57 protein-coding genes (2 of these 57 only partly in view) are annotated in these 56,595 nt (G+C 61.0%); 28 read left to right on the top strand and 29 right to left on the bottom strand.

Annotation, left to right across the window (positions count from 1 at the left end; translation table 11 throughout):
* Positions 1-653 carry the end of a hypothetical protein gene (locus tag H4V99_RS08920; RefSeq protein WP_280677452.1) on the top strand. It extends 1,471 nt beyond the left edge of the window, so the window shows 653 of its 2,124 coding nt (coding positions 1,472-2,124); its start codon lies beyond the left edge, outside the window; its stop codon occupies positions 651-653.
* A gap of 411 nt (positions 654-1,064) precedes the next feature.
* Here H4V99_RS08920 and H4V99_RS08915 read toward each other — a convergent pair whose 3' ends face one another.
* The 10 genes from H4V99_RS08915 to H4V99_RS08870 form a co-directional block, all read right to left on the bottom strand.
* Positions 1,065-1,415 carry a hypothetical protein gene (locus tag H4V99_RS08915; protein WP_280677450.1) on the bottom strand — a complete coding sequence of 117 codons (351 nt, stop codon included), beginning with the start codon at positions 1,413-1,415 and terminating at the stop codon, positions 1,065-1,067.
* Positions 1,416-1,768: 353 nt separating this feature from the next.
* Positions 1,769-2,266, bottom strand: coding sequence for a hypothetical protein (locus tag H4V99_RS08910; protein ID WP_280677448.1), 498 nt, complete (start codon positions 2,264-2,266; stop codon positions 1,769-1,771).
* Between the two features lie 2 nt (positions 2,267-2,268).
* Positions 2,269-2,490 carry a hypothetical protein gene (locus H4V99_RS08905; RefSeq protein ID WP_280677446.1) on the bottom strand — a complete coding sequence of 74 codons (222 nt, stop codon included), beginning with the start codon at positions 2,488-2,490 and terminating at the stop codon, positions 2,269-2,271.
* On the bottom strand, positions 2,487-2,723 hold the full coding sequence (locus H4V99_RS08900) for a hypothetical protein (protein WP_280677444.1): 237 nt from the start codon (positions 2,721-2,723) through the stop codon (positions 2,487-2,489). The genes H4V99_RS08905 and H4V99_RS08900 overlap by 4 nt, the downstream gene beginning before the upstream one ends.
* Positions 2,720-3,076: a hypothetical protein gene (locus H4V99_RS08895; RefSeq protein WP_280677442.1), complete on the bottom strand. Its 357-nt coding sequence runs from the start codon at positions 3,074-3,076 to the stop codon at positions 2,720-2,722. The genes H4V99_RS08900 and H4V99_RS08895 overlap by 4 nt, the downstream gene beginning before the upstream one ends.
* A 52-nt stretch (positions 3,077-3,128) precedes the next feature.
* Positions 3,129-3,782: a hypothetical protein gene (locus H4V99_RS08890; RefSeq protein WP_280677440.1), complete on the bottom strand. Its 654-nt coding sequence runs from the start codon at positions 3,780-3,782 to the stop codon at positions 3,129-3,131.
* Between the two features lie 9 nt (positions 3,783-3,791).
* A complete protein-coding gene (locus tag H4V99_RS08885) occupies positions 3,792-3,953 on the bottom strand; it encodes a hypothetical protein (RefSeq protein WP_280677438.1) in 162 nt (53 codons plus the stop codon).
* Entirely contained in the window at positions 3,953-4,150 is a 198-nt protein-coding gene (locus H4V99_RS08880) for a hypothetical protein (RefSeq protein ID WP_280677436.1), read from the bottom strand. Before H4V99_RS08880 ends, H4V99_RS08885 begins: the two co-directional genes overlap by 1 nt.
* Positions 4,147-4,503 (bottom strand): hypothetical protein, encoded by a 357-nt coding sequence (locus tag H4V99_RS08875; RefSeq protein WP_280677434.1) that lies wholly within the window; start codon positions 4,501-4,503, stop codon positions 4,147-4,149. The genes H4V99_RS08880 and H4V99_RS08875 overlap by 4 nt, the downstream gene beginning before the upstream one ends.
* A gap of 95 nt (positions 4,504-4,598) precedes the next feature.
* Positions 4,599-4,793: a helix-turn-helix domain-containing protein gene (locus H4V99_RS08870; protein WP_280677432.1), complete on the bottom strand. Its 195-nt coding sequence runs from the start codon at positions 4,791-4,793 to the stop codon at positions 4,599-4,601.
* A gap of 121 nt (positions 4,794-4,914) precedes the next feature.
* Between H4V99_RS08870 and H4V99_RS08865 the strand changes: the two genes are divergently transcribed.
* Positions 4,915-5,475 carry a hypothetical protein gene (locus tag H4V99_RS08865; protein ID WP_280677430.1) on the top strand — a complete coding sequence of 187 codons (561 nt, stop codon included), beginning with the start codon at positions 4,915-4,917 and terminating at the stop codon, positions 5,473-5,475.
* Positions 5,432-6,550 carry a site-specific integrase gene (locus H4V99_RS08860; protein WP_280677428.1) on the top strand — a complete coding sequence of 373 codons (1,119 nt, stop codon included), beginning with the start codon at positions 5,432-5,434 and terminating at the stop codon, positions 6,548-6,550. Before H4V99_RS08865 ends, H4V99_RS08860 begins: the two co-directional genes overlap by 44 nt.
* Positions 6,551-6,566: 16 nt before the next feature.
* Here the strand turns inward: H4V99_RS08860 and glnA are convergent, their stop codons facing one another.
* Positions 6,567-7,991: a type I glutamate--ammonia ligase gene (gene glnA, locus H4V99_RS08855; protein ID WP_280677426.1), complete on the bottom strand. Its 1,425-nt coding sequence runs from the start codon at positions 7,989-7,991 to the stop codon at positions 6,567-6,569.
* 144 nt (positions 7,992-8,135) lie between these two features.
* Between glnA and H4V99_RS08850 the strand changes: the two genes are divergently transcribed.
* Positions 8,136-8,564: an RDD family protein gene (locus H4V99_RS08850; protein WP_280677423.1), complete on the top strand. Its 429-nt coding sequence runs from the start codon at positions 8,136-8,138 to the stop codon at positions 8,562-8,564.
* An 89-nt stretch (positions 8,565-8,653) separates the two neighbouring features.
* On the opposite strand, the gene H4V99_RS08845 is transcribed toward H4V99_RS08850, so the two are convergent.
* From H4V99_RS08845 to lipB, 3 genes are read right to left on the bottom strand one after another with little or no spacing between them, the layout of a single operon-like run.
* Positions 8,654-9,361, bottom strand: coding sequence for a DUF4191 domain-containing protein (locus H4V99_RS08845; protein ID WP_280677421.1), 708 nt, complete (start codon positions 9,359-9,361; stop codon positions 8,654-8,656).
* 49 nt (positions 9,362-9,410) lie between these two features.
* Positions 9,411-10,397 carry a lipoyl synthase gene (gene lipA / locus H4V99_RS08840; RefSeq protein WP_280677419.1) on the bottom strand — a complete coding sequence of 329 codons (987 nt, stop codon included), beginning with the start codon at positions 10,395-10,397 and terminating at the stop codon, positions 9,411-9,413.
* Positions 10,394-11,059, bottom strand: a complete 666-nt coding sequence (gene lipB / locus H4V99_RS08835; RefSeq protein ID WP_280677417.1) for a lipoyl(octanoyl) transferase LipB — start codon at positions 11,057-11,059, stop codon at positions 10,394-10,396. The genes lipA and lipB overlap by 4 nt, the downstream gene beginning before the upstream one ends.
* Before the next feature lie 161 nt (positions 11,060-11,220).
* On the opposite strand from lipB, the gene H4V99_RS08830 reads away from it, so the two are divergent.
* The gene (locus tag H4V99_RS08830) at positions 11,221-11,478 is read left to right on the top strand and encodes a hypothetical protein (RefSeq protein WP_280677415.1); all 258 of its coding nucleotides are present in this window, start codon (positions 11,221-11,223) and stop codon (positions 11,476-11,478) included.
* Between the two features lie 3 nt (positions 11,479-11,481).
* Positions 11,482-12,831 carry a hypothetical protein gene (locus H4V99_RS08825; protein ID WP_280677413.1) on the top strand — a complete coding sequence of 450 codons (1,350 nt, stop codon included), beginning with the start codon at positions 11,482-11,484 and terminating at the stop codon, positions 12,829-12,831.
* Between the two features lie 11 nt (positions 12,832-12,842).
* Here H4V99_RS08825 and sucB read toward each other — a convergent pair whose 3' ends face one another.
* From sucB to H4V99_RS08810, 3 genes are all read right to left on the bottom strand, one after another.
* Positions 12,843-14,285: a 2-oxoglutarate dehydrogenase, E2 component, dihydrolipoamide succinyltransferase gene (sucB, locus tag H4V99_RS08820; protein ID WP_280677411.1), complete on the bottom strand. Its 1,443-nt coding sequence runs from the start codon at positions 14,283-14,285 to the stop codon at positions 12,843-12,845.
* 72 nt (positions 14,286-14,357) lie between these two features.
* Positions 14,358-15,731, bottom strand: coding sequence for a dihydrolipoyl dehydrogenase (lpdA, locus tag H4V99_RS08815; protein WP_280677409.1), 1,374 nt, complete (start codon positions 15,729-15,731; stop codon positions 14,358-14,360).
* A gap of 98 nt (positions 15,732-15,829) precedes the next feature.
* A complete protein-coding gene (locus tag H4V99_RS08810; RefSeq protein ID WP_280677407.1) occupies positions 15,830-17,293 on the bottom strand; it encodes a leucyl aminopeptidase in 1,464 nt (487 codons plus the stop codon).
* 97 nt (positions 17,294-17,390) lie between these two features.
* Here H4V99_RS08810 and H4V99_RS08805 point away from each other — a divergent pair, with 97 nt between their 5' ends.
* The 5 genes from H4V99_RS08805 (at position 17,391) to H4V99_RS08785 (ending at position 23,326) form a co-directional block, all read left to right on the top strand.
* A complete protein-coding gene (locus tag H4V99_RS08805) occupies positions 17,391-18,314 on the top strand; it encodes a PAC2 family protein (RefSeq protein ID WP_280677405.1) in 924 nt (307 codons plus the stop codon).
* Between the two features lie 122 nt (positions 18,315-18,436).
* Positions 18,437-19,771: an MFS transporter gene (locus H4V99_RS08800; protein ID WP_280677403.1), complete on the top strand. Its 1,335-nt coding sequence runs from the start codon at positions 18,437-18,439 to the stop codon at positions 19,769-19,771.
* A 191-nt stretch (positions 19,772-19,962) separates the two neighbouring features.
* On the top strand, positions 19,963-21,297 hold the full coding sequence (locus H4V99_RS08795; protein WP_280677401.1) for an RNA polymerase sigma factor: 1,335 nt from the start codon (positions 19,963-19,965) through the stop codon (positions 21,295-21,297).
* A 2-nt stretch (positions 21,298-21,299) separates the two neighbouring features.
* Entirely contained in the window at positions 21,300-22,601 is a 1,302-nt protein-coding gene (locus H4V99_RS08790; protein ID WP_280677399.1) for a MurT ligase domain-containing protein, read from the top strand.
* Positions 22,598-23,326, top strand: a complete 729-nt coding sequence (locus tag H4V99_RS08785; protein ID WP_280677397.1) for a cobyric acid synthase — start codon at positions 22,598-22,600, stop codon at positions 23,324-23,326. The genes H4V99_RS08790 and H4V99_RS08785 overlap by 4 nt, the downstream gene beginning before the upstream one ends.
* Before the next feature lie 69 nt (positions 23,327-23,395).
* On the opposite strand, the gene H4V99_RS08780 is transcribed toward H4V99_RS08785, so the two are convergent.
* Positions 23,396-23,632: a hypothetical protein gene (locus H4V99_RS08780; RefSeq protein ID WP_280677395.1), complete on the bottom strand. Its 237-nt coding sequence runs from the start codon at positions 23,630-23,632 to the stop codon at positions 23,396-23,398.
* A 160-nt stretch (positions 23,633-23,792) separates the two neighbouring features.
* Here H4V99_RS08780 and H4V99_RS08775 point away from each other — a divergent pair, with 160 nt between their 5' ends.
* Positions 23,793-25,871: a DNA topoisomerase IV subunit B gene (locus H4V99_RS08775; RefSeq protein WP_280677393.1), complete on the top strand. Its 2,079-nt coding sequence runs from the start codon at positions 23,793-23,795 to the stop codon at positions 25,869-25,871.
* Between the two features lie 11 nt (positions 25,872-25,882).
* On the opposite strand, the gene H4V99_RS08770 is transcribed toward H4V99_RS08775, so the two are convergent.
* Entirely contained in the window at positions 25,883-28,375 is a 2,493-nt protein-coding gene (locus H4V99_RS08770; RefSeq protein WP_280677391.1) for a DNA topoisomerase IV subunit A, read from the bottom strand.
* A 120-nt stretch (positions 28,376-28,495) separates the two neighbouring features.
* On the opposite strand from H4V99_RS08770, the gene H4V99_RS08765 reads away from it, so the two are divergent.
* Positions 28,496-29,641 carry an alkaline phosphatase family protein gene (locus H4V99_RS08765; protein ID WP_280677389.1) on the top strand — a complete coding sequence of 382 codons (1,146 nt, stop codon included), beginning with the start codon at positions 28,496-28,498 and terminating at the stop codon, positions 29,639-29,641.
* Between the two features lie 64 nt (positions 29,642-29,705).
* On the opposite strand, the gene H4V99_RS08760 is transcribed toward H4V99_RS08765, so the two are convergent.
* Complete coding sequence (locus H4V99_RS08760; protein WP_280677387.1) at positions 29,706-30,296, bottom strand: DUF3043 domain-containing protein; 591 nt, start codon at positions 30,294-30,296, stop codon at positions 29,706-29,708.
* Between the two features lie 38 nt (positions 30,297-30,334).
* Here H4V99_RS08760 and H4V99_RS08755 point away from each other — a divergent pair, with 38 nt between their 5' ends.
* The 5 genes from H4V99_RS08755 (at position 30,335) to H4V99_RS08735 (ending at position 35,504) form a co-directional block, all read left to right on the top strand.
* Positions 30,335-31,756, top strand: coding sequence for a dipeptidase (locus H4V99_RS08755; RefSeq protein WP_280677385.1), 1,422 nt, complete (start codon positions 30,335-30,337; stop codon positions 31,754-31,756).
* Positions 31,757-31,883: 127 nt separating this feature from the next.
* Positions 31,884-32,246 carry an iron-sulfur cluster insertion protein ErpA gene (gene erpA, locus H4V99_RS08750; RefSeq protein WP_280677383.1) on the top strand — a complete coding sequence of 121 codons (363 nt, stop codon included), beginning with the start codon at positions 31,884-31,886 and terminating at the stop codon, positions 32,244-32,246.
* Between the two features lie 213 nt (positions 32,247-32,459).
* The gene (gene coxB / locus H4V99_RS08745; protein WP_280677381.1) at positions 32,460-33,347 is read left to right on the top strand and encodes a cytochrome c oxidase subunit II; all 888 of its coding nucleotides are present in this window, start codon (positions 32,460-32,462) and stop codon (positions 33,345-33,347) included.
* 3 nt (positions 33,348-33,350) lie between these two features.
* Positions 33,351-35,081, top strand: coding sequence for a cytochrome c oxidase subunit I (gene ctaD, locus H4V99_RS08740; RefSeq protein ID WP_280677379.1), 1,731 nt, complete (start codon positions 33,351-33,353; stop codon positions 35,079-35,081).
* Entirely contained in the window at positions 35,082-35,504 is a 423-nt protein-coding gene (locus tag H4V99_RS08735) for a cytochrome c oxidase subunit 4 (RefSeq protein WP_280677376.1), read from the top strand. It begins immediately after the preceding gene.
* A gap of 565 nt (positions 35,505-36,069) precedes the next feature.
* Here H4V99_RS08735 and H4V99_RS08730 read toward each other — a convergent pair.
* Entirely contained in the window at positions 36,070-37,044 is a 975-nt protein-coding gene (locus tag H4V99_RS08730) for an IS481 family transposase (protein WP_280677374.1), read from the bottom strand.
* Between the two features lie 635 nt (positions 37,045-37,679).
* On the opposite strand from H4V99_RS08730, the gene istA reads away from it, so the two are divergent.
* Both istA and istB read left to right on the top strand, forming a co-directional pair.
* Positions 37,680-39,161 (top strand): IS21 family transposase, encoded by a 1,482-nt coding sequence (gene istA, locus H4V99_RS08725; RefSeq protein WP_280680044.1) that lies wholly within the window; start codon positions 37,680-37,682, stop codon positions 39,159-39,161.
* Positions 39,158-39,889, top strand: coding sequence for an IS21-like element helper ATPase IstB (istB, locus tag H4V99_RS08720; protein WP_280676332.1), 732 nt, complete (start codon positions 39,158-39,160; stop codon positions 39,887-39,889). The genes istA and istB overlap by 4 nt, the downstream gene beginning before the upstream one ends.
* Positions 39,890-40,289: 400 nt before the next feature.
* On the opposite strand, the gene H4V99_RS08715 is transcribed toward istB, so the two are convergent.
* The 6 genes from H4V99_RS08715 to H4V99_RS08690 form a co-directional block, all read right to left on the bottom strand.
* On the bottom strand, positions 40,290-40,697 hold the full coding sequence (locus H4V99_RS08715; protein ID WP_280677372.1) for a hypothetical protein: 408 nt from the start codon (positions 40,695-40,697) through the stop codon (positions 40,290-40,292).
* Positions 40,698-41,864: 1,167 nt separating this feature from the next.
* The gene (locus tag H4V99_RS08710; protein ID WP_280677370.1) at positions 41,865-42,707 is read right to left on the bottom strand and encodes a methyltransferase domain-containing protein; all 843 of its coding nucleotides are present in this window, start codon (positions 42,705-42,707) and stop codon (positions 41,865-41,867) included.
* Between the two features lie 28 nt (positions 42,708-42,735).
* Positions 42,736-44,370, bottom strand: a complete 1,635-nt coding sequence (locus tag H4V99_RS08705) for a ubiquinol-cytochrome c reductase cytochrome b subunit (RefSeq protein WP_280677368.1) — start codon at positions 44,368-44,370, stop codon at positions 42,736-42,738.
* Positions 44,367-45,440: a Rieske 2Fe-2S domain-containing protein gene (locus H4V99_RS08700; RefSeq protein WP_280677366.1), complete on the bottom strand. Its 1,074-nt coding sequence runs from the start codon at positions 45,438-45,440 to the stop codon at positions 44,367-44,369. Before H4V99_RS08700 ends, H4V99_RS08705 begins: the two co-directional genes overlap by 4 nt.
* A 54-nt stretch (positions 45,441-45,494) precedes the next feature.
* Positions 45,495-46,319: a cytochrome c gene (locus H4V99_RS08695; RefSeq protein ID WP_280680042.1), complete on the bottom strand. Its 825-nt coding sequence runs from the start codon at positions 46,317-46,319 to the stop codon at positions 45,495-45,497.
* 30 nt (positions 46,320-46,349) lie between these two features.
* Positions 46,350-46,979, bottom strand: a complete 630-nt coding sequence (locus H4V99_RS08690; protein WP_280677364.1) for a heme-copper oxidase subunit III — start codon at positions 46,977-46,979, stop codon at positions 46,350-46,352.
* 144 nt (positions 46,980-47,123) lie between these two features.
* On the opposite strand from H4V99_RS08690, the gene trpD reads away from it, so the two are divergent.
* The 6 genes from trpD (at position 47,124) to H4V99_RS08660 (ending at position 52,825) form a co-directional block, all read left to right on the top strand.
* Positions 47,124-48,176 (top strand): anthranilate phosphoribosyltransferase, encoded by a 1,053-nt coding sequence (gene trpD / locus H4V99_RS08685; RefSeq protein WP_280677362.1) that lies wholly within the window; start codon positions 47,124-47,126, stop codon positions 48,174-48,176.
* An 81-nt stretch (positions 48,177-48,257) separates the two neighbouring features.
* Complete coding sequence (dhaK, locus tag H4V99_RS08680) at positions 48,258-49,259, top strand: dihydroxyacetone kinase subunit DhaK (RefSeq protein WP_280677360.1); 1,002 nt, start codon at positions 48,258-48,260, stop codon at positions 49,257-49,259.
* Positions 49,260-49,268: 9 nt separating this feature from the next.
* On the top strand, positions 49,269-49,904 hold the full coding sequence (dhaL, locus tag H4V99_RS08675) for a dihydroxyacetone kinase subunit DhaL (RefSeq protein ID WP_280677358.1): 636 nt from the start codon (positions 49,269-49,271) through the stop codon (positions 49,902-49,904).
* Entirely contained in the window at positions 49,904-50,629 is a 726-nt protein-coding gene (gene dhaM / locus H4V99_RS08670) for a dihydroxyacetone kinase phosphoryl donor subunit DhaM (protein WP_280677356.1), read from the top strand. The genes dhaL and dhaM overlap by 1 nt, the downstream gene beginning before the upstream one ends.
* Positions 50,630-50,685: 56 nt before the next feature.
* Positions 50,686-50,928, top strand: coding sequence for a hypothetical protein (locus H4V99_RS08665; protein ID WP_280677354.1), 243 nt, complete (start codon positions 50,686-50,688; stop codon positions 50,926-50,928).
* Positions 50,929-51,028: 100 nt separating this feature from the next.
* Positions 51,029-52,825, top strand: a complete 1,797-nt coding sequence (locus H4V99_RS08660; protein WP_280677352.1) for a diguanylate cyclase — start codon at positions 51,029-51,031, stop codon at positions 52,823-52,825.
* Positions 52,826-52,941: 116 nt separating this feature from the next.
* Here H4V99_RS08660 and H4V99_RS08655 read toward each other — a convergent pair whose 3' ends face one another.
* A complete protein-coding gene (locus H4V99_RS08655) occupies positions 52,942-55,041 on the bottom strand; it encodes a S9 family peptidase (RefSeq protein ID WP_280677349.1) in 2,100 nt (699 codons plus the stop codon).
* A 2-nt stretch (positions 55,042-55,043) separates the two neighbouring features.
* Positions 55,044-55,823, bottom strand: a complete 780-nt coding sequence (locus H4V99_RS08650; RefSeq protein ID WP_280677347.1) for an SDR family oxidoreductase — start codon at positions 55,821-55,823, stop codon at positions 55,044-55,046.
* Between the two features lie 130 nt (positions 55,824-55,953).
* Between H4V99_RS08650 and H4V99_RS08645 the strand changes: the two genes are divergently transcribed.
* Both H4V99_RS08645 and H4V99_RS08640 read left to right on the top strand, forming a co-directional pair.
* On the top strand, positions 55,954-56,427 hold the full coding sequence (locus H4V99_RS08645; protein WP_280677345.1) for an NfeD family protein: 474 nt from the start codon (positions 55,954-55,956) through the stop codon (positions 56,425-56,427).
* Positions 56,424-56,595, top strand: the beginning of a protein-coding gene (locus H4V99_RS08640; RefSeq protein ID WP_280677343.1) for an SPFH domain-containing protein. It continues 773 nt past the right edge of the window; 172 of the gene's 945 nt are visible here — the first part of the coding sequence; its start codon is at positions 56,424-56,426; the stop codon falls past the right edge of the window. The genes H4V99_RS08645 and H4V99_RS08640 overlap by 4 nt, the downstream gene beginning before the upstream one ends.

Here is a 56,595-nt window from a genome sequence, read left to right as displayed (position 1 = left end):
ACACGGGGGGCATGTTCAAGGACTTTGTTTCCAACACGATCGGCATGGTTGGCGGTTTCGTCAGTGGCGTGGTCGGGTTCTTCTCTGGCATGTGGTCAACGGTCGGCAACTTCTTTGCCAACGGTGTCAACGGCATCGTCGGATTCTTCTCCGGTCTGCCGGGAAGGATCCTCGGGGCGCTCGGCAACCTCGGCGGCATCCTGTACAGCGCCGGCCGGGACATGATCAACGGCCTCCTAGAGGGTGCAGGATCACTACTCCGGAACATCGGATCGTTCTTCCTCAAGATCGTTCCGTCGTGGATCGTAGAGCCGTTCAAGGCCGCTCTAGGGATCAACTCACCGTCAAAGGTATTCCGTGGCTTCGGTGTGAACACGGGACAGGGTTACCTCAACGGGCTCGACGACATGAAGGGCAAGGTGTCGGGGTCGCTGGGCTCATTCGTGAGTCTGCCCGACGTGGCGGGAAGTATCGACGCATCCGTGACGGGTGCTAGCCGATCGTTTGCCGGGGCTGCCGGGGCGCCGATCTATGTTGAAAACCCGTTCACTGGTGAGTACCTTCTCGCGCGGGTCGGGTCGGTCGCAGACGGGCGCATATCCACCGCGGATCGCAACGTGTCACGAATGACAAAGATGGGACTACAGCGGTAGGGCTGTACTCCACTACGACAAAGAAAACCCCCGGCTCAAGTATCGAGTCGGGGGTTTGTCGTGCCAGGGCGGGGGGTTACGTTTCGATGCCGTCGAGGAACGGTCTGAAGTCGGCTAGCTTGCTGCCAGGGTGAGCGAGGACCCACTCGGCGCAAGCGCGCTGGCGGCGCTCATCGGCCCACCACGCGATTAGTTGAGCGGTGGTGCCCTTGTGCCCCCATGCGCCGTGAAAGTCTCTCCACGCCTCTTGCCGTAGCTTGTGAGCGTCGAACGCATCCGCCCGAGCTGCACGAGTCAGCAGGTCGCGCATGTGTTCGATCTCAGCAGCGGTTAGCCATGCATCCGGGGTGCGATCCGACAGGTGAGCAGGGGGAACCGCGCGCGACGCCGTAGAGCGCCGGCGAGCGGCCATTAGTGCCCCCACCGAACGCCAGCAGCTTTGCGCGCCCGGTTGCCGTTGTACTCCGCCTTTGCGGACGCTGAGTCCTCGTCAGGGAGCTTGAGACGGCCCAGCAATTGACCGACCAGGGCGCGGGTAGCGCGAACCTCGGCAAATAACGGGTTTACCCGCTCCTGCCCCATGCTGCCCGGCACCATGACGGGCGCGCCCACCAGAGCGCCCTCAAGAGATGAAAGATCGTCCACCGTGCGGCAAGCCATATCGAGGATCCGCGCGCCGTCAGAGTCCAGCTCAAAGTCTGCCGTGACCGCAGAGTGAAGCGCGGTCCCCTCCTTGCCATAAACGGCACCTGTATTACTCATCGTTCTCCTAAAAAATGGTCAATTGATCGAGCATGTATTGCCCGTGGCCCTAAGACGCCCGTGCTTCCGTGCAGGGGGTGGGAGGGGTATAGGCCCACCCCTTGTGGACCGTTACCGTCCGGGGTGCCTCGGAACCTTCTCGGGCCTAGTGGTAGACCGTCTACTGTCCCTGTGTACAAAATGCGACTATGCCGCCCGTGGCGCAGTGGAGGCTTTGGGGGCATACCCCCCACTCGTTGCCGTCGTGCGTGCCGTGACACACCCCTCCCGGTCTGTGCGGCCGCGTGAGGGGACGGGAGCGCTGGCATCGTGTTGCTGTTGATGCTGGCACTCCCGTCCTGTCTCATGGGGTGTCAGGCGTTGCTGCCGAGGTACGCGACGGCTGCTTCGTAGTCGGCGGGGCTGTCACCGATGAGCTGCTGGATCTCGTTGTATGCGTCGCGTTCGGTGGCCGCGCGGAGTCCCTGTGAGAGGAATTCAACGAAGTCGAGCTGGTGAAGGCGCAGTTCAGCGGTGGTGTGATACCTGAGTCCGAGGGCGTCGGCTGCCCCCTGGCCATTCATGCGGATGTAGGCGCGGGTCCGCAGCGAGGTATGGTACGCGGTGAACTCTTTGTACGCGGTGCCGAGGTCGCCGGATGCGGCTGCCGCGGCGGCGGTCTTGTGGTGCCCCTCTTGCTGGAGTCGGAGCACTTCCTCCATTGCTTCGCCCTCGGTGGCGAGCTTCATTCGCCAGGCGCGCTGGGCTTCTTGGATGGTGTCGCGCTTGCCCTGTTCGACGGCGGCAAGCTCGGCTTGCTTTACTTCGAGCGCGGCGTTCAGGGTGGCGATGTCGGCGGTTTTGATATCCATGATTAGTTGTCCTTTTTGGTGTTAGTGGTGGTTGCTGCCGTGTGTGCGTTTTGAATGTAGCCGGCGTGCATCAAGAGCGCCGGGGAGACTTTGAGACCGGCTTCTTCGATGCGCTCGATCTGCTTGAGCTCGTTCGCGGTTTCAGGGGTCCATTGGTCAGCTATCGATTTACGGCGGCGATCTGACAGGTCGGTGCTGACGTGGGGGGCGTGGTCGAAGGTCATTTCTTGTTTTCCGTTCTGGTGGTGTATTTGTTCGGTGGGATGGTGAAGGTGTATCCGGCCTGGCGCTGGTCTCGGTTGACGGGGGCATAGATCCCGCATCCGGGCGCTCGGTGCTCGGTGTTTCCGTAGGTGAAGCGTTCGTGCTCGTGCTGGTGACCGCAGTAAGGGCAGTGCACGAGCGCTTTACCCTTGGGCGTGATTCTTAAGAATTGGGCTTCGAGGGGTTCGGTCATGATTCGCTTCCTGTTGTGTTGTCGATGTCCTTGGTCATAGAGTCGAATTCGTTTCTGACCCTGAAATGCTCAAGGTAGAAATCTCGGTGCGGGTGAGAGTCCAAAACTCTTTGCATCACCACGAGCAAAGATCCCAAGACCGCACCTGCCCGATTGGCTGCTTTCGTGTTCCGAATACCATCGAAATCGGCGGCGATAATCTTTTTGATCTCGTCCATATTTCCGCGGGCCAAGATCAGCCGGGACACGAGCACAAGGATCTCGTCATCCATTTCGGCGCTCATGGTCGTGTCGTCCCAGCTGCAGAGGCGGGCAAATTTAATTGGGCGTACTCGATAGCCAAGTTCTGGCACACCCCACACCTCGGCGGGTACTGAGAACCGGTGTGCTCTTCGCAAAGCACTGTCATGCCGCCCTCTCATCACGAGCACGAGTGTGATCGGCGTCACCCTTTTTACAGAGGCCAGATGATCGACCATCGGACGAATACAGCGAGTTGCTGCACACCAGACACTTCTCGTGGTCAGACTTGTCGGGGTCACTCGTAGGAATTGGAGTCACTGGCCATTCCTTCACTTGTGTTTTGATCCCTTCATCAAGTTCTTCTTCTTCTCTAAGAACTTCTCTAATAACTGCCCGTCCTGTCCTGTCCATTTCGTTCGTCGAATCGTTCATCGACTCGTGCAACGAATCGTTAGAGACAGTTGGAAGGAACTTTGGGCCACCAGATTGCTCTCTTGGTGGTGCCGACTTAAGCCCCCGCTGTGCACGGTTCACCTTGTTAACCGACTGCTGCCTAATGACGGCTTCACGCAAGCGCTGATAGTCGGCGTGGTGGATGATCTGGTAGTGATTTCCCGCGTCTGCCCAGTAGCCACACGACAGCAACTCTGCGATTGCTTGCGGGGTCTTGAATCGGTGCAGGTCATCCTTCGGTATGCGTAGGTCCAGCAACTTACGGTTCGACCAGGTGAGCCCTTCAACATGCAGTCGAGCCGCTGCGTCTGAAAGGGTCCAACAGTCGTCCGTAAAATCGTCGCTGAGCTTGGTCCAAGTCATGAGTGCTCCTTACGGCCATTCCGACACGACGGCCGGGTGTTCAATTTCGCCGGCCGCCTCGATCAACTTGCGGGCCAGGACTCGAGCCTCGTCGGGCGTGAGGTGTTCTTCGCGGGCATCGAGGTAGACCACGCCGCGGCCTCCAATCAGAAGGATGTGGTGGATGGCCATTAGCGCACCGCCGTGACAAGGTAGCCGGCGCGGTTGATGCTGCCACCCACTGTTTGCTGATCCGCGTTGCACAGAATTCGCATGTCGATGTCGTCGGGCTGGATTGTGCGCCCGGTCGGACTGGTGACCGTGTGGCCGTTCCAATCCTTTGACGGGACAAAGCCACGAGCAGCGCGGACAGTGAGCGCGGCAATCACCAGGCACCCTGCAGCGAGTCGAGACGGCCAGCGAGACTCCGCAGCCATTCAGGGAAAGCCTCATATTTGTCAGCAAGGGCTCTGATTTCAGCCGCGTTCAGTTCACCTGCACCTTCGTCGCAGGCATAGAAACCCATTGATTTGTCGCTGTGCATGAACATCATCCACGTGGAGGTGTCGAACGTCTCGTCGGGGGTGGAGTGCATCCAGTTGCTCGGGTCATCGAGGGCGTCATGGCTGAAACCGTCGCATCCGTCATGGCCGCAATCTACAGCCATAGCGGCTGCGCGCTCCGCTTTGATGGCTTCGAGGGTCTTCGTTTCGTGCTCTGACTCGGTAGTGTTGAGGGACATTCTGTTTCCTTGCTTAGTGGCTGGAACTGCGGATGCTTGGCCCTCGGTCGGATCTGGTGTTAGAGCACCGATTCGGTTGGGGGCTTTTTGTGTGGTCACGCCGTGGCCTTCATGCCCTCGGCGTCGAACTGCGCGGTGACGTACTTCTCGATGTCCTCGGCCCGGTACATGACGCGGCCGGCGATCTTGGCTGATAAGGGGCCGGTGCCTTGATGACGCAGCCACCGCATTTGAGCGGGCGACCGGCGAAGAATGGCCGCGGCCTCTTCGAGAGTGAGCAAGTTCATCATGTCGTCTCTTTTCTAGTTGTTTATGACTACAAGAACTAGTACACCATGAATTCTTGTCGTATGCAACTGGATTTAGAAAAAACTAGTGACCTATGAATGGGAACGCTAGTAGAGTGATGTGATGATGACACCGGATCAGCAAATAGGCCGAAACATGGCAGCCTTTCGCGGAGAGATGAGCCAAAAGGAACTGGCCTCCCAGATGCGAACTCTTGGCTGGAAGTGGTCTCAAGCAACGGTTTGGAGCATTGAAAAAGGGGAGCGACCTCTGAGGCTGGCTGAAGCCGAAGACGTTACCCAGATACTCGGGATATTCACTTCAACTAGGCTCACGGTGTCGAGCGACGGAGCCGACATCTTGATCGCCATGAATAAAATGTCAGCGGCTAATCAGGAACTTGAGCATTCCATCGCTAATTTCCATTCAGCACAACTGGAATTGGCCTTGGGAGCTGAAAGCATGGAAATCTCGTTTGAATTAGGTGAAGCCGTTGCAGATTGGCTCCGCACAACTCCCGAGAGTCTGGCTAGCCACTACAGGTTGGAAAACGCGCTTCAAGGTGAACTAGAACAGAAGCTTTACAAGTACGACCCCGTGGACATAACGCAGAGCCAGGGAAAATATATAGACATATTGCATGCGAATTTCAAGGCCCATGGCGAGCATAAAGAAACGTCCTAATGGCATGTACCGCGCCCGGTACCGGGATGCCGCGGGCGTAGAGTACTCTCGACACTTCAAGTACCGGGATAAGACGCAGACCGGTGAGATGACCGCACAAGGCTGGTTGGACTCCGTTACGGCTGCTGTGGTCACCAGCACTTATGTGGACCCGAAGACGGCGAAGATGACCGTGGGGGAGTGGTGCGCCGTTTGGCTGAAGGGCTACGAGACGAACCGGGCGACGACTGTGAGGCAAGCGCGCACTCACGTGAAGCACATCGTGGCCGCATTCGGCGCGCGCCCGCTTGCGAGCGTTCGGCCTTCAGAGGTGAAGGCGTGGACCGTGCAGCTGAAGGCGTCCGGACTGGCAGACTCCACGGTCTATGCCCTGCACGCTCGTCTCTCACATGTGTTCTCAGACGCCGTGCACGACGGTCTCCTGCCCCGGTCGCCGGTGAGCCGTAGAACGTCACCCCCTGCAGGTAAACAACGTCCCTACGTTGCGACCACGGCCCAGGTGTGGGCACTCCACGACGCTATGCCCGAAGGCATGAAGCCGGTGATCTTGCTTGGCGCCTTCGCGGGCCTACGTGTTGCCGAGATCGCAGCGTTGCGAGTCTCAGACGTGGACTTCATGCGCGGCATCATTACCCCGGCGATTCAGTATCCAGCCGAACCGCTGAAGACCGAGATGTCGAAGACACCAATTCCGATTCCTGCTGATTTGGCGCTCGAGCTAAACCGCGTCCCAGCCAAGTGGGGGAGTCCCACTCTGGTCATCGGCGCATTCGGCCGGCCAGTCGCGCCGTACACGATTGAGACGGCCTTCAGGATCGCCAGGGACTCGATCAAAGGCCTACCTGCAGGGTTTCGGATCCACGACCTGCGCCACTACTTTGCATCATTGCTGATCGCGTCCGGGCTCGACGTGAAGGTAGTCCAGAACCGTTTACGGCACGCGTCCGCGAAGACGACACTCGACACCTACAGCCACATGTGGCCAGACAAAGATGAGTCCGCACGCGCGGCCATTGGTAACGTCATGGCTGCTCGTGCGGACTCGTTGCGGACTGAGACACTCTCAGCCCAGTGATTCACTGGGGAAAGACCTACACCCCGTAGTAGAGCTCGAACTCGAACGGGTGCGGGCGCTGGGCAAGAGGCTTGATCTCGTTCTCGCGCTTGTACTCGATCCAGGTTTCGATCAGCTCGGGCGTGAACACGTTTCCGGCAAGCAGGAAGTCGTGGTCGGCCTCGAGAGCCTTCAGGGCTTCCTCGAGCGACGCGGGAACCTGGGGGATGTTCTTTGCTTCCTCCGGCGGAAGTTCGTACAGGTCCTTATCGACCGGCTCGTGCGGCTCGATACGGTTCTTGATACCGTCCAGGCCCGCCATGAGCTGAGCTGCAAAGGCCAGGTACGGGTTTCCGGATGCGTCGGGGGCGCGGAACTCGAGGCGCTTGGCCTTGGGGTTCGTACCGGTGATCGGAATGCGGATCGACGCCGAACGGTTACCGGCCGAGTAGACCAGGTTGACCGGAGCTTCGAAACCCGGAACCAGGCGGTGGTACGAGTTGACCGTGGGGTTCGTGAAGGCCAAAACGGCGGGAGCGTGCTTCAGCAGGCCGCCGATGTACCAACGGGCCACATCGGAGAGCCCGCCATAGCCGGCCTCGTCGTAGAACAGCGGCTTGCCATCGGCCCAGAGGGACTGGTGGGTATGCATGCCCGAGCCGTTGTCGCCGAAGAGGGGCTTGGGCATGAAGGTTGCGGTCTTGCCCCAGTCGTGGGCGGTGTTCTTGACGATGTACTTGAACTTCAGCAGGTCGTCGGCCGCGTGCACCATGGTGTCGAACTTGTAGTTGATCTCACCCTGTCCACCGGTGCCCACCTCGTGGTGGCTGCGTTCGAGGGTCAGGCCGGAGTCAATAAGTTTGAGGCAAATGTCGTCACGCATGTCGACATGCTGGTCAACGGGGCTCACCGGGAAGTAGCCACCCTTGAAGGGTGTCTTGTTGGCGAGGTTTCCGCCCTCTTCCTTACGCCCGGAGTTCCAGGCGCCTTCACTCGAGTCCACGGAGTAGAAGCTGGTGTGCTGGGTTACTTCGTAGCGAACGTCATCGAAGATGTAGAACTCGGCCTCGGAGCCGAAGAACGCCGTGTCACCGATGCCGGTGGAGGCGAGGTATTTCTCAGCCTTCTTGGCAACCTGACGAGGGTCCTTCGAGTAGATTTCACCGTTGCGCGGGTTGTAGATGTCGAAGAGCATGATGAGCGTGCGCTCGGCACGGAAGGGGTCGATGTAGGCGGTTGACACATCGGGGATGAGCTGCATGTCGGACTCGTGGATCGACGCGAAACCGCGGATCGACGAACCATCGAACATCTGACCGACGGTGAAGAATTCTTCATCAACGGTCGAGGCCGGGATGTTGAAGTGCTGCTGCACACCGGGCAGGTCAGTGAAACGGATGTCAAGAAACTTGACGTCGGTGTCCTTAATGAATTTGAGCACTTCTGACGAATCGCGGAACATACGGGTTTACTCCAAACGAAGTGGGCGTGGATCACGCAGTGTTTCACACTGCAGATTCCCTGAGATTACTGTGGCGGCATTACCCGACCGTGACGCTTGTGTTTCACACATGTTACAGGCGAGGTCGCTCGATAGAATCATTGGGTGGCCACTTTTGACTCTTCCTCCCGTCCGTCCGGTCCCCCCGCTCCGAGTTTGTGGCCTGGTGAGCGCCTCGGTCTCCCTCGTTCCGGACCGGGCTCCGTTGGTCGTCCCGGTCGACGCTTGGCGGGGGTTGCTATCGATTGGTCGTTGGCCGTGGGGGTGTCTGTCATCTTCTTCGACTACAGCGCCGTGGCGAACTCTGTGATCTTTGTTTTGCTGCAATTGATCTTCATTCCCACGATCGGCGGCAGCATCGGCCATCGTCTCGTGGGGTTGAGGGTCGTCCCCGTGCTCGGCGGCTGGATCGGTCCGTGGCGTGCGATCGTCCGGTCCGTTTTGCTCGTTATTGTGCTCCCCGCACTGGTTTGGGACTCGGATCAGCGCGGTTTCCACGACAAGGTCGCTGGAACAGTCCTGCTGCGCGCCTGACCGGCCTGGCGCTTCTGCGCTCGTCGAGAACGCGAAAAAAGAACGGGCACCTGATGATCAGGTGCCCGTTCTTTCGTGGTGCGGGAGATCTAGCCGCGCTGCGGCCGGGCCTTCAGGGGATCGACGCCCTTGGGGATGGGAAGTTTGGTCGTCATGGACGTGAGCCTGTTGTTGACCGCAAGGACCTCCGCCTTGGTCAGCGTGGGCTTGATCCGGGTGAGACGACGGGCGAGCTTGTGCAGGGGCACAGCATCGGCGTCAGGTCCCACCGCAATGACGGTCACGGTGACGTTGCCGCCCACCTTGGCCACGCGACGACGTTCGTCATCGAGCATCCGCTGCGTGCGAGTTTTGGGACCCTCGCTGATGAGTACGACCCCGCCGCGTCCCACGGCACGGTACACGGCGTCCTGCGTCTTGCCGTTCACCGCAACGGGCATCTCGCTACCAACCCAGCCGCGCTTAAGCGAGCTGCGCAGAACAGCACCAACGGCTCCTGGCTGGCCCTCGATCTGGGAGTACGCGGCTTTTTCGGCGCGACGCCCCAGAACGATGAGCATGACCAGGCTGCCGGCGAGCACGCCCGAGATAGCCCAGAGAATGATCGTCAGTACGTTTCCGGGTGAAAGAGTCAACGCCAGGGCGACGCTGATGAGAACCGGAACCAGGAAGCCCAGAATCATGATCCAGACGATGTTGGAGTCGTAACGCCGTGTCATCTGGAACACCTGCCACATTTGCTTAATGCGACCGGGCTTCTTGGGTGGTTTTGGAGTTTTGTCCTTGCTGCGTGCCATGAACCTAAGACTACCTAGTCACCTGAATGTTCGTGACCGAATTTCGGGCCTAAACGGCTTGCGCAAAACCGAGTGAGGCATCCGCCAGCGCACGAAGGTCCTCGGGGATCTCGCGACCCGTGGCCTGCATCGACTTCGCCCACAGCCGGCCGGCGCGGTAGGACGACCGCACGAGGGGCCCGGACAGCACGCCAATGAAGCCGATGGCTTCGGCCTCCTCGCGAAGCTCGACAAACTCCTCCGGTCGTACCCAGCGGGCGACGGGCAGGTGCCGGGCGCTCGGGCGCAGGTACTGGGTGATGGTGATGATGTCGGTGCCAGCGTCGTGGAGGTCCTGCAGGGCCTGGCTGACCTCGGCACGTTCCTCGCCCATGCCCAGGATGAGGTTGGACTTCGTGATCATGCCGGCAGCTCGCCCCTGTGTGAGCACATCCAGTGAACGGTCGTACCGAAAAGCGGGTCGAACCCTTTTGAAGATGCGCGGGACGGTTTCCACGTTGTGGGCGAAGACTTCGGGTTTGGCATCAAAAACCTGACCCAGGTGATCAGGGTTGCCGGAGAAATCCGGAATAAGGATTTCGACACCGGTTCCGGGACTCTGCTGGTGAATCTGTCGGATTGTCTCGGCGTAGAGCCAGGCGCCCTCGTCAGGCAGATCGTCGCGGGCGACTCCGGTGACGGTGGCGTAACGCAGATTCATGGCCACAACGGACTCGCCCACACGACGCGGTTCATCGGTGTCGTAGTCAGCTGGCTTGCCCGTGTCGATCTGACAGAAGTCGCACCGGCGGGTGCACTGGGAACCGCCAATAAGGAAGGTGGCTTCACGGTCTTCCCAGCACTCGAAGATGTTGGGACAGCCCGCCTCCTGGCAGACCGTATGCAGGCCTTCGCTCTTCACCAGATTCTGCAGCTTGCGATACTCCGGGCCCATCTTTGCCACGGTCTTGATCCACTCGGGCTTGCGCTCAATGGGAGTCTCGGCGTTACGAATCTCCAGTCGCAGAAGTTTGCGACCCTCGGGTACTGCACTCATGCTGACACCTTCACTGTGCTCGGTCGGTCGGAACCCTGCAGGCTGGACCGGAGAAAATTGGCTTCGACGGATGCGATCACATCGGCCGGTTCGATCAGGTGACCCAGGACGGTCGACATTGTGGTGACGCCGGCGTCCCGGATGCCGCACGCAATGATGTGTGTGTAGGGTTCCAGCGAGTTGCTGCAGTTGAGGGCAAAGCCGTGCATGGTGACACCGTTGGCGACACGAATGCCGATGGCGGCGATTTTTGCTTCCTCACCGGCGGGCCCGACCCAGACTCCCGAGCGTCCTTCTACCCGGACGCCGGTGATGCCGAAGTCCGTGAGCACGCCGATGAGGATTTCCTCCAGCTGGCGCACGTAACCCACAACATCGATGGGATCGGCAAGTGCCAGGATCGGGTATCCCACGAGCTGACCTGGCCCGTGCCAGGTGATCTTGCCCCCGCGATCCACATCGATGACCGGGGTATCGTCCACCGGTCTTTCGTCGGGCAGGGTACGTTTACCCGCCGTATACACGGCGGGGTGCTCAAGGAGAAGGACGGTGTCCGTTTTCTCTCCCGAGACGACGGAACGATGGACTGCGCGTTGGAGCTCAAGGCCCTCAACATACGGCACGGAGTTGGCGCTTAGCCCCGCGACGACAAAGTCGAGCATGCACGCAGTCTAGCTCAGCTGCCGACTGCGGATGTGGCGTTCCGTCCCTGCACACTCCGGTGCATTCGGAGTTCCCCACACGTGTGGCTCCAGAATTACGTGCGGGCGATAGTAGCGAGAAGCTGGTGACATTCGGCACGATCACTACAGGAAGAGTCACCATGATGCAGAGTGGGCGGGCGAGGCACGCGGACGCTGCTGAGCGCGGCAGCACGCCCAACCACGTTCAGGAAAAGTCCGAGACCAACGACGGTCAGGTTCCCCGCGACATTGCGGGTTACCGCGTTGTCCGCACCCTCGCATCGGGTGAACGGTCGGATATCTATTTAGGGCACTCGGCCATCCCCGGACGACCACCCGTGGCACTGAAGGTCTTCCGGCCGACTGCGAATGGCGAATCCATTGAACGCGAGATTTAACTCTTGTGTTCGAACCCCGACGGCCCCTTCGGCACGCTCCTCGATGTGGCCTCGCTGCCGGACGATCGCGTCTGCGTGGTTCTGGAACGGCTTGACGGACGCACGCTGGGGCGCTATCTGAGCGACAGGGGCACCATCTCGACGGGAGAAGCAGTCACTATTCTGGCTTCGGTAACCCTGGCAGTCGCCAAGCTGCATGACGCCGGGCTCAGTCATGGCAGCCTGAGTCCGGTGACCGTGCTCTTTTATCCGACGGGCCGTCCACTACTCGCGGGCCTCGGTGCGCTTCGTGAATTGTCGGAGGAGTCGATGGCCCGACGGAAAGCACTGCGGGAGGATTACTGTCGGCTCACCTGTGTGCTGCGAGAGGTCTTTGCACACCTTGAACCAGGTGCAGAGCAGCACGAGACACGTCGCGAGGCAGGACTCCTCGCCGATAGATTCGAGGGCCTCATCTGGAGCACCCCCTTTCGGCCCTGCCTGCCTGACCTCGAACGTCAGTTGTTCGAGTGGATGCCCGCAGGGCCCGTGCGGCTGATCACTACGGAGACCGACACCACCCCGGGGTGCGCCCCGGGCCGGCTTCTCCCCACAGTGGTGGGTATACCGGTGCAGTCCACTCGGGCGAAGAGGCGCCACCGCGAGCAGTCGGGGGGTCCTCAGCGGCTGCGGGCACGCGCTCAGATGCTGGTCGGGACGGCTCTCGGCCTAGTGGATGGGCATCCGCTCGTGCAGCTTCGATCTCGCCTGACTTCCAGCCTCACAGCTCGTCATCGACCGCTCGTGACCGCCGTGCTCGTGGGCGGCGCCGTGCTTCTCGCGGTGGTCACTCTGATCCCTGCGGGAGAAGGTGACCCCAGCCAGGGTCAGGAGTCAGCTGCCACGCCGCAGGGCGCCGCCACGACGGAGACATCTCCTTCACCTTACGAAGCGGAGGTGGCGCCGTCAGAACCCGTGCGGGAGCCGGCTGCTGCTGATTCTGCGGCGGTGGAGGGTGATGATCCGGTTCTCGCCGTCCCGGTGCTCCTGAACCGTCGTGCTGCGTGCCTGGCGACCGCCTCGGTCGTGTGTCTCGACACGGCTGACCAGTCCGGGTCTACCGCGATGTCGGGCGATAGTTACACAGTTCGGTTACTGCAACAGGGAGGTGCGCTCACTTCGGAGCCGGACTATACGACGCTCGTAGTCGAGCTGGTGGAACGTACCGGCAATATGGCCCTCCTGTCGCTGTCACCTCCTGGTTCCGAAGGAACAGGCAGCGATACGAGGGGTGAGCTAAACAGCAAACCGGCCTCGGTCCTTGTGGTCAAGGGCGAGGCCGGGTGGCGGTTACGCGAGATATTCGCGTATTAGCGACAGTTCACTCAAATGCCGAGGTTGCCCTCGAACGCGCCAGCTTCGAGGCGCGCCTTCATCGTGGTGAGGAAGAGTGCTGCGTTTGCACCGTCAATGATGCGGTGGTCGTACGAGAGGGCGAGGTACACGCTCGAACGAATGGCAATCGAGTCAAGTCCGTCGGTGGTGACAACGAGGGGCTTCTTGTACACAATTCCGGTGCCGAGAATTGCACTCTGCGGCAGGAAGACCACCGGTGTGTCAAACAGGGCGCCACGTGAACCGGTGTTGGTCAGCGTGAACGTTCCGCCCGACAGCTCGTCCGGCTTCAGCTTGTTGTCACGGGTGCGTGCGGCGAGGTCAGCGATCTGCGCAGCGAAGCCGGCAAGATCGAGGTCTCCCGCGTTGCGCACAACCGGTGTCAGCAGCCCGCGCTCGGTGTCAACGGCAATGCTCATGTTTTCCTGAGCCGGGTACACGATGGTGTCACCCTCGATTGTCGCGTTGACAATCGGCACGGCCTGCAGTGCCTCTGCGGCAGCGAGTGCAAAGAACGGCAGGAAGGAGAGCTTGTTACCGGTCTTGGCGTGGAAATCACCCTTGACACGGTCACGGAGCATCGCGACGCGAGTTACGTCCACTTCAATGACGGTCGTGAGCTGAGCGGATGCTTGCATGGAGATGACGGCGCGCTCGGCAATGACCTTACGCAGACGAGACATCGGCTGCGTCGTGCCGCGCAGCGGCGACACTGCAACGACCGGTGCTGCCGCGGAAACGGGAGCGGCAGCGGCAGCAGTTGACGCCGCAGCGATGTCCTGCTTGCGGATGCGTCCACCGACGCCGGTGCCGGTGATCGTTGACAGATCAACGCCAGCCTCGTTGGCCAGCTTGCGCACGATCGGCGTGACGTATCCGCTGGTCCCAGCGTGCGAACCACGGGTCTCCGGTGCGGTGACGGGTGCAGCCACGGGGGCAGCGACAGGAGGCGCAGCCGGTGCCGGTGCGGCGACCGGTGCCGCCACGGGGGCGGGTGCAGCCACGGGGGCGGCCACGGGGGGCGCCACGGGTGCGGGTGCAGCTACGGGGGGCGCAACCGCTGCCGGTGCGGCAACCGGTGCAGCGACGACCGGGGCCGGCTCGGCTACGACAACGGGGGCAGCAACGGGCTCGGGGACCACGACGGGCTCTGCCGCCGCTTCGACAACCGGTTCTGGGGCCGGAGCCGCTGCAGAACCGTCGCCGATCGTGACGAGCGGGGTGCCCACCTCGACAGTTTCGTCTTCCTGAACCAAGATTGCTTCAATGATGCCGGCAATGGGCGACGGAATTTCCGTGTCCACCTTGTCGGTCGACACTTCGAGCAGTGGCTCGTCGACCTCCACGCGGTCGCCCACATTCTTGAGCCAGCGGGTGACCGTTCCCTCTGTGACACTCTCACCGAGTGCCGGGAGGCTGACGGATTCGCTCATGCGCATGTCTCCTTCAAAACCAGTTGTGTATTCATAAGTTATTAGATTTCTCTTCTGTTGCCGGAGAACCGGTTACATAGCGTGGAGGGGCTTGCCGGCAAGGGCCAGGAAGGCCTCACCGAGTGCCTCATTCTGGGTGGGGTGCGCGTGGAACAGGGGAGTGATGTCCTCCGGGTACGCCTCCCAGTTGACAATGAGCTGACCCTCACCGATGAGCTCGCCGACGCGAGCGCCGATCATGTGCACACCGACAATGGGGCCGTCCTTCACCCGGACGAGTTTGATCGAACCACTCGTGCCAAGGATGGAACTCTTGCCGTTGCCTCCGAGGTTGTACTCGTAGGTGGCGATGTCATCCTTACCGAACTTCTCCGCAGCTTGGGCTTCGGAGTAGCCGACGGACGCGATCTCTGGGTCGCAGTATGTCACCTTGGGGATGTTGAGGTCTTCGACGACGATCGGGTTCATGCCCGCGATCTCTTCGGCGACGAAGACGCCGTGCTGGAAGCCACGGTGCGCCAGCTGGAGGCCGGGAACGATGTCACCGACGGCGTAGACGCCGGGGATGTTCGTGGCCAGGCGCTCGTTGGTGATGACGAAACCGCGGTCAACAGTGACACCGACCTCTTCGAAGCCGAGACCAGCAGTTGCCGCGCCGCGGCCCACGGCTACGAGCAGAATGTCTGCTTCGATAACGGTGCCGTTTTCCAGGGTGACGACAACGCCCGTGTCACTCTGCGTGACGCTCTGGAATCGCACCCCGAGAGAGAATTCGATTCCGCGCTTGCGGAATGCCCGCTCCAGCTGCTTGGAGATGGACTCTTCCTCCATCGGAGCGAGGTGGGCAAGACCCTCGACGATAGTGACGTCGGACCCGAAGGATCGCCACACGCTCGCAAATTCAACGCCAATGACGCCGCCGCCGAGGACGACAACCTTCTTGGGCACGTAGTCCAGATCGATAGCCTGCTCGCTCGTGATGACTCGTCCACCCAGTTCGAGTCCGGGGAGCGTGCGGGAGTAGGAGCCGGTGGCGAGAATGATGTTCTTGCCCACGATGGTGTCGTCACCGACCTGAACGGTCGTGGGGGAGATGAGGTGGCCTTCACCCTGAATCACGGTGATACCGCGAGCCTTGACGAGTCCCTGCAAACCCTTGTACTTGCTGGCGACGATTCCCTCACGGAATGCGGTCACCGCTGCAATGTCAATGCCATCAAAGGTGGATTTGACTCCATACTTGGCGCCTTCGCGGCTGACGTCGGCAACCTCAGCGGAGTGCAGGAGCGCCTTTGTGGGGATGCAGCCCACGTGAAGGCACGTGCCTCCCAGCTTGTTCTTTTCGATCAGGCCAACGGTGAAACCGAGCTGCACAGCACGCAACGCTGCTGCGTAGCCACCGCTTCCGCCACCAAGAACGACAATGTCAAAGTTTTGTTCCGACACTCAACTACTCCCTCGCGCACGACACCCTGCACCCGCTGGCTCGGGTTAAACGTGCCAGCAGGCAACAACGGCAAGCTTTTCTTGCCCCTTCGACTGTACTACGGGCGTGAAAAGTCCTCTGCCAGTCGGATGAGCGCCCGAACGGACACTCCGGTGGGCCCGACACCGGTGAATCCCCAGGGGCTGCCGGAGTTTTGTGCCGGTCCCGCGATGTCTACGTGGGCCCACGGAATGTTCGGTGCCACGAACTCCTTAAGGAAGACGCCGGCCAGAAGCATCCCACCGGCAGTGCTCCCGATTTTGGCGTTGGCGATATCTGCAACGTCAGAGTTCAGCGTGGCGCGCAGCTCGGACGGGAAGGGCATGGGCCACGCCGGTTCGCCGACACTCGTGCTTGCTGTCAAGACGTCGGCGACCAGATTGTCGTCACCCATCACTCCGTAATAGCGGTTTCCCAATGCGACGACGGCGGCGCCCGTCAGCGTTGCCACGTCAATGATGGCATCCGGCTCTTCTTCGCCGGCCGCAACGAGACCATCGGCGAGGACGAGGCGACCCTCGGCATCCGTGTTCAAAACCTCGACCGTGCGACCGCCGCGCATCCGCAGCACGTCGTTTGGTCGAATAGCCGACCCGGAGGGCATGTTTTCGGCGATGCACATCCAGGCGGTGATGCGCAGCGGAAGCTGAAGTCGAGCAGCGGCAGCAATAACGGCCAATACCGTTGCGGCACCGGTCATGTCGTACTTCATGCCGACCATGGATGCCGGTGGCTTGAGGGACAGTCCGCCGGTGTCAAAGGTAATTCCCTTACCCACCAGTGCAAGGTGCTTCGTTGCGGTGGCTGGCGTGTAGCTGAGCTTTACCAATCGCGGGGGACGAGTGGAACCCTGCCCGACGCCGGCAATTCCTCCGAAGCCATCGGCCACAAGCTGCTTTTCATCCCAGACAGTGACGTCAATCGGGAGTCCCTTCACAGCCTGGTTTGCCTGCGCCGCGAGTGTCTCGGGATAAAGGTCGAGGGGAGGCATGTTGACGAGGTCCTTGACGAGGCCGACCGAGGTGCTCAGTGCTTCTGCCCGGTTCACCGCATCAGGTGCATCAACGCTCGTGTGCACGGTGATCTGTGACGCGGGCAGCCGTGTCGTGGCCAATGAACTGTGCCGGTAGTCCGTGTAGGAGTATCCGCCGAGTGCCGCGCCCTCCAGAAGAGCGTTGACCTCGAGGGCGGTCTCGACCGGAATCGCAAACGCAACGGTGGTGAGTCCGGTGAGCTGGCGCACGGCGGATCCAGCGGCATGACGCAGAGAATCCGTCGTGACCGCTCGACCAATTCCCACAATGGCAATGGAACGCATCGCTCCGGCCGGAGCGGCAACCCGCATAATTTCGTCGGGGGCACCCGTCACACCCAGTGCGTTCAACTGATCGGTGAGGAACTCCAACGTGGGGTCTGCGAGGAGGCGGGGAACGCCATCCGTCTGCTGCGCAGCAACAACGATGATGTCGGCGGCCGAATCAAGAACGGCCACAGTGGATACGAAAAGCTGGGGGACTGTCATAACACGATCGTACGTCCCGAAACAGTGTTCGCTCTCGGCACTACGTATCTCTAGCCGAATTGCGTCTGTGCGACAAGGGGCGGAATACAGTTAAGACATGCGGGATCCTTTAGAACTGTACAAGCTGACCGCGGATGCTGAGAACGTGCCCGACGGTTTGAATTTGGTTGCGGGCCTGACCGGCTTCGCCGATGCCGGCGGAGCAGTGTCGCAATTTACCGAGTACCTGCTGGGTACTTTGGAGCACACCGTGATCGCCGAATTCGACCCCGATGAGCTTCTCGACTATCGCGCTCGTCGGCCGATCATTTACTTCGATAAAGACCATCTCACCGACTACCAGCCGCCGTCGTTGCGCCTGTACTTGGCTCACGACGAAATTGGGCAGCCGTTCCTCTTTCTCGGCGGCTTCGAACCGGACTTTCGCTGGGAACACTTCACCGCTGCCATCATGCAGCTCGTACGCCGCTTCACCGTGGCTTCAACAACGTGGGTGCACGCCATTCCGATGCCCGTACCGCACACGCGGCGTATTGGTGTGACCGTGAGTGGAAATCGTTCTGATCTCATTGGCAGCATGTCGGTCTGGAGACCTCACACTCAGGTCGCAGCAAACGTGCTGCATCTGGTTGAGTTCAGGCTTCAGGAAATGGGCGCGTCAACGGTCGGCTACGTGCTCCTGATTCCCCATTACCTCTCCGACACGGAATTCCCATCGGCCGCTCTCTCGGCTCTGGAGAGCACGAGCGCATCGACGGGACTGATTTTTCCGACCGATCGGTTGCGGGAAGCCAATCGCGAGTTCATTGCGCGGATCGATGACCAGGTGCGTGAGAATCCCGAACTGGCAAAGCTGGTGGGCACCTTGGAACAGCGTTACGACGCGTATATGGAGGACAGCCCCCTCCGGTCTCCACTGACCGACGAAGACGGTGAGTTGCCGACAGCCGACGAGATTGCCGCTGAGCTGGAGAACTTCCTGATGATTCGGCGCACCCGGGACGACGGCCCACTGAGTTGACCCACTCAGCTGATGTCGCACCGCGCTGATGTCGCACCGCGCTGATGTCGCACCGCGCTGATGTCGAACTGAGCTGACCGTCCGCTTCGTCGTGGCCATGGTGCCGCGGGTAAGTTAGGTAAGTGAACTCCCGTCGATCCTGGTTAGTCTTCTACATCGGGTCGTTCGCGTACCTGTCTGCGGTTTTGCAACGCACATCGCTCGGTATCGCCGGAGTCTCAGCGTCCGAACGTTTCGGCGGATCTGCCGCGGTGCTGTCGAGTCTGGCTGTCGTTCAGCTCATCGTCTATGCATCGGCGCAGATTCCCGTGGGAGTGATGGTGGACCGATTTGGGCCGCGAGCGCTCATGGTGGGTGGAACGGCGCTCATGGTTATTGGCCAGCTCACCCTCGCGTTTGCTCCGAGCATCACCATTGCTGTGATCGGCCGCATTCTTGTGGGCGCGGGGGACGCCGCCATTTTCATCTCCATGATCCGTCTGATCAGCTCGTGGTTCCAGGGTCGCATCGTTCCGATCCTGTCTCAGTGGATGGGAAACATCGGCCAGTTGGGGCAGGTGCTGTCGGCAATTCCCCTGGCGTGGCTCCTGCATGTGTGGGGGTGGACACCGGCTTTTGTCTCGGCAGCGTCGGTTGCCCTGATCGCACTGATCGTGCTGCTCCTCTTCGTGAGAGATCGCCCCGCAGGCGCGTCGGAGCACAGCAGGGCGAACACCTGGTCCGAAGCGGTGACGCAATTGAGAGAGAGTTTTACCCGTCCTGGGACGCAGCTCGGCTTTTGGTCTCACTACGTGACCCAATCATCAGGAACGGTGTTCACCCTGCTGTGGGGTTTTCCGTTCATGGTTTACGGGTTGGGCTACGATCCCGCGCGGGCGGCGGCCATGCTCACGATCCTGGTGGGAGCGGGTCTTGTTTTTGGCCCTGTTCTCGGTGTCTTGACCGCCCGCTATCCCCTTCGGCGCAGCAATATTGTGCTTGCCATTGTGTGTGCCATTGGTGTGGCGTGGGCCGTTGTGCTCCTGTGGCCGGGAACCCCGCCCGTCGGTGTGATTGTGACACTGCTGATTGTGCTCGGTATCGGTGGCCCCGGCTCCCTCATCGGCTTCGATTTTGCGCGCACGTTCAACCCTCAGCGCAGCCTGGGTTCGGCAAATGGTGTGGTGAACGTCGGTGGGTTCACTGCGAGCTTCACGATCATGTTTGTGATGGGGCTGCTTCTGGATCTCCAGGATGGTTGGCGCACGGCCGGGGGAGCACCGAGCGACCTGTATTCCCTCAGTTCCTTCAAGGTTGCTTTTGCCGTTCAGTACCTGATTGTGGGACTCGGAGTGATTTTTCTTCTTCGAGCTCGCTCCCGCACACGAGAGCAACTCTCGCGTGATGAGGGAATAGACGTGGCCCCGGTGTGGGTTGCAGTCTCCAGAGCATGGAAAAAGCGGAATGGGACAGCGTAGTCGACACCCTGGCTTGTCGTCCAGAGAAACCGTGCAATAATTAGGAACAGGACCCGTTCTGGTCTTGGGAGTTCCGGTGAAATGCCGGCACGGTTGTCCCGGGACTTGACATGGGTCCTAGTACTGCCCGAAATCCCCGGAAGTAGGTGGAAGTCGGCACGTGCGCATAACTCGGCATGAGAGGTGTTCGAATGGCAACCCCCGTAAAAACTGAGCTGACCACCGAGGTCACAACAACCAGTGCGGCTGCGGCTTCCGCCGCTGCGGAGAGTGCGCCAGCAAAGGCCGCCAAGCCCAAGACCGCTACAGCGAAGACCGCGGCTGCCAAGACTGCCGCCGCGAAGACTGCCGCCGCTAAGCTGGCCGCAGCAGCCGCTCCGGCTGCCCCCGCTGCAGCTGCTGAAAAGGCGCCGCCGCGTAAGCGCGCCGCCGCGGTGAAGAAGACCACGGCCAAAGACGAAGACACCTCCGACGAGGTCCCCACCGATGACGATGACTCGGACGACGAGAAGCGCACCGCTCCCACCGAGCCGCTTCCCAAGGGAGCCCTCGTCTTGTCTCTCGTCGATGACGAAGACGAAGTTCCGGTTTATTCCAGCGCCATCACCGGCGCAACGGCAGACCCGGTCAAGGACTACCTGAAGCAGATCGGTAAGGTTGCCCTGCTCAATGCGGCCGAAGAGGTCGAGCTCGCGATGCGCATCGAAGCTGGGCTGTTCGCCGAGGACAAGATGGCGGAAATGACCGACGCCGAAAAGAAGACGGCCCTCGGCCGCGAACTTCAGTGGGTTGCCAAAGATGGCGCCCGCGCTAAGAGTCACCTGCTCGGCGCTAACCTCCGCCTGGTTGTGTCACTCGCCAAGCGCTACACGGGTCGTGGAATGCAGTTCCTTGACCTTATCCAAGAGGGCAACCTGGGTCTGATCCGTGCCGTCGAGAAGTTCGACTACACCAAGGGATTCAAATTCTCCACGTACGCAACGTGGTGGATTCGTCAGGCGATCACCCGTGCCATGGCGGACCAGGCTCGCACGATTCGTATCCCGGTTCACATGGTTGAGGTCATCAACAAGCTCGCTCGGGTGCAGCGTCAGATGCTGCAGGATCTGGGTCGCGAACCCACACCGGAAGAGCTCAGCCGTGAGCTCGACATGACGCCCGAAAAAGTCGTCGAGGTGCAGAAGTACGGTCGCGAGCCCATTTCGCTTCACACCCCGCTGGGTGAAGATGGTGACAGCGAGTTCGGTGACCTCATTGAGGACACCGAAGCCGTTGTACCGGCCGACGCCGTCGGGTTCACCATGCTGCAAAAGCAGCTGGAAAGTTTGCTCGATTCCCTGTCTGAGCGCGAAGCCGGAGTGATCCGTATGCGCTTCGGACTCGGTGACGGTATGCCCAAGACTCTCGACCAGATAGGTGACACGTTTGGTGTGACGCGTGAGCGCATTCGTCAGATTGAGTCGAAGACGATGGCGAAATTGCGTCACCCCTCGCGGTCGCAGTCACTACGCGACTACCTCGAGTAGACGTGCCTGTTCGTTATGCCCCGGCGATCCTGGTGGGACGGGTCGTGCGGGTGGTTGCGCGTTGGCGCAAACCCGGCGGAGGTTCCGCCATTCCCGGGGTTGTCGTCAACCGTATTGCCCCGGGTTTTCTGACCACTACGCTGAACAGCTTCCCGCAGGGTCTGGTCATTGTGACGGGATCGAGCGGAAAATCGACCACGACGAAGATGCTCGTGGCGGTACTGCGTGCCCATGGAACACGAGTATTCACCAACTCGTCCACCGCGAACATTAGCCAGGGCCTGACATCTGCTCTCCTGGAGCGGGTCAGCCTGACCGGGCGTATGAGTGACGATATCGGTGTGCTCGAAATGGACGAGGGCCACGGCGCTCGGATCGCGGGGGGACTCACGCCACGCGTTGTGGCGTTGACCAACGTGATGGTGGACCAGATTGATCGATTTCACGATTCCGAAATGGTCGCATCGCTCCTGGCTGCAATTGCCGCACGCGCCACAGAGACCGTTGTGCTCAACGCCGACGACCAGTTTCTCGTCGACGTGGGATCGGGACTGAGGTCCGAGGTCAGTGTTGCCCCGTATGGTGTGAGTGCCAGTGTTCTCGCTGCGAACCCGCGGGGTCTCGGTTACGCCCGCACTGCCAGTGATCGTCTGCGATCCGGCGCTGGTGTCGTCGTCACGGGCGTGGCGGGGCGTCGCGCCGACGTGTCCCTGCCGTCCTCGAGCGAGGTTGAGGCGAAGCCGTCCACCACGGTCAGCATTGATCTGCCGGCTCGAGGAACGCACTACGCCGTGGATGCCGCCACGGCGCTGGCTACGGCCCGCGCCGCACTGGGAGAGCGGTTCGACGCCGCTGTCGCTGCGGAAGCACTCTCCACGATCCCTGCCGTTTTTGGTCGTGGCGAGATTGTTTCTGTGCACGGGCAGCAGGTTGAATTTGTGCTGGTGCAGAATCCGGCGAGTTTTCAGTTGAACGTTGATGCCCTCGAACCGCAGACCGAGCAGATTTTGATCGTGATCGGGTCGGATGTTCGCGACCCGTCGTATTTCTGGTCGGTGAACACGTCGTCGCTCACCCATGTGCTGATCGCATCCGGTTCGAAAGCTCACGATATTGCTCTGCAATTGGCCTATGACAACGTGGTCGTTGACCGGATCGAAGCGGATGTTCCGACGGCACTGGACGCCTTCCTTGCCCTCCCGGCACCCAGACACGGGCTCAAGACCATTATCTTCTCGGCTGATGGAATGCGCCGTACCCGCGCGCATCTGGGCCTGGCTACCAATGACGAGGTGCAGTCATGACCCGAACGCTCACGATCATTTCTCTGCTACCCCATCTGTTGAATACGAACGGCGACGCGGAGAATGCGCGCGTGTTGGCCCAGCGGGCGCGTTGGAGCGGTCATGACGCATCCGTTGTGACCGTGACGAATCGTGCGGACCTTCCCGACGTGGTCGATGCGATTGTCATTGGGTCCGGATCTGACGCCGCACTGACCGAGGCCCGGGACGTGTTGTTGACAATGGTCGACAAGCTTCGCGAGTGGACGACAGCAGGAGTGCCGTTACTTGCAGTGGGAACCGGCTGGGAATTGCTGAGTTGGGGGATTGAACTCACCGATGGAAAAGTGATTGAGGGACTCGGACTCGTGGCCGGCCGAGCCGTACCGCGCCTGACCCGGGCTACTGACGATCTCGTCGTGACAAGCAAGCACGGTCGGCTGGTGGGATTCGAGAATCACGCCCGTGACTACGTGGGTGCGGAGGCATCGCCACTGGGCCGTGTTGCTTATGGAGCCGGTAATGGAAACGGCGGTGAGGGCCTCGTGATGGGTGACGTCGTGGGAACCCACCTTCACGGCCCGGTGCTTGCGCGCAATCCACGGCTTGCCGACCATCTCCTGACCGCCGCTCTTCGTCGTGCCGGTGTTGACTATGCGCCCGGCGAACGCACGATCTCAGTCGATGCAGTGGCCGAAGCCGCCCGCGACCGGGTCGCCGCTGGTTTGTCGCTTCCCAGCGCGTAACCTACAAAAAACGGCCCGGGGAATCGTCTCAGACGATTCCCCGGGCCGTTTGTGTGCCTGTGGTGGTGGCTAGGAGCGCTGGTCTTCGAGCAGGCGGCTCGACTCATCGTGCCAGCTCTCGGCGATGGCCGACAGCTTCTCTTGGTGCTTGCGACCGTGGTGGGCGCAGAACAAGAGTTCACTGTTATTGACGACGACGCGGATGTAGGCCTGTGCACCACAAGCGTCGCAGCGGTCCGCTGCGGTCAGCTGGTGGGGAGCGCCCTGCTGGTCTGCTGCACTATTGTCGGTGGCGATCTTGGACATGTGTTCCTCCTCCAGACAAAAAACCTAATTGCCTCTTGCACTATGTAAACATGCCTCGGCTGTATTAAGGAGCACAATACGGGCTATTTCGCTTGCGGCGTACCAGGTCGTGGTGAGTGTCGTTTTCCGGCGGCGCCAGTGGGGCCGGTAATCTTAGAAAGTGAGTTCTGATTATTCTGCGCGCCATCTGTCCGTCCTCGAAGGGCTTGAGGCGGTGCGCAAACGTCCGGGCATGTACATCGGCTCCACGGACTCCCGCGGTCTTATGCACTGCCTCTGGGAAATCATCGACAACTCCGTTGATGAGGCCCTCGGTGGGCACGGCAGCAGCATCACGATTGAACTGCATCCCGACCACAGCGTGGAAGTGCGTGATACCGCTCGTGGCATCCCTGTTGACATTGAGCCCAAAACCGGTCTGACCGGTGTTGAAGTTGTCTTTACCAAACTGCACGCCGGCGGTAAATTCGGGAGCGGCTCGTATGCAGCATCGGGCGGACTGCACGGAGTAGGCGCATCCGTCGTGAATGCCCTCTCTGAACGCCTCGACGTTGAGGTTGACCGGGACGGTAAGACGTGGGCGATGTCCTTCCACCGCGGCGAGCCGGGGCTGTTCGCCGATACCGGTGACAAGAGCCCGGACGCCCCGTTCACGCCCTTTGAGAACCAGAGTGTGTTGCGGGTGATCGGCAAGGTTGCCAAGGGAGTCACCGGAACGCGGGTGCGCTACTGGGCAGACCGCCAGATCTTCACCAAGGGCGCTGCGTTCCAAACGGAGGACGTGCTCAATCGTGCCCGCCAGACGGCTTTTTTGGTGCCGGGCTTGGCCATTGAGGTGGCCGATCGCCGCAAGGACGAGGAGGTCGTGAACGCGTTCCAGTTTGCAGGAGGCATTTCCGAGTTCGTCGACCACCTCGCCACCGACACGCCCATCACCGATACCTGGCGCCTCACCGGAAACGGCACGTTCAAGGAAACAGTCCCCGTGCTCACCAATAAGGGTGCGATGGTGCCCACGGAACTCGAGCGGGAGTGTCAGGTGGATATTGCCCTGCGCTGGGGGACCGGCTACGACACGATCGTGCAGAGTTTCGTCAATATCATTGCCACACCCAAGGGTGGCACCCATCAGGCCGGCTTTGATGCGGGCCTGCTCAAATTTCTCCGCGCGCAGGTGGAACAGAACGCGCGACGGCTCAAAGTGGGCTCGGACAAGCTCGACAAGGATGACGTCATGGCTGGGCTGACGGCTGTGCTCACGGTGCGTCTTCCCGAGCCGCAGTTCGAGGGACAGACCAAAGAGGTGCTCGGCACACCGGCTGTGCGGGCCATTGTGGCCGCAGTCGTAGCGAAAGCCATGAATGAACGCTTCCTGTCGCCCAAACGCGATGACAAGGCTCAGTCTGCGGTCGTCCTCGACAAGATCGTCGCCGAAATGAAGTCGCGCATTTCGGCGCGGGCACACAAGGAAACCCAGCGCCGCAAGAATGCGCTGGAGAGCTCATCGCTGCCCGCAAAACTTGTGGACTGTCGCAGCAATGATGTCTCCACGAGTGAGCTGTTCATTGTGGAGGGTGACTCGGCCCTCGGCACGGCGAAACTGGCTCGCGACAGTGAACACCAGGCCCTGCTGCCGATTCGCGGCAAGATTCTCAACGTGCAGAAGGCATCCGTCTCCGACATGCTGTCGAATACCGAGTGCGCATCGATCATTCAGGTGATCGGCGCCGGATCGGGCCGCAGCTTCGATCTGTCGGCCGCCCGGTACGGCAAGGTCATTATCATGAGTGACGCTGATGTGGACGGCGCGCACATTCGCACCCTCCTGCTCACACTCTTCTTCCGGTACATGCGCCCCATGATCGCCGAGGGTCGCGTCTTCGCTGCGGTGCCGCCCCTGCACCGTGTTGTCGTGATGAACCCCGGCAGTAAACCCAACGAAACGATTTACACGTACTCCGAGCCGGAATTGTACGGTGTGCTGAGTGCACTCGAGAAGAAGGGGCGGCGATACCAGGACCCCATCCAGCGCTACAAAGGACTGGGTGAAATGGATGCCGACCAGCTCGCGACAACGACCATGGAACGCGCCCATCGCACCCTGCGTCGCGTTCGAGTCAACGACGCCGACGCCGCTGCACGAGTGTTCGAGCTCCTGATGGGAAACGATGTCGCACCCCGCAAGGAATTCATCGTGGACAGCTCCGACAAGCTCAGCCGAGATCGTATCGACGTCTGATCCGGTGTCGCCTAGATCTCGGCGCCAATCACGCCAATGATCGCATCGAGCATGAGCCCCGACGCATCCCGACGTGACCCCGAATCCGGGAGGGTGCGGGGCACACCCTCCAGGGACGTTGCGCGAGCCGGCGCTGCTCCCACCCAGGCAATCGCAATCGTGTCTTCCCCCTTGAGAAAACGGTGCGATCGCACACCACCGGTGGCACGTCCCTTGGCCGGGTACTCGGTGAACTCCGAGAGCTTGGCGCTGCCTGGATCGGTCCCCGGCAAGGTCTGACTTCCGATTGCAACGGTTGCGACCACCGCGACATCGGCCTCGGCCGAGTTGAGGCTGGTGAAATAGACGACCGCGGCACCGGGGGAGAGCTTAATACCAGCCATTCCGCCGGCCGCTCTGCCCTGAGGACGCACGCCAGCCGCCGCGAAACGGAGCAGCTGCGCATCGGAGGTAATGAAGATGAGGTCATCATCTTCGCCGCCCTGCGCAACACCAACAACCTCGTCCTTCGGTTTGAGCGCAATGATCTCGAAGTCCGGTTTGTTGGCCCAATCACCCGGCGTGACGCGCTTCACAATTCCCTGGCGCGTACCGAGCACAATGGCTCGTTCGGATTCCAGGGATACCAACCCAAGAACCCGTTCGCCGCGACTGGCCAGAACAAGGTAGTCGGCGATGCGCACCCCGGCGGCAAGTTGAATCGACGTGGGGGGCATGACGGGGAGGTCAACGGGCGAGAATCGGATGAGCCGACCATGGTTGGTGACCGCGCCAATTTCTGTGCGGCTCGTGGTCTCCAACGACGACAGGATCGCATCGTGCTTGCTTCGGCGCTGTGGGGGAGTGATGCGTTGGGGAACAGACTCGTCCACGGCGGCTAGATCGACGCGAGCAATGCGCCCGGTTGCGCTCAGGAAGATGCGGGTGGGGATGTCCTGCACTTCGAGGACAGCGGCCTGACGCTTGGCTGCGGCAGCTGACATCCCGGCGATGCTCGGTTTTGCCTCGGTGAGTACCGTTCGTCGCGGGGTGCCAAACCGATCGGCGACGGTGGCCAGCTCGGCCGATACAAGGGTTCTAATCGCTGCCTTGCTGGAGAGAAGCTTCTCCAACTCGGCGATTTCGGCGAGGAGTTGGTCGCGCTCCGCCTCCAGCTCGATGCGGGAGAAGCGGGTGAGCCTCCGCAGGCGTAGCTCCAGAATGTACTCGGCCTGCACCTGGCTCAGGTCGAAAACGTCGATGAGGCGAGCCCTGGCCATCTCGGTGTCGTCGCTCGCGCGAATCACCTGAATGACCTCGTCAATGTCGACAATGGCCACCAGAAGACCCTCCACGAGGTGGAGACGCTCCCTGCGGCGGGCGAGCCGGTAGGAGGAACGACGGGTCACCACGTCAATACGGTGGTTCACATACACGAGCAGGAGCTCGCGAAGTCCGAGAGTCTGCGGTGCGCCCTCCACGAGGGCGACAGCATTGATGTTGAAGGAGTCTTCGAGGGGCGTGTAGCGGTAGAGCTGTTCGAGAACCGCATCGGGGCTGAACCCCGTTTTGATTTCAATCACGAGGCGGAGACCCTTTGTGCGGTCGGTGAGGTCGGTGACGTCAGAGATTCCGCTGAGTTTCTTGGAGTTGACGCCGTCCTTGATCTTCTCGATCACCTTTTCGGGCCCCACGAGATAGGGGAGTTCCGTGACGACAAGCCCCGTCTTTCGGGCACTGATGGACTCCACCGTCACGCGCGCCCGAGTCTTAAAGGAGCCACGACCGGTGAGGTAGGCGTCTTTGATACCGGCGAGTCCTACGATTGTGCCGCCGGTCGGCAGGTCCGGTCCCGGAATGAACTCCATCAGGTGCTCGAGTGACGCTTCGGGGTAAGCGAGCAGGTGACGTGCCGCTCCCACCACCTCGATGAGGTTATGGGGTGCCATATTTGTGGCCATACCCACGGCGATGCCGCTCGCCCCGTTGACGAGGAGGTTGGGGTAGGCGGCGGGGAGCACATCGGGTTGCGTCAGCTGGTTGTCGTAGTTCGGTACGAAATCCACGACGTCTTCATCAAGGTTTTCGGTCATCGCCAGGGCGGGTGCCGCGAGGCGAGCTTCGGTGTATCGAGGTGCCGCCGGGCCGTCGTCGAGAGACCCGAAATTGCCGTGGCCATCGATGAGGGGCACGCGCAGCGAAAACGACTGGGCCATGCGCACGAGGGCGTCATAAATGGCCGTGTCACCGTGCGGGTGAAGTTTACCCATCACCTCGCCCACAACACGGGCGGACTTGACGTGACCCCGGTCGGGACGCAGGCCCATCTCGCTCATCTGGTATAGAATGCGACGCTGAACAGGTTTCAACCCATCACGGGCATCCGGAAGGGCACGTGAGTAGATGACCGAGTAGGCGTACTCGAGAAAAGAGCCCTGCATCTCGATGGATACGTCGACGTCTTCGATTCGTTCCGTGTTGTTCGCGGTGCTGGCGGCGGGAGGGGTATTGGCTGCGCGGCTCATTCGTTATTCGGCTTCTGTCGTGTCCGTCCCGAGAGAATTTTCACCGGGATAGCAGTGGTTTTGCGCACTCTCTGGAGTACGCCGAATTGTTTGGGTAGTGCCTATGTCAGACTTAGCCCAATGTCAACCATGATACCGGCCCGTCAATTCAGCACTCTGCGCCTTGCCGATGTTCTGACAAGTTCACTCCTCTCCGTCCGCAGCGAACCGAACCCCCTCGGACTACCACCGGTCACGAAAGCCGTTGTCGTGCTCGCCGATGGACTCGGCGTGAGTGCTTTGCGCGCCCGCGCTGGCCACGCGCGATTCCTGATGAGTCGGCTGACCAAAGCGGATGTCATCGACGGGGTTTTTCCGGCCACGACGGCGGCCGGTATCGCCAGCCTCACCACCGGGGTCGAGCCGGGACAGCACGGTTTGGTGGGCTATCAGGTTCTCGACGCCGACCGGGATCGGGTCGTCAACCAGCTCACCGGGTGGGATTCCCACATGGACCCTGCCACGTGGCAACGGGCACGGACGGTTTTTGATCAGGCAGCGGATGCCGGTGTGCCGAGCTTTGCTATCGGCCCCCGCCGGTTTCTCGATTCGGGCTTCACTCAGGCGGTCCTGCGCGGGGCGCAGTACGTAGTGGCGGAGAGTGTTCCTGACCGGTTTGTAGCGGCGCGAGAGATCCTTGCGGCAGAGGCCAGCGCTCTCGTGTACCTCTATGTGTCCGAGCTCGATGTTGCGGCGCACGCGCATGGCTGGCAATCTGCACGGTGGCTGGCCCAGCTTGAGCTGCTCGACTCCGAGATGGCCCGTTTTGCGGCGGGGCTCGGATCAGGGGAAGGGCTGCTGCTCACGGCAGATCATGGCGTAATTGATGTTGCGCCGACCAAGCACGTTCTCTTTGATACCGTTGCGGCTCTTGTCGCGGGCGTGCGGCACATCGGGGGAGACCCTCGTTGCCTTCAGTTGTACATTGACCCCGAGCGCACCGACATCACACCTGACGCTCTTGCGCAGAGTTGGCGGGAGGTCGAGGGCGACCGAGCCTGGATCTATACGCGCGGAGAAGCCGTCGAGGCGGGCCTCTTCGGCCGGGTGGCCACAGACGTTCTCCCGCGCATTGGCGACGTCATCGTGGCCGCGAGGAAGGGAATTGCATATTACGACTCCCGGCCCGCGAACCAGAGCGCCCGATCCATGATCGGGCAGCACGGTTCCCTCACCGATGAGGAAGTGCGCGTACCGCTCATTCGGGCTGGGGCCTTTGCCCGCTGAGGCACAAAATGGCCCCGGCCCGTCGCGAGACGAGTCGGGGCCATGAACGATATGACCGGTGTGACTACGCCGGGTACTGTCCGCGCTTCACCTGAGGCTTGGGGAGTCGCATCGGCCGAAGCTGGAGCGCGCGCATGGCCACATACCAACGCACCTTCTCCACCTTGTCGGCGCCAAATTTGGCTTCAACCTTCTTCGTGACGATGAAGCCGAGAACGACACAGTCCACAATGGCCACGATGAAGAACGCCCACAGGGCGATGATCCCGTAATTGGCAATCGCCGGAATCGTCGAGAGCAGGATCACCAGGAACATGACCGGAATCATCAGCTCCCCGACGTTGAATCGGGCGTCAACATAGTCGCGTGCGAAGCGCTTCTGGGGACCACGCTCGCGCACAGGGAGAAACTTGTCCTCCCCATTGGCCATGCCGATTCGGGCCCGGTCACGGCTCACCCGAGACTTTGCCCGAGCCTGCTGCGCTGCAAGCTTGCGGTCATCGGGAACGAGCGGACGTTTGTTGGCCGCTTCCTGCATTCGGCGGGTCGGAGTCGGCTGACCCTTACCCACAGATGTGCCGTTCAGACGAGCGGCCGTTTCGGCCGCGGTTTCAATCGACGGCTGCGCGTCGGGGTTCACTGGTTGCTTAGCCACATCAAGTCCTTGTAATTGGGTGCCTTAAGATTACCCGTATGACGGATAACCCACTGACAATTACCGACGAAACCACAGCTGACGACGCATCCGTTCGCACTGCGGTTGAACTCGGGTTACCAACTACCATTGCCGAACTCTGCGCATTGGTGCGCATTCCCTCGGTTGCCTGGTCTGCGTTTGACCGTGCCACCGTGCTGAAAAGTGCCGAGGCGGTCGCCACCCTGGCCCGTGATTTGCACGTGTTCGACTCGGTCGAGATCAAACAGGCCGGGATTCCCGGGACTACCGAGCTGGGCCAGCCCGCTGTTCTGGCAACACGGGCAGCCCGGAATGGGCGACCGACCGTGCTGCTGTATGCCCATCACGACGTGCAGCCTCCCGGCAAAGACGAGGACTGGGACTCGGCCGCCTTCGAGCCCACGGTGCGTGGTGACCGGCTCTATGGACGCGGTGCGGCCGACGACAAGGCGGGAGTGATGGCACACATCGCGTCAATTCGCGCGTTGGTGGAGGCGGCAGGACCTGATTTTGACCTGGGCCTTGCGCTCTTCATCGAAGGGGAAGAAGAATTCGGCAGCCGATCCTTCGCAACCTTCCTCGAAGAAAACGTGGATGCACTCCGAGCAGATGTCATCGTTGTCGCGGACTCGAATAACTGGGACATTACAACGCCTGCCCTCACGACTGGTCTGCGGGGGAACGTGACACTCCGCCTGGAGGTACGCACGCTCGATCATGCTTCCCACTCCGGGATGTTCGGCGGGGCTGTCCCCGATGCCATGATGGCCACCATCAAACTCCTGGCCACGTTGTACAACGAGGACGGTTCCGTGGCAGTCACGGGACTCACGAGCCATGTGGGGGATACGCCGGAGTACTCGGAAGAGCAGCTTCGGGACGAAACCGGATTGCTGGAGGGCGTCTCGCCGATCGGCCATGGTTCAATCCTCAGCCGAATCTGGTCTCAGCCGTCCATCACCGTCACGGGCATCGATGCCCCGAGCGTTGACAATGCGTCGAACACACTCTCACCCGCCATTGCGGTCCGCATTAGTTGTCGCATCGCACCGGGCCAATTGGCTGCCGACGCTGCCGATGCCCTTCAGGCGCACCTCCGTGCCCAGGCACCGTTCGGAGCGCAGGTGGACATCACCGATGTGGACTGCGGCGAGCCATTCCTGGTGGACACGAGTGGATGGGCTGTTACGGAGGCGCGACGCGCCATGACGGATGCTTGGGGCACGTCACCCGTCGACATCGGCGTGGGTGGTTCCATTCCTTTCATCGCCGATCTGGTGCGTGTCTTCCCCGAGGCTCAGATCCTGGTGACCGGCGTGGAGGACCCCGATTCCCGCGCCCACAGCCCCAACGAGTCACTACACCTCGGTGTCTTCAAGCGGGCACTCCTCACGGAAGCGCTGCTGCTGGCTCGGCTCAATCACCGAATCAGTGAGTGAGCAGGAATGATTCGGCCAACCCGAGGGTTGACGGAGTTAGACTGTGGACAGTATTCAGGGTGAAAGAAATATCCATCCGAAATCACCACGTGAGAACGCTGAGCATTGCGACCACCAAGGAGAATCCATGACTGACACCATGACCGAGACGACCAGCACCGCAGCCCACGGTGTCGGCCTGAGCGACATTGCAGCGAACAAGGTCCGGAGCCTCTTGGCTCAGGAAGGTCGTACAGACCTGCGTCTTCGCGTCGCTGTGCAGCCTGGTGGCTGCTCGGGCTTGATCTACCAGCTGTACTTTGACGAGCGCGTGCTTGAAGGCGATGCTGTTGTCGACTTTGACGGCGTCGGTGTGGTCGTTGACAAAATGAGTGTTCCGTACCTCGAGGGTGCCAACATCAACTTTGAGGACACGATCGAGAAGCAGGGCTTCACCATCGATAACCCCAATGCGGGTAGCAGCTGTGCCTGTGGGGATTCGTTCAGCTAAACCCGGTTCCGCAGAGAATCACGAAATTCAGGAGGCCATCCCACTCGGATGGTCTCCTTTCGTGTATCAATTCGATATTCCATAACGCTCAGACGTGTCTGCGACCGAACTTACCTGCCTCGCGTGCACGGAAGAAGGTCGCTCTCGGAGTAGGCTAGGAATTGGTCAAAACACTTCCCGAGAAGTGTCCAAGAATCTCCCGAAAGGTCCCCGGTGCGCATTAACCACCGTTTCCGATGGGCTGCATTTCCGCTTGCAGCGACGCTCGTCATTGTTCTCGCCGGCTGCACGCAGGCCCAGTTACATGGCTACCTCCCCGGCTTTGAAGAAGGCCAACCGGCGGTAACAAACAACACCGAGCGAATTGCCGGTTTGTGGACCACATCATGGATTGTCCTGCTTGTCGTAGGACTGCTCACGTGGGGTCTCACAATCTGGGCGGTCGTTGTCTACCGTCGTCGCAAGGGGCAGACCGGACTGCCGGTGCAGCTTCGCTACAACATGCCGATTGAAATCTTCTACACGATCGTTCCGCTCATTCTGGTCGTCGGTTTCTTTGCCTTCACCGTGCGGGATCAGATCGCGATTGAGACTCGCTTCGACAATCCTGACGTGATCGTGGAGGTGCAGGCCAAGCAGTGGGCCTGGGACTTCAACTACGTGAACGAGGATGTCTACTCCGTCGGTGTTCAGGCTCAGCCTGACCCCAATGGTGCTCCCGGTTCTCGCATTGAGTCGGAGCTCCCCACTCTGGTGCTGCCGGTCAATTCTCAGGTTGAGTTCAAGCTTGAGGCCCGCGACGTCATCCACTCGTTCTGGATCATCGACTTTCTGTACAAGAAAGACGTCATCCCGGGCAAGACAAACTACATGTCGGTCATCCCCGAGCGGATTGGAACCTATGCCGGAAAGTGTGCGGAACTGTGCGGTGAGTATCACTCAATGATGCTGTTCAACACCAAGGTTGTTTCCCAAGCCGACTACGACGCGTACATTACGTCGCTTCGTTCTGCCGGTAACACCGGACAGATCGACAACAACTACGATCGCAATCAGAATCAGCCGGGCACGGAAGCCCCGACGGCTCAGGAGGGCAACTAAGCCATGAGCACGACCATCACCCCCGCAGCACCGCGCTTGGAGACTCCGGTCTCACCGTCCGCCGAACGCAAGGGCAACCTCCTCGTGCGGACAATTACCTCCACCGATCACAAGGTGATCGGGTACATGTATCTGGTCACGTCGTTCATCTACTTCTGCCTCGGCGGAGTGATGGCGTTGATCATCCGTGCGCAGCTCTTCGCACCGGGCCTGGAGATCGTTCAGACCAAGGAACAGTACAACCAGCTCTTCACCATGCACGGTACGATCATGCTTCTGATGTTCGCAACGCCGCTGTTCTTCGGTTTCGCGAACTTCCTGATTCCGCTGCAGATTGGTGCACCTGACGTTGCCTTCCCGCGTCTGAACGCGCTGGCCTACTGGTTCTTCAACTTTGGAAGCCTCATCGCCGTTGCCGGGTTCCTCACCCCTCAGGGCGCGGCTTCGTTCGGTTGGTTTGCGTATCAGCCGCTGGCAAGCACCACCTTCTCACCGGGCATCGGTGGAAACCTATGGATGGTGGGTCTGGGACTGTCCGGATTCGGAACCATTCTTGGTTCCGTGAACTTCATCACGACGATCATCACCATGCGCGCTCCCGGCATGACGATGTGGCGCATGCCCGTCTTCACCTGGAACACACTGATCACGTCGCTGCTCGCGCTGATGGTCTTCCCCGTTCTTGCTGCCGCTATGCTCGCCGCAGCGTCAGACCGCATCTTCGGCTCGCACATTTATGATCCCGCCAACGGTGGTGCCATTCTCTGGCAGCACTTGTTCTGGTTCTTCGGTCACCCTGAGGTGTACATCATCGCTCTGCCGTTCTTTGGCATCGTGTCCGAGGTGTTCCCGGTGTTCAGCCGCAAGCCCATGTTCGGATACAAGACACTGATTTACGCAACCATCTCGATTGCTGCGCTCTCAGTTTCTGTCTGGGCTCACCACATGTACGTAACCGGATCTGTGCTCCTGCCGTTCTTCTCTCTCATGACGATGCTGATCGCCGTGCCGACAGGTGTGAAGATCTTCAACTGGATCGGCACAATGTGGCGAGGATCGGTCACGTTCGAGACCCCCATGCTGTGGGCTATCGGCTTCCTGATCACCTTCACATTTGGTGGACTCACCGGCGTCATCCTGGCCTCACCGCCGCTTGACTTCCACGTGACCGACACGTACTTCGTTGTTGCTCACTTCCACTACGTGGTGTTTGGTACCGTCGTCTTCGCCATGTTCAGTGGTTTCTACTTCTGGTGGCCCAAGTGGACCGGCAAGATGCTCAACGAGAGCCTCGGCAAGTGGCACTTCTGGTTGCTTTTCATTGGCTTCCACACCACGTTCCTCATCCAGCACTGGCTCGGCGTCGTGGGCATGCCCCGCCGTTACGCCACGTACTCTCCGGATGACAACTTCACCTGGATGAACCAGGTGTCAACCGTCGGTGCCATGATTCTCGCCCTGTCGATGATTCCGTTCTTCCTGAACGTGTACATCACGGCGCGTCGTGCACCGAAGGTCACGGTCAATGATCCCTGGGGCTACGGTTCGTCGCTCGAGTGGGCCACCTCGTGCCCGCCGCCGCGACACAACTTCACGTCCATTCCGCGCATCCGCTCGGAGCGTCCGGCCTTTGACCTGAACCACCCGGAGGCGGGGCTTCCCGTCGGCGTAGGTTTTGTCAAGGATGCCCCGGCTTCAGCGACATACGACGCTTCAGCAAACAAGGTGCAGTAGATGAGAACCAACGCTCGGATCTTTTACGGCCTGGCCGTCTTCTTCGCCTTCGTGACTGTGATCTATGTGGTGTGGAGCTATCTTGATCCCTTCCACGGCACGATCGAATGGGTCGGGACGTTCTGTCTGGCTCTGAGCGCTCTGTTGGCGGCATTCATCGGCTTCTATCTGGGCAAGGTGTACAGCGCCCAGGGCGGGGAAACCCCCGAGGATCGCCTCGACGGCAACATCGATGATGGCGACCCGGAGTCTGGTTTCTTCAGCCCGTGGAGCTGGTGGCCCGTGGTTCTGGCCGCGTCTGCTGCTCTCGTTTTCCTGGGGCTAGCCGCAGGCTTCTGGGTAGCATACATTGGCCTCGCAATTGGAGCTGTCGCCCTGGTTGGTTGGGTCTATGAGTACTACCGGGGCTTGTTCGCCCGCTAAATACCTGCAGTTCACAGTGCCGGCCTTCCTCGTGAAGGCCGGCACTGCTGTTTAAGGAGTGCCGGGCAAGCTGGACGTCGCGCCCATCCCGCTGGCGAGATCGGCTGCGGGATCGCCGGTGGCCTTTTGCGCAAGGAGTAGGTAGCGTGGGGAAACGCACCGTTGCGGACACGAAAAGGGGGAGTCAGACTATGGCCCAGGTGGAGAATGAAAGTACACCCGAGATTGATACGCCGTACCAGTCCGTTGCACCAAATCTCGACAAGCTCTCTCGTTCATCTTTTACAACCGGAACGGTGAGTCGTCGGCGGATAAATCGCGCATTTGCTCTCCTCGCTGGCGTTGGTCTGACGCTTCTGGCTCTCGTGCTCGCCTCGTTGGATTGGTCATAGCGCGACCGACTTTCTTGCCGACTACTTGCGCTGACGCGGAGCTGACGCGGGCAACCTCGACAAAGCCCACCCCGCTGGTCGAGCCTGTCGAGACCCCGCGAGGTGATCCACGAAACGATCGAGTTTCAGAGGTTGTCTCACGGGGTCTCGACACGCGCCCTAGATGTACTGAGTCATGAGGTTGGTGACACTCGGCTGAGCGGTGTCTGTCCGATTCCAGTGTGGATGCGTTCAGTGTTGTAGAAGTTGAGCCAGGGCGCAAGGGCTTGGGCGCGTTCGTGGTTGCTGGTGTATTTGCGGGCGTAGGCCCATTCGGTGGCGAGGGTGCGGTTCAGTCGTTCGACTTTCCCGTTCGTCCAGGGGCAGTGCGGTTTGATGAAGCGTTGCACGGCCCCGATCTTCGCGACGGCTTCTTTGAATGCGGTCGAGTTTCGGTAAGCGAAGGCGTTGTCAGAGATGACGCGTTCAATCTGGGGGATGCCGTTTGCCGCGAAGAAGGCTGCGGCACGTTCGAGGACACCAGCAGCGGTGATGCCCTTCTCGTCGGGCTGGATTTCGGCGTAGGCGAGGCGGGAGTGATCGTCGATGACCGCGTGGACGTAGTCAAATCCCACGCGCCGAGACCCCTTTCGATGATTGCGGGGACTTTGGGTGGGGTCAGCGCGCCACCCGCCACCGTTCGGGATGCGGCCGAGTTTCTTCACGTCGATGTGTACCAGTTCGCCTGGCCGGTCGCGTTCGTAGCGTTCTGCGGTGGCGCGTGAAGATCGGATGACCGCGCCGGTGACGGGGTCCAGCCACGACAGGGGTGGGAGGTCGTAGCGAGTCAGTATTCGCGACACGGTCCGTGCTGGCACTCCCGTCACCGCCGCGATGCGCAGGGGCCCATTCCGCCCCAGGAGACGGGCAACAACAACTTTCGCTTCTTGCGGAGCACTGGTCTTCGTCGGGCAATGGTGTGGCCGGGACGAGCGGTTCAGGAGCCCCGCGGTGCCCTCAGCGTGGTGCCGGTTAATCCAGCGGTGAGCGCATTGACGCGAGATGCCGAGCTCTTTAGCGACGTGCGAGACAGGGCGCCCGTCATTGATCACTCTGTCAATCAGTAAGGCCCTCCCATGAAGGGTCAAACGGGTATTAATGTGGGGCATGAGAACCTCCGTTTTCGTGGCGACTTTGACATCACCACTGAAACCGGAGGTTCTCCTTTTTTCAACCCCGAACTGTCACCAACCTCTCGGCTCAGTACACCTAGAGGGTGCTGCTCGACCAGCGGAGTGGGGGTGGATGCGAGGCGGGGATGGGGTGTCGCGGGCGTAGGTAGGGAAACCTCGACGGCGCGCCCCTCTCGCTGGTCGAGCCTGTCGAGACCCCGCGAGGTGATCCACGAAACGATCGAGTTTCAGAGGTTGTGTCACGGGGTCTCGACACGCGCCCTAGAGGGCGCTGCTCGACCAGCGTAGGTGGGGCGGAGCGGGGCGATCGCGGACCGGACTCAGACCGGACGTGGGGTCGGTGTGTGTGATCAACTCTTTGTAGGCCGTTTCGGCGCTGGAATCCGGCCAAGTTAGCGGCTGGTTTCCTGCCAAAAGAGCGCTAAAAATCAGGCCAGCAGATCCCGCCCAAGAAATGGGGTTGGGATGCGCAGAGATTGAGATCACCGGTGGCCGTGGCCCTCTTCAGCGAGCTGGAGACATGGGCCCGCCACCCCCAGATAGGTTCCTAAAGGCGTGTCTACTGCCAAGCGGTCGCGCCGGAAGGAACCAGGAAGCAGATGACGGTACCCATGTCCGTGCAAGAAAATATCAGAACTCTCGACTCCCACGGAATCGCGGGCCGTGAAATCGCCCGCCGATTGGGAGTCAGCCGGGACGCGGTGACGAAATACACCGGGCAACAGAACTTTTCACCCAAGCCACCGACGCCCGTTCCGAGGCCAGCCGGATCAGCCGTGGGCGGGCTTGAAGACACCATCGAGACGTGGTTGACCGAGGACCAGCGCCGACCGCGCAAGCAACGCCACACTGCCAAGCGGGTCTTTGATCGCTTGGTCAACGAGGAGAATTACAGCGGCAGCTACTCCCCGGTGCAACGCTTTGTGCGGAAGTGGAACGACCAGCACCGCCAGGCCGGGGAGGGCTTCACGGAGCTGGTCTGGCCGGCCGGAACTGCGCAGGTCGACTTCGGCCAGGCCGAGGCCATCATCGGCGGGATCCGCCAGATCCTGCACATCTTCGTCGTGACGTTCCCGTTTTCGAACATGCGCTTCGTGCAGGCCTACCGCGGCGAGACCGCCGAGTGCGTCTGCCACGGCCTGCGCACCGTGTTCGATCACATCGGCGCTGCACCCCGGCACCTGGTCTTTGACAACGCCACCGGCATCGGACGCCGCGTCGGCACCAAAGTCATCGAGGCCAAACTGTTCGGCGCATTCAAACTGCACTACCGATCCGAGTCCAGGTTTTGCAATCCATACTCCGGCAACGAGAAAGGCAACGTCGAAAACGCCGTCGGGTTCCTCCGCCGCAACCTGATGGTCCCCGAGCCAGAAGCAGCCACCCTGCAGGGCCTGAACAACATATTGCTGACGCGGTGCATGGCGTTGGCTGAGGCCACGCATTACCGGAAAGGCTTGCCCGTGAGCGAGCTCTTCGCGCAGGACGTTGCCGCCAGTCTGGCGCTGCCCGGCGTGGGGTTTGACCCGGTGCGTTATGAGTCCCGAACGGCTGACAAAAAGGGGAACATGCTCATCGACGGCAACACCTACGCGGCCGGGTCTTCCTTCCACAGCCGCACCCTCACCGTTGGGCTCCGCCACGACGTGGTCGAGATCCTCGATGAGTATTCCGCGCCGGTGCGGTCCTTTCCCCGCGCTTTCGGAGTGCAAGCCGAGACGATCTTCGAGCCCGCGGCGCTGCTGCCATTGCTGGCGACCAAGCCCGGCGCCTGGAGCCATTCCCAGCTGCGGCCGTTGGTCCCGGGGCCAGTGCGCGACTGGCTCGACAACGCCACCGCCACCAACCGGCGCCGCCTGCTCAGCGCTGTCGATGCCGCATCAGGATCAGCCGGGTTCGATGCCGCCATCACTGCTGCTGACCTACTCATCCAACGAGGCGACACCCCCGAGATCGCCGCGTTGGGCATGCTCGCCCGGCGCCTGGCCGACAGAACCAGCCCGGCAGTGGAGAACGTGGACCTGAGCGTCTATGACATCTTTACCACCGGCAGCTTCACCACCCTCAACACTCTGACGGGAGAGATCGCATGACCCTCGTCACTGCGCAGGACATCGTCGAGACCGGCCGGCAGGCGTCGCTGACCCACAGCGTGTTGGTCGAATGGGCCGAGAAGGGCACCCCGAAACAACGCGAGTACCTCCACGGAGTGCTCCTGGCCGAGCACGAATCCCGGCAAGCATCACGACGCCAACGACTGCTGAGCGCCGCCCGGCTGCCGGCGTTGAAATCGCTCACGGGTTTTGACTACTCGAGCGTCAAGTTCCCTGAGGATTACGGCCGGGAGGAGCTGACGTCGTTGGATTTCATCAACCGAGCCGAAGACCTGGTTCTTTACGGCGATGTCGGCACCGGCAAAACCCACCTCGCCAGTGCGCTGATCGCCGCCGCCTGCCGCGAAGGAATCCCCGCGCGCTTTTACACGACGTCGTCGCTGGTGATGCAGCTGCGCCGCGCCAAGGACGAAGGCCGCCTCGATCGGGAGCTGGCTAACATAGCGAAAAACCGGCTCGTCGCAATTGATGAATTTGGCTACCTCCCGATTGACACCGAAGGCGCCCGACTGCTGTTCCAAGTCATCGCCGACGGCTATGAAAAAAGAAGCCTGATCATCACGACAAACTTAGAATTTTCGCGCTGGGGAACGGTGTTCGGTGACGACAACATGGCCGCGGCCGTCATCGACCGGCTCGTCCACCACGGCCGACTCCTCCAGTTTCGCGGCGAGTCCTACCGCGTGAAGCACGCCCTCATGAAATAGCCCTGAACCGGATCGGCCGACCTCGATCCTGAAGCCGACCGAGCCACTAGAAGGCCACTTTGCCGCCGGTCAGCACGACGAAACAACCCCCAAAACCGAGCGCTGCAACGACCGTGATCAAATGGCCGGAAACGGTGCTGAAGTGGCCGGTTAATTAGCGATCAAATGGCCGGGTTCAAGTTGACAAAACACAGGTCGGCGTGAACGTGGGTGACCTCGACCACGACCCCACCCCGCTGGTCGAGCCTGTCGAGACCCCGCGAGGTGATCCATGAAGCGATCGAGTTCGCCGCCCGAGGACGTTCGGTCAACGGGGTACACGAGATCGTTAATTCGCAGACAATATCTCCGGTCACAGACGCCGACTTGATCTCCGCATGCAGGAAATGTGGCGAGTGCTTTAGCTGGCCGTCCACAGGTGGTCGGCCACTTTGGTCCAGTCCGCCGAGTCGTCGGGGAGGTTCTCAGCCAGCATCATTCTGACGTTATCGCCGCCCTGCACCGTGATGGGCAGGGTGGTCGAACATCCGCTCACGGCTTCCAGATCGTCCACAATGACCAGGCATTGGTCGCCCCCGACCGAGAGAGCGGCGTAATACGCCACATCAGCATCAGTCCAAAGCAGTCGGGTGGTGTTGGTATCCAGGTCCTCAAGAACATTGGGCGTCGTACCTGTCGGAATGGTGTCGGCCGCAGACTGCGGTTGGCCGAAGATCGGCAGAGTGTTCGTGGTCGAGCACGACGTGAGAACGAATGCCAGGAGACCAGTTCCGATGAATGTTGCGATCCTTCTTTGCGCGAAGTTCATAACCCCACAGCGTAGCGCCACAATAAGCACGGGCGAAATAACTCCCTCTCCGGGGACCTATTGCGATGCAGCGGACGGCACAAATGTGCCAGTTCGAGGGCGTCTGCGCAGGTCTGTGGTCGGTCACCACACGGGACTAATCGACGGGCCGCTTGTGACGCGGACACCAGTTGTGGACGCGATTTCTGCCCTAATTGCCTGCTTCGGCAGGCCTTCGTGTACCGTCACGTGCTCTCAGGCACGGCCTACCGCACGATTCCGTTTCAGGCCCCAGGTCCCATACATCGTCTCGCGAGGTCTCGAAACGCGCCCGTGAGGGCGCTGCTCGACCAGCGGAGTGGGGGTGGATGCGAGGCTGGGATGGGGTGTCGCGGGGCGGAGGTAGGGAAACCTCGACACCGCGCCCATCCCGCTGGTCGAGCCTGTCGAGACCCCGCGAGACATCCCACCCAACGATCGGGTTCCATAAGTTGTCTCGCGAGGTGTCGACACGCGCCCGAGAGGGCGCTGCTCGACCAGCGGAGTGGGGGTGGATGCGAGGCGGGGATGGGGTGTCGCGGGGCGGAGGTAGGGAAACCTCGACACCGCGCCCATCCCGCTGGTCGAGCTTGTCGAGACCCCGCGAGACATCCCACCCAACGATCGGATTCCATGGGTCGTCTCGCGAGGTGTCGACACGCGCCCGAGAGGGCGCTGCTCGACCAGCGGAGTGGGGGTGGATGCGAGGCGGGGATGGGGTGTCGCGGGGCGGAGGTAGGGAAACCTCGACACCGCGCCCATCCCGCTGGTCGAGCTTGTCGAGACCCCGCGAGACATCCCACCCAACGATCGGATTCCATGGGTCGTCTCGCGAGGTCTCGACACGCGCCCGAGAGGGCGCTGCTCGACCAGCGGCGTGGGGGTGGATGCGAGGCGGGGATGGGGTGTCGCGGGGCGCAGGTAGGGAAACCTCGACACCGCGCCCATCCCGCTGGTCGAGCCTGTCGAGACCCCGCGAGACAGCCCACCCAACGATCGGATTCCATGGGTTGTCTCGCGAGGTGTCGACACGCGCCTTAGAGGGCGCTGCTCGACCAGCGGAAGTTGGGGGAGCGGAGGCGGGGGGCATCGCGGGTGGAGGTGACCAGGTTATGGAAACGTGGCAGCGATGGCAGATCCGACCAAATCTCAGACTGACTTACGGCGCCGGAAGCTTAGTATGTCGAAGGCGGCCGTCACTCCGCGGGCACCATCTGACTCCGTTATAGCTGTGCCGTCGGTGTGGTGGGACGATGGCCCCATCCCAATGAGATCCGCCACGTCGGCGGGGGACAGGGTGAGGTCAAAGGCCAGTGACTGCTGTGCCTCGAGGGTAAAGCGGTTAGCCAACCCGTCGGCGAGAGTGCCGGCTTTATCCGGTTGGATGTTTAGGGCGAGACCGGCGGCCCGCAGCTCTTGCAGATGCGTAGGGTGCGGTACCACGACGAGGAGCAGGCCATTTGCTCGGAGCACGCGATGGAATTCAGGGGCGTTGCGAGGGGCGAAAACATTGAGAACAATATCCGCTGAAGCGTCTCTGATGGGTAGAGGGGACCACACGTCGGCAACGAGCCCGTCGACGGCGTTTGATGCCCGCACAGTGCGCGCCACGGCCACAGGGGAGAGGTCCATGCCCAGGGCTTGCGCTGTTATGGGAAGCTCCTGCAGAATGGCGCGGAGATAGTATCCCGTGCCACATCCGACGTCGAGGATTCGTTTCGCGGCCAGGGCCCGCTCGAGCGAGATCGTCTGGATAATCGCCTTTTGCAGCGGTTCGTACCACCCGGCTGCCTGGAACCGATCGCGAGCGTCGAGCATTGTTGTGCTATCGCCGATGAACTTGCGCGGCCCCGACAACATTGTTGTGTATCCGCGCTTGTTCACATCAAAGGAGTGACCGGCGCCACAGGTGAGGGACAGCGGATCCTTCGGTACAAGGGGGAGAAAACAGTTCGGGCACCGAAGCCACTCCGAAATTGTCTGGAGTGACATCGATGCCCGATCTGTTCTTTGTGACTATTTACTTCTGGGTGAGCTCCGTCTGGTGCTCGCCGTGAGCCTGCTGGAGTTCCGTCTGGCTCACCGGGGTGACCCGGTCTTCGAAGAACCAGCGTGACATTCCGGCACGAACCTTCTCAACTGCAGTGATCTTGCCCTGAGCGTTAGGGCGGGTCATCAGCGGCTTGTAGTCGTTATAGCTGATGAGCTTCCAACGCTCGTACTCGTCAACCGGCTGATGTACCTCAACGTATTCGCCACCAGGTAGTCGAACGATGCGACCAGACTCGTAACCGTGAAGCACGATCTCGCGGTCCTTCTTCATAAGCGCGAGACATACACGCTTGGTGATGAGGTAGGCGGCAATCGGGCCAAGCAAAACCGTGGCCTGAAGAGTGTGAATAACGCCCTCCATGGTGACTTGGAAATGGGTGGCAATGATGTCCGAGGACGCCGCAGCCCAGAGAGCCGCGTAGAACGTAACGCCGGCTGCACCAATGGCGGTGCGGGTCGGAGCGTTGCGGGGACGGTCAAGCACGTGGTGCTCACGCTTATCGCCGGTGACCCAACCCTCAATGAACGGGTAAATCAAGACGGTCAGAATGAACAGACCCAGCACTGTCAACGGGATCAAGATGTTGAACGAGTAGGTGTTGTTCAACCACACGAACTCGAGACCCGGTGGCATCAAACGCAAAGCACCGTCAGCGAATCCGATGTACCAGTCAGGCTGTGTTCCAGCCGAAACAGGCGACGGGTCGTAAGGCCCGTAGTTCCAGATCGGGTTGATGGTGAACAGTGACGCAATCAGCATGACTACACCGAAGACGATGAAGAAGAATCCACCGGCCTTGGCTGCGTAGACCGGGAGAACCGGGTAGCCAACGACGTTCTGGTTGGTGTGGCCGGCCGCCGGGTACTGCGTGTGCTTGTGCACGACAACAAACAAGAGGTGCATGGCGATCAGGGCAACGATGATGGCCGGCAGCAGCAGAATGTGGAGTGCGTACAGACGACCCACGATGTCCACTCCGGGGAATTCTCCACCGAAGAGGAGGAAGGAAATCCAGGTCCCAGCAAGGGGGATTCCCTTGACCATTCCATCGATGATGCGAAGGCCGTTTCCGGACAGCAGGTCATCGGGAAGGGAGTAACCGGTGAAGCCCTCGGCCATGGCGAGGATGAAGAGGATGAAACCAATCACCCAGTTCAGCTCACGCGGCTTGCGGAATGCACCGGTGAAGTAAATACGTAGCATGTGCAAACCAATGGCCGCCACGAACAGCAGTGCCGCCCAGTGGTGAACCTGGCGCATGAGCAATCCACCACGGATGTCGAAGGATATGTCAAGAGACGACGCCATTGCGGCTGACATTTCAATGCCCTTTAGCGGAGCGTACGACCCCTCATAATCCACCGGGACCATGGAGGCCTGATAGAAGAAGGTCAGAAAGGACCCGGAGAGCAAGATGATGACGAAGCTGTAGAGCGCGACTTCGCCGAGCAGGAAGGACCAGTGGTCGGGAAAGATCTTCCGACCGAGCTCTTTCACAGCACCAGAAATACTGGTGCGCTCATCAATATAGTTTGCCGCAGCCGACGTGAATCGGCTGGACTTGTTGGTTTCGACTGGTTTACGGGTGTCTAACGAGGTCATGAGCGCTCCCAGAAGCTTGGGCCGACCGGTTCAGTGAAATCGCTCTGCGCGATGAGGTAGCCTTCGGCGTCCACGGTGATAGGCAACTGCGGTAGGGGCCGTTTGGCTGGACCGAAGATGACTTCGCAGTGGTTTGTGACATCGAACTGCGACTGATGGCACGGGCACAGAAGGTGGTGAGTCTGCTGCTCGTAAAGAGCAACGGGGCATCCAACATGTGTACAAATTTTGGAATACGCAACGATTCCTTGGTAGGACCAGCCCTTGCGATCGTCCGCTTCGTTGAGTTGATCCGGCTTCAGGCGCATGAGAAGAACTGCTGCCTTCGCCTTCTCTTCCAGGCGACCATGGCCCATTTCGGCCAAGCCTTCTGGAATGACGTGGAAGGAAGATCCGAGAGTCAGGTCAGAAGCCTTAATGGGCGTGCCGGACGGATCCAGCGTGAGACGCATGCCCTTTTCCCACATGGTCTCCTTCAGCAGTGCAACCGGGTCTTGGTCCTGCGGACCCAGTCCGCGGAAGAGAACAACAGCGGGCAGCGGGAAGGCAATGAGCGCCCCGATGAGGCTGTTGCGGATAAGGGTCCGACGACCGAAACCCGACTCCTCGTTGGCCTGCTGGAAGATCTCCACGGCACGAGCACGAACCTCATCGGTGCCGCGGACAGGGTGGCGTTCGTCGACGCCCTCCTGATCAGACATCAAGGCCTTGCCCCAGTGGACCGCCCCAATACCGAGGGCGAGCAGAGCAAGCGCTAGGCCCAAACCAATGAAGAGGTTGTTGAGGCGAACCGAACCCGGGTCTTCTGCAGTGATGGGGAAAGCGAAATACGCAAACATGGCAAAAATGCTGCCAGCAACCGACACGTAGAAAAGCGTGTAAACGGTGCGCTCCGCCTTGCGCTCCTCTTTCGGATTAGTATCCGTGATGCGAGAGCGGTGCGGCGCAAAGCCGGGGTTTTCGAGCGAGTTGCGCGCGACGACGGCGGTGCCTGAGGGGGCACCCACTCGTACAACGCTCGACGAGTCGACGGCAGGTACGTGCTCCGCGCCGTTATCGTCCTTGGCCATTGTTCTCCTTTTTACCAGCTATAAATTCAATGCTGTGTCGCATGAGGTAATCGATCAATTCGACTTTGCAGTGATCCACACGGTGAGGGCTACGAGTGCTCCCAGACCGAAGATCCAGATGAAGAGACCTTCTGCAACGGGCCCCAAGGATCCGAGAGCGAATCCACCCGGTGACGGGTTGTTCTCGATGTACTTGAGGTACGTGATGATGTCGCGCTTGCCTTCAGCCGACACGTTCATGTCGTTGAAGACGGGCATGCTCTGCGGGCCGGTAATCATGGCTTCGTAGATGTGCTCTCCGGAGACATTCTTGATTGCCGGAGCATATTTGCCCTCGGTGAGCGCTCCACCGGCACCTGCCACGTTGTGGCACATTGCACAGTTGATCCGGAAAAGTTCGGCGCCGTTAGCCGCGTCACCCTGACCATCGATCACTTCGCCTGTGGGAATGGCGGGTCCGGGTGACAGGGAAGCAACATAGGCAGCCATGGCAGCGGTCTGCGCTTCGGTGAACTGAACCGGCTTCTTCGCAGCCTGAGGCCCGTGTGCCTGGAGGGGCATACGTCCGGTGCCGACTTGGAAGTCCACAGAGGCGGCACCGACACCTAGTAGGCTCGGCGCCTCTTCGGAACCTTCGAGCGCAAGACCGTGGCAGGTAGCGCAGTTAGCAGCGAAGAGTTTCTCGCCCTCACTGATCGTCTGCTGCGACGCTACGTCGATAGAAGCGGTTGCGGTTGAGGTACTGAGGGCCGCGTAACCGGCACCAGTGAAGAGCAAGCCGATGGCGATGAGTGCGACGCTGGCCAGAGGATGCCGACGGCCGGTCTTACGTGCTTTGCCAACCTTGCGGGGCGTTGCGACTGGGTGGGTGTTGTTCATGGTCATGCTGAAGGTGTCCGCTCCTGCTTCTTATTTAAGAACGTAGACGACCAGGAAAAGCCCGATCCAGACGACGTCGACGAAGTGCCAGTAGTAAGAAACCACGATGGCGCTGGTGGCTTCCTTGTGACCGAAGTTCTTGACTGCAAAACCGCGACCAATGATGAGGAGGAACGCGATCAAGCCTGCCGTCACGTGGATTCCGTGGAACCCCGTGGTTATGTAGAAGGCCGAGCCGTACGCGTTGGATCCGAGTGATATTCCCTCGGAAACGAGTGTGGCGTATTCGAATACCTGTCCGGTTACGAAGATCGCACCCAGGGCGTAGGTGAGGAAGAACCACTCAACCATGCCCCACTCGCTGGGCTTCCAGCCCGTTGAGCGAGCCTGCAAGCGCTCGGCAGCAAAAACGCCGGCTTGGCAGGTCACGGATGACGACACCAGGATGAGCGTATTGATCAACGCAAAGGTGAAGTTGTGCTTATCGGCCTCAAAGAGCCACAGCTCAGGTGAGGTCGATCGAAGGGTGAAATAGATGGCGAAGAGTCCCGCAAAGAACATCACCTCGCTACCCAGCCACACAATGGTGCCCACAGCCACGCTGTTAGGCCGGTTCACAACGGGTGCTATCGCCGTCTGAGTAATTGAGGTGCTGGTCACCCTTCTATTATGGCCGATTTCCGCCCGGGTTTTTCTCATTCGGTCTGGTGTGGCGCACCAGTTGTGGGGTTAGGGTCCCCTTCAAAAGGAGCCGGGATGCCGACGGAGACAGGGAAGTGGGGCTATTTCAGTAGAATTGGCCACATGCTTGATTCCCAGACTTGGCCAAATATTCTTACCGCTCTTCTTGATGGTGAAGACCTGAGCGTGGCGGATGCGGCGTGGTGCATGGAGCAGGTGATGTTGGGGGCGGCGACACCGGCGCAATTGGGCGCTTTTTTGGTGGCGTTGCGAGCAAAAGGGGAGACCGTCAACGAGATCGTCGGGTTCCGCGATGCAATTCTCGAACACGCGGTCCCGCTGAACGTCGATTCCATGGGCCTCGACATCGTGGGTACCGGTGGTGACCGGTTCGGAACGGTGAACATTTCGACGATGGCGTCGATCGTGTGTGCGGCGGCCGGCGTACCGGTGGTGAAACACGGGAACCGAGCCGCAAGTTCAGCTTCGGGTTCATCGGACGTACTTTCGGCGCTCGGCATAGACCTGGCACTTCCGGCTGATCGTGTGGCCGAGGTTCTCCGGGAATCTGGAATCACGTTCGCGTACGCTGCAGCCTTCCACCCGGGATTCGGTCACGCCGCGTCCACCCGTGCGGAACTGGGTATTCCAACCGTCTTCAACTATCTGGGCCCGCTGTGCAATCCAGCGCGACCGGAGGCATCCGCTGTAGGGGTGGCGAATCTTGATCGAGTTCCACTCTTTGTCGGTGTCTTTCAGACGCGAGGAGCGACCGCACTCGTCTTTCGCGGCGATGACGGTCTTGACGAGCTCACCACCACGGGTCACAGCCACGTCTGGGAGGTGAGCCGAGGGCTCGTTACCGAACACGACATCGATCCACGGGAATTGGGCATCGCGCGTGCCCAGATGAGGGATCTTGTGGGTGGAGACGCTCAGCACAATGCCGCCGTCGTACACGCGGTCCTCTCCGGGGAGCCGGGCCCCATTCGGGACATTGTGCTGCTGAACGCGGCGGCTGGCCTTGTGGCCTTCGACCTGGCCAATGATCCTTCTCAGGTGCAGGTTGCGATTCTTGACCGCTTCCGTGCGAAGCTGCGCGTGGCCGCAGACGCCATTGACTCGGGCGCAGGGACGTCCAAACTCGCAGAGTGGGTTAGCGCGACACGCAGGTGAAGCTGCCGGGTTTCGCGTATGTTTGGCGTGTCAGAGCCGACACCTTCGGGAAACCGGAGTCCATGGAGTGAATGGATAACCATGAAGAAACTCATCAATGATCCAAGCAATGTCGTCGCCGAAGCGGTGGCGGGCTTCGCAGCTGCTCACGCAGACGTGGTGCGCGTATCGACGGACCCGCTGTTCATTGCGCGTGCAGACGCCCCAGTTCGGGGCAAGGTCGGCATTGTCAGCGGTGGCGGAAGTGGGCATGAGCCCCTGCACGGTGGGTTTGTGGGTTTCGGAATGCTGGATGCGGCTGTGCCCGGTCCCGTGTTCACGTCGCCGACACCTGACCCGATTCTCGCGGCGACCAAGGCGGTCAACGGTGGGGCTGGTGTTCTGCACATCGTCAAGAACTACACCGGGGACGTGCTGAACTTCGAGACGGCCGCCGACCTCGCGCTTCTGGAAGATATCGAAGTTCGGGCTGTCATCACCAACGATGACGTGGCCGTCAAGGATTCGCTGTATACAGCCGGACGACGCGGGGTTGCCGGCACCGTATTGGTGGAGAAGATTGCCGGTGCCGCGGCGGAGCGAATGGACGATCTCGAGACCGTCGCTGGTATCGCCGAAAAGGTGAATTCTTCGGTCCGCTCCATGGGCGTTGCCCTCACCGCGTGTGTGGTGCCACACGCGGGAGTGCCGAGTTTTGTACTCGCCGACGATGAGGTTGAGATTGGCATCGGCATTCACGGCGAACCGGGCCGGGCACGTATTCCGCTGGAGCCCGCCGATGCCATCGTCGATCGCCTGCTCGAGCCGATCCTCGAAGATCTCCCGTTCACGAGCGGTGACAATGTGCTGCTTTTTGTGAATGGCATGGGCGGCACCCCGCAGATTGAGCTTTACATCCTGTTCCGGCGCGCGGCCGAGGTGCTCGCTGAGCGTGGAATCACGGTGACGAGGTCGCTCGTGGGGAACTACACGACGAGCCTGGACATGCAGGGAGCGTCGATCTCTGTCCTCAAACTGGACGAGGAGTTGACTGACCTCTGGGACGCACCTGTTCAGACATCCGCTTTGCGCTGGGGAAGGTAACGCAGACACATGAATTTGACGACAACGTGGATGATTGGGTGGATGCGGCTGTCTGCGGAGGTTATTGCTGAGAATCGCAGTGACCTCAACACTCTGGATCGTGAAATTGGTGACGGCGATCACGGTGAAAACATGGACCGTGGCTTTCAGGCTATTGCTGAGCGGCTTGCTGTCGTGGAGGCGGAGAGTGTGCCTGCGGACGTTCTCAAACTGGTGGCCAGCACCCTCATTTCCACGGTGGGTGGTGCGTCCGGTCCGCTCTACGGCACGGCGTTTCTGAAAGCAGCTGTCGCCGCTGCCGGGTTATCCGACGTGGATTCTGCCGGAACCGTGGCATTTCTGACGGCCGCTCGGGATGGCATCGTGCTGCGCGGCAAGGCGGTCGTGGGGGACAAGACCATGATCGACGCATGGACCCCGGCCGTGGAGGCCGCCGCTGCGTGCGCTGCTGACGGTGGTACGCCACAGGAGATCCTGAGAGCTGCCGCCGATGCGGCAGACCAGGGCGCCGTCGACACCGAACCATTGGTGGCCCGGAAGGGGCGCGCGAGCTATCTCGGAGAGCGCGCGCGGGGACACCGTGATCCGGGTGCTGAGTCCACCCGGCTCCTGCTGCGGGCCGCGGTCAACACGGTGACTATCTGATGGGTGACGATACCGGGCGAGTGGGCCTCGTCTTTGTGTCCCACAGTTCGCTCATCGCCGAGGGGCTGACTGCGTTGGCACGGCAGATGGCTCCCCACGCCATTCTTGTTCCGGCGGGCGGTACCGATGATGACGGAATCGGCACAAGTTTTCTCAAGGTATCCGAAGGGATGCTCACCGCGGCGGGGGAGGGCAGCGCGGTCGTGCTGTGCGACCTGGGTTCCGCCATCCTCACGGCTGAGACCGCGCTGGACTTTCTGGATGAGGACCTTCGTGCTCGCATTCGGATTGTGGATGCTCCGCTCGTGGAGGGCGGCGTGGCTGCCGCCGTCGCGGCAGAGATCGGGGGAGACCTGACCACGGTGGCCGCTGCCGCGCTATCGGCCAGGGATCCGCAACGGGCGGACCCGCAACGGCCGGAGCCGACCAGCGCTGAGCGGGTCCCAGCGTCGGACCAGGAGGCATCCGTTTTTCGAGCGGTCACGCTGGTGAACCGGGACGGGTTACACGCGCGTCCCGCTGCCGAATTTGTGACCCTCGCTGCAACCTTCGAGGCGACAGTCCTCGTCAACGGCATGGACGCCACGAGCTTGCTCGGCATCATGTCGCTCGGGTTGTCGCGGGGGATGACGGCGGAGATCTCGGCTCTCGGCACTGACGCGACAGATGCGGTGGCTGCCCTTGCTGCTCTCTTGGAGTCCGGCTTCGGCGAGGACAACACCTGACACTCGTTCTCTAGCACACTCTGTTTATTTTATCGAATTGAGCGTACTCTGATCGCATGAATCCAGACGTCAATGCAAAGTCGAGCGAGGGGGAGCTTCGGGCTCTTGCCCAACAGCTGGGCGCTCAAGCATGTCCGGTGTGCGGCAGTGCCATGCGCGAGCACTTTATAGACCATTCAACGAAGAACACCATCCTCAACTGCCCCGTTCCGCATCCGGGAGCATGGGATCGCGATGCCTTTGAACCGGTCAACGAACTGGGAATGGTGATCCACACCAAGCCTCCGCTTCAGCACTGATCGGGCTCGCCCCCGGGCCAGTTCTGTCGATCGGGCCTGTTCTATCGATCTATGCTGGAATCATCTGCTGCACGTCCTGTGAAGCGGGAGCGGGGGATTAGTGCCAAAGGTCGGACGAGTTATTGCGGGTGCGGTGGGCCTGACTGCTTTGCTTGTGCTATTCGGCTGGTATGCAGGCATTTCCGTTCTCACCGAGTTCTTTCCCGGTTACGGTTCCATCAAGCCAACGGCTGCAGCGGCGGTCGTTCTGATCTCTCTCAGCACACTGCTGATGCACGGTACGTCAACGCGGCGCACCAGGCTGATGTTTGCGTTCGGGGGAGCGGCGGCCCTCGCCGGTGCACTCACTCTGGTGGAATACATCTTCGGTCCCTCGCTCGGGATCGATACGCTGATGCCCGGAATTGATCTGCGTGGCGACACGGCGAGGATGGCCCCAACGACGGCAGCCTCCCTCCTGGTGCTCGGAGGAGCTGTCTTGTCCCGAGCGGGGCGCCGGCCGGGCCTCACCCTGGGGTGCGCGCTCATCTCGCTCGGACTGAGTCTGATGGCGCTCCTCGGTTATTTGTACAACGTGTCATCGCTGTACACCATCGGTGGCGCAACCAGCATGGCTTTGCCCACAGCGCTCAGTCTGACAGTCCTGTCCGGAGCCGTCCTCCTGCAGTACCCGTCCCATGGTCTCCTGGGTGTGGCACGCGAGAGCGGGAGTGGCGGGCAACTGCTGCGACTTGTTCTGCCCACCGTGCTGTTCGGACCAGCGCTGCTGGGTTTTCTCCTGCTCGCTGCCCAGCAGTCTGGGTGGTTCGATACCCGATTTGCCATCGCATCCTTGGTTTTGATGATGACTCTGCTGGGCTGCATCGTGGGATGGCTGGCGTCACGACGCCTCCGGGTCCTGGACCATCTTCACACTGAAGCCACTGCGGCGTTATTTCACGCCAACCGGGTCTTGGAGGAAACGGTCACTGCTCGTACGCGGGAGCTGTCGGCCACTGCGGCCTCGTTGCAGTCACTGATACAGCTCGCACCGGTGGGAATTCTGCAGTTCGACGCTGAGGGGCGAGCCACGGCCACGAACGAACGGTGGGTTGCGCTGTCGAGTGTCACCGACGAGCGCACTCGAGCCGTGGACTGCTGGACGTCTCTGCTGGGTCCAGACGATGTCGAACGCGTTCATGCCGCGTGGGGCGATTACCTCACCAGCACGGCACCTTTTGAGGACACGGTTCGATTTCGTCTGCCGAACGGGCAGGAGAACTGGGTGCAGATCACGGCGGCGCCGATTGTGCTGAACGATGCCTTTGTCGGACATCTCGGCAGTGTGACCGACGTGACCGCCCTGCGTGCTGCTGAGGCACGGGTGAAACACCTCGCATTCCATGATCCCCTCACCGATCTTCCCAACCGGTTACGACTTCTCGAAAGCTTGAATGCCGAGATGAGGCAGGCGAGGAAGTCCGGCACTCGCATTGGGGTGCTTTTTCTGGATTTGGACGGTTTCAAAGCGGTCAACGACACGCTGGGCCATCAGGCCGGAGATGCCGTCCTGATCGAAGTAGCTGCCCGAATCCGTCGGGGAACTCGAACCACCGACACCATTTCTCGGATCGGTGGCGACGAATTTGTGGTTGTTTTTCCCGATATCCGAGCCACGCAAGACCTCGTTACACGAGCGGATGCCCTTCAGGAACTGATTACCCGTCCGATTTCACTCGGGGCCATGACTGTCACGGTTGGGGTCAGTATTGGAATGGCGTGGGGTGCGGGCGAGGAAGACCCCGAGAAGCTTCTGCACCGGGCCGACCAGGACATGTATCTGGCCAAGGCGCGGGGACGGGCCGCCTCCGAGATCCTCGGCGACGATGCACGGCGCACGATCACCTCAGCCGTCTAACCATTTTTGTGCCAACGAGAGCTGCGTATTGACATAATGTGCATTATCGGTCACTGCAGGTGAGGTTAAAGAGGGGCCACGAACGGCGGGTTTACGCGGTGCTTTACGCGGGTGCTTTACGATGCGTCACATCGGGGCTGGCCGGCGGTGTCGCTGCCGAGGTTCTGTGCCGAGGGCAGGAAGCACGCCCACCACTCAAGAATGATCTCAAAGCGCTGCAGCCGGTGTCGAGGGCTCCCGCCACGGCTCAATTCGTGGTTCTCACCCGGGAATATGACGAGTTCACTGTGGACTCCACCACGCTTGAGCGCAGAATAATACCGTTCGCCCTGTGACAGCGGGCACCGAAGGTCATCGGCCGAGTGCATGACCAGCGTGGGAGTGGACACGTTCCCGACGACGGCCTGCGGACTCTGCCGTTGCATGTCTTCCACGTTTGTTCCGGTGTATTCCTCGCTGAAGAAGTCACCAATATCGGACGTACCGATGAATCGTTCGGGGTCGAGATAACCTCGCTCCACAATTGACGCGACGAAACGATGGTCGTGAGCAATGATCCAGGCCGTGAGATATCCGCCATAGGATCCGCCCATAATACCCACTCGGGCAGAATCAAGCCGAGGCCGCGCGGCCAGTGCGCCATCCAGAAAATCCAGCACATCATCCTGGTCGACTGTGCCCAGCGCGCCGCGGATCGACTGGCCATGAGCCTGACCGTAACCAGCCGACCCGCGTGGGTTACACATCACGACGGCATAACCCGCATCGACGTACACCTGGGCTTCGTCGAGGAGCGCCACGGTGTACTGGGCAAACGGCCCGCCGTGGATGTTCAACAGCACCGGGTGGGGCCCGTCTCCCGGCGGGGTCAGCACCCAGCCGTGCACCGGGTAGCCGTCCCGGCCCTGAACCGTGAGCTCGGCCACCGGCGCCACACCAAGCTGCCTGACCGGTGCCGAAAAGTCCGTGAGAGTCGTGCTGCCGGACCCGACGAGCCGGAGGTCGCCCGCAGTCGATCCGTCCTGAAAGGCATACACAATGGTCGACCCCACACTGTCGTGCGCCGTGACAACCATCGCACCCGACGAGACCGGGTCAAGAACACCCTCGGAGTCGATGCGCACGAGATGAACCTCACCCCGGCTGCAATTCTGGGCCAGCACCTGACCGTCCGCAGTCACGCTGAGTCCCCCGGATGCGTCCAGATCGATTACGTTGGGGTCGGTAACCCGGTGCGGGCTTCGCTCCCCGCTCGCCTCGAGCACGTACAACGCTGTGTTGGCTCCGACGAAATCGCGCCCGCTGATTCCCACGTTCGTGGCGAGAAGAAAAAGTTGTCCGTCCTCTGCCATCGTGATGGTCGAGATGCTCAGATTCTCATTTTCCGAGACAACAACCCGAAAGGATAGGGCATCCTCTGCCGCGGACAGGTCGACCGGCACCGCAAATTCCACAACCTCCGACCGGAGGTCCCGGTCCCGGTCGAGATGACGCGCCGACACGCTCAGCAGACGCGATCCATCGGCGGAAAAGATCAGACCCGCATGGTCGTAGTCCCCCGCACTTACCTGGCGGGCTTGCGGGAATCCGAGGGGTGCACTGTTGCTGGAGTCAACGGGCTGTGCGACTGCGCCCGTGGCGTCGACCGCGTCCCGAACCGATGGGACGGCAGACGGCACCGGCTCGGCCCACACGTCGGGCACGGCCACCATGAACACGTGTGAGCGACGGTCCGACGTGAACCCCACACCGTTTGACCGATACCGCTGCGTGGTGATCCGACGCGCCGGTTCCGAGCCGGCCTCGAGGCCCGACACTGTTCCGTACCGTCCCGGCTCCGGTACCCGCGTCACACACGCAATACTGGCCGAGTCGGGGCGCCAGCGAAAATCACTGACACCGAGCGTCACGCGCGTGACCTTGACCGGCTCTCCCCCAGCAGCATCAACCACGAACAACTGTGCGGGCGCACCCGGTCCGGAGCGAAGAAACGCGAGAACCGTGCCATCAGGCGAAAACTGCGGCGACGAGTCCCGATGTCCACGCGTCAGACGTTGCGGCGTGGTGCCGTCGCCAAACGGAACCGTCCAAAGTTGGCCGACGTAGTCATCCGCTGCAAAATCGGCTCGAACAACGGAGACAACGGCTCGCGAGGTGTCCGGATGAATGGTCGGTCGTGACACGGACTGCAGCAGCGGCAGATCGGCTGACTTCATTGTTATGCCTGGCGGAACTCGGTGATGTCGCCGACGTAACGGGTGTGATTTTCGGGCAGGGTGCCTTCCGGCACAGGCTCAACGGCGGCCTGCACGATCTCGGCGGCGAATTCGCTCACGTTGTAGAGGCGACCGGCGGCCTCCTTACGGAGTCCCAGCGCGCCAGGATTGGAACGCTCCAGCAGAGTGGCGGTGATGGTCCCCTCGATCATGTCACCAGACACCACGACGAAACCGATCCCGGCCTTCTCCAGCTGCGGAGCCATGGCGCGGAGGGCGTCCTCACCGGCGCGTTTGCTGCGCGCAACCGGCTCATACTCCGGCATCGTGGCCGTGGTCTGCACAAAGTGAGCCTGATGGCTGGTCACGAACACAACGCGCGACCCCTCCCCCAGCACGGGCAGCGCCGTCGTAAGCAGGTTCACCTGGGCATCGCGGTTGAGTACCATCGCGTAGTCGGCTGCCATTCCGCTTTCCATTCCGCCGGAGGCATTCATGACGAGAATGTCGAGTCCACCGAATTCCGCTCGAATCGTTTCGAACATGGCGGTGACGGACGCCGAATCGGTCAGGTCGGCGCCCACGGTAATGGCCGTCCCGCCCGCAGCGCGGATCGAGTCTGCAAGCTTCTTGGCCCGAGCCTCCTTATTGCGAAAATTGATGACAACGGATGCTCCCGCTGCCGCGAAGTACGACACGGTATCGGCGCCGATTCCTCGGGACGATCCCGTCACAAGAACGCGCTTGCCGATAAGTGATCCTGCTGCAAGTGGGGTGGTCACGCGTGCTCCTTTAGAAGATAACGAGTCGAAGTGCGAACGGATCGCAAGCTCTGAGACTACCAAGAGACCCGATAAAACCGGCTTCCACCTGCTAGTTTTGAAGGAAGAACCTGTTGAAAAGGGGGACGTCATGGATGCTTTTATAGCCGAATATGCATGGATCGTCTGGCTCGTGCTCATTTTGCTGTTCCTCAGCATCGAGATGATGACACTGGAACTCACCTTCCTCATGATCGCCATCGGAAGCGTTGGCGGCCTCCTCTCGGGCCTCCTCGGAGTGCCGTGGTGGCTGCAACTCGTGATCGCGGCACTTCTTGCGCTCACCCTGCTGGTGGCCATCAAACCGCCTCTGCTGCGTGCCCTGAAGCGCGGCGGAGATCCGGCCAAATCCAATGTGGACGCGCTGTTGGGGCTGGGCGGTGACGTCGTCAAGACTCTGGAGTCGACGGGCGGACTCGTGCGGCTCTCCAACGGAGAGACGTGGACGGCCCGCCTCTCCCCCGATGCCCACCCTGACCACCTCGTTCCGGGTGAGCGTGTCGTTGTCACTGCAATAGACGGGGCAACCGCTGTGGTTACGCCCGCCGAACGGAAGGCGTCATGAACGATTTTGGAACAATTTTGACTCAAATCATCGTGGTCATCGTGGTTGTCGCGCTGATCACCGCGGTCATTGTGACCCTCGCCAAATCCATTCGCATTATTCCCCAGGCGAATGCGGGGGTCGTGGAACGGCTTGGGCGGTACCACAAAACGTTGTTACCGGGCCTGA

The organism is Cryobacterium sp. CG_9.6, assembly GCF_029893365.1.
GTDB lineage: Bacteria > Actinomycetota > Actinomycetes > Actinomycetales > Microbacteriaceae > Cryobacterium.
Note: the sequence above shows the minus strand (reverse complement) of the source record. Positions and strands in the feature narration are given on the sequence as shown.

What these genes read in the sequence shown, in the direction of transcription:
- H4V99_RS08915 (WP_280677450.1), bottom strand. Translation starts at nt 1,415, where the DNA reads ATGAGTAATACAGGTGCCGTTTATGGCAAGGAGGGGACCGCGCTTCAC.
- H4V99_RS08910 (WP_280677448.1), bottom strand. Translation starts at nt 2,266, where the DNA reads ATGGATATCAAAACCGCCGACATCGCCACCCTGAACGCCGCGCTCGAA.
- H4V99_RS08905 (WP_280677446.1), bottom strand. Translation starts at nt 2,490, where the DNA reads ATGACCTTCGACCACGCCCCCCACGTCAGCACCGACCTGTCAGATCGC.
- H4V99_RS08900 (WP_280677444.1), bottom strand. Translation starts at nt 2,723, where the DNA reads ATGACCGAACCCCTCGAAGCCCAATTCTTAAGAATCACGCCCAAGGGT.
- H4V99_RS08890 (WP_280677440.1), bottom strand. Translation starts at nt 3,782, where the DNA reads ATGACTTGGACCAAGCTCAGCGACGATTTTACGGACGACTGTTGGACC.
- H4V99_RS08885 (WP_280677438.1), bottom strand. Translation starts at nt 3,953, where the DNA reads ATGGCCATCCACCACATCCTTCTGATTGGAGGCCGCGGCGTGGTCTAC.
- H4V99_RS08875 (WP_280677434.1), bottom strand. Translation starts at nt 4,503, where the DNA reads ATGTCCCTCAACACTACCGAGTCAGAGCACGAAACGAAGACCCTCGAA.
- H4V99_RS08870 (WP_280677432.1), bottom strand. Translation starts at nt 4,793, where the DNA reads ATGATGAACTTGCTCACTCTCGAAGAGGCCGCGGCCATTCTTCGCCGG.
- H4V99_RS08865 (WP_280677430.1), top strand. Translation starts at nt 4,915, where the DNA reads ATGATGACACCGGATCAGCAAATAGGCCGAAACATGGCAGCCTTTCGC.
- H4V99_RS08860 (WP_280677428.1), top strand. Translation starts at nt 5,432, where the DNA reads ATGCGAATTTCAAGGCCCATGGCGAGCATAAAGAAACGTCCTAATGGC.
- glnA (WP_280677426.1), bottom strand. Translation starts at nt 7,991, where the DNA reads ATGTTCCGCGATTCGTCAGAAGTGCTCAAATTCATTAAGGACACCGAC.
- H4V99_RS08845 (WP_280677421.1), bottom strand. Translation starts at nt 9,361, where the DNA reads ATGGCACGCAGCAAGGACAAAACTCCAAAACCACCCAAGAAGCCCGGT.
- lipA (WP_280677419.1), bottom strand. Translation starts at nt 10,397, where the DNA reads ATGAGTGCAGTACCCGAGGGTCGCAAACTTCTGCGACTGGAGATTCGT.
- lipB (WP_280677417.1), bottom strand. Translation starts at nt 11,059, where the DNA reads ATGCTCGACTTTGTCGTCGCGGGGCTAAGCGCCAACTCCGTGCCGTAT.
- H4V99_RS08830 (WP_280677415.1), top strand. Translation starts at nt 11,221, where the DNA reads ATGATGCAGAGTGGGCGGGCGAGGCACGCGGACGCTGCTGAGCGCGGC.
- sucB (WP_280677411.1), bottom strand. Translation starts at nt 14,285, where the DNA reads ATGAGCGAATCCGTCAGCCTCCCGGCACTCGGTGAGAGTGTCACAGAG.
- H4V99_RS08810 (WP_280677407.1), bottom strand. Translation starts at nt 17,293, where the DNA reads ATGACAGTCCCCCAGCTTTTCGTATCCACTGTGGCCGTTCTTGATTCG.
- H4V99_RS08805 (WP_280677405.1), top strand. Translation starts at nt 17,391, where the DNA reads ATGCGGGATCCTTTAGAACTGTACAAGCTGACCGCGGATGCTGAGAAC.
- H4V99_RS08795 (WP_280677401.1), top strand. Translation starts at nt 19,963, where the DNA reads ATGGCAACCCCCGTAAAAACTGAGCTGACCACCGAGGTCACAACAACC.
- H4V99_RS08785 (WP_280677397.1), top strand. Translation starts at nt 22,598, where the DNA reads ATGACCCGAACGCTCACGATCATTTCTCTGCTACCCCATCTGTTGAAT.
- H4V99_RS08780 (WP_280677395.1), bottom strand. Translation starts at nt 23,632, where the DNA reads ATGTCCAAGATCGCCACCGACAATAGTGCAGCAGACCAGCAGGGCGCT.
- H4V99_RS08770 (WP_280677391.1), bottom strand. Translation starts at nt 28,375, where the DNA reads ATGAGCCGCGCAGCCAATACCCCTCCCGCCGCCAGCACCGCGAACAAC.
- H4V99_RS08765 (WP_280677389.1), top strand. Translation starts at nt 28,496, where the DNA reads ATGTCAACCATGATACCGGCCCGTCAATTCAGCACTCTGCGCCTTGCC.
- H4V99_RS08755 (WP_280677385.1), top strand. Translation starts at nt 30,335, where the DNA reads ATGACGGATAACCCACTGACAATTACCGACGAAACCACAGCTGACGAC.
- erpA (WP_280677383.1), top strand. Translation starts at nt 31,884, where the DNA reads ATGACTGACACCATGACCGAGACGACCAGCACCGCAGCCCACGGTGTC.
- ctaD (WP_280677379.1), top strand. Translation starts at nt 33,351, where the DNA reads ATGAGCACGACCATCACCCCCGCAGCACCGCGCTTGGAGACTCCGGTC.
- H4V99_RS08735 (WP_280677376.1), top strand. Translation starts at nt 35,082, where the DNA reads ATGAGAACCAACGCTCGGATCTTTTACGGCCTGGCCGTCTTCTTCGCC.
- H4V99_RS08730 (WP_280677374.1), bottom strand. Translation starts at nt 37,044, where the DNA reads ATGCCCCACATTAATACCCGTTTGACCCTTCATGGGAGGGCCTTACTG.
- istA (WP_280680044.1), top strand. Translation starts at nt 37,680, where the DNA reads ATGTCCGTGCAAGAAAATATCAGAACTCTCGACTCCCACGGAATCGCG.
- istB (WP_280676332.1), top strand. Translation starts at nt 39,158, where the DNA reads ATGACCCTCGTCACTGCGCAGGACATCGTCGAGACCGGCCGGCAGGCG.
- H4V99_RS08715 (WP_280677372.1), bottom strand. Translation starts at nt 40,697, where the DNA reads ATGAACTTCGCGCAAAGAAGGATCGCAACATTCATCGGAACTGGTCTC.
- H4V99_RS08710 (WP_280677370.1), bottom strand. Translation starts at nt 42,707, where the DNA reads ATGTCACTCCAGACAATTTCGGAGTGGCTTCGGTGCCCGAACTGTTTT.
- H4V99_RS08705 (WP_280677368.1), bottom strand. Translation starts at nt 44,370, where the DNA reads ATGACCTCGTTAGACACCCGTAAACCAGTCGAAACCAACAAGTCCAGC.
- H4V99_RS08700 (WP_280677366.1), bottom strand. Translation starts at nt 45,440, where the DNA reads ATGGCCAAGGACGATAACGGCGCGGAGCACGTACCTGCCGTCGACTCG.
- H4V99_RS08695 (WP_280680042.1), bottom strand. Translation starts at nt 46,319, where the DNA reads ATGAACAACACCCACCCAGTCGCAACGCCCCGCAAGGTTGGCAAAGCA.
- trpD (WP_280677362.1), top strand. Translation starts at nt 47,124, where the DNA reads ATGCTTGATTCCCAGACTTGGCCAAATATTCTTACCGCTCTTCTTGAT.
- dhaK (WP_280677360.1), top strand. Translation starts at nt 48,258, where the DNA reads ATGAAGAAACTCATCAATGATCCAAGCAATGTCGTCGCCGAAGCGGTG.
- dhaL (WP_280677358.1), top strand. Translation starts at nt 49,269, where the DNA reads ATGAATTTGACGACAACGTGGATGATTGGGTGGATGCGGCTGTCTGCG.
- dhaM (WP_280677356.1), top strand. Translation starts at nt 49,904, where the DNA reads ATGGGTGACGATACCGGGCGAGTGGGCCTCGTCTTTGTGTCCCACAGT.
- H4V99_RS08665 (WP_280677354.1), top strand. Translation starts at nt 50,686, where the DNA reads ATGAATCCAGACGTCAATGCAAAGTCGAGCGAGGGGGAGCTTCGGGCT.
- H4V99_RS08655 (WP_280677349.1), bottom strand. Translation starts at nt 55,041, where the DNA reads ATGAAGTCAGCCGATCTGCCGCTGCTGCAGTCCGTGTCACGACCGACC.
- H4V99_RS08645 (WP_280677345.1), top strand. Translation starts at nt 55,954, where the DNA reads ATGGATGCTTTTATAGCCGAATATGCATGGATCGTCTGGCTCGTGCTC.